Annotated in this window: 54 protein-coding genes and 2 tRNA genes (2 of these 56 only partly in view); 19 read left to right on the forward strand and 37 right to left on the reverse strand. The window is 60.0% G+C overall.

Annotated features, from left to right (window positions below):
- The 3 genes in view from AXG89_RS00575 to AXG89_RS00585 are tightly spaced (each overlapping or abutting the next) and all read right to left on the reverse strand, a layout consistent with a single transcriptional unit that may run on beyond the window.
- Positions 1–938 carry the 5' portion of a Gfo/Idh/MocA family oxidoreductase gene (locus tag AXG89_RS00575; protein ID WP_442861739.1) on the reverse strand. Its footprint begins 118 nt before the window's first position, so only the first 938 of its 1,056 coding nucleotides appear in the window; it begins with the start codon at positions 936–938; the stop codon falls past the left edge of the window.
- Positions 899–1,897 (reverse strand): inositol 2-dehydrogenase, encoded by a 999-nt coding sequence (iolG, locus tag AXG89_RS00580; protein WP_062167142.1) that lies wholly within the window; start codon positions 1,895–1,897, stop codon positions 899–901. The genes AXG89_RS00575 and iolG overlap by 40 nt, the downstream gene beginning before the upstream one ends.
- Positions 1,887–2,786 carry a MurR/RpiR family transcriptional regulator gene (locus AXG89_RS00585; RefSeq protein WP_062167144.1) on the reverse strand — a complete coding sequence of 300 codons (900 nt, stop codon included), beginning with the start codon at positions 2,784–2,786 and terminating at the stop codon, positions 1,887–1,889. Before AXG89_RS00585 ends, iolG begins: the two co-directional genes overlap by 11 nt.
- Positions 2,787–2,997: 211 nt before the next feature.
- On the opposite strand from AXG89_RS00585, the gene AXG89_RS00590 reads away from it, so the two are divergent.
- From AXG89_RS00590 to iolB, 7 genes are all read left to right on the forward strand, one after another.
- A complete protein-coding gene (locus AXG89_RS00590) occupies positions 2,998–4,050 on the forward strand; it encodes a sugar ABC transporter substrate-binding protein (protein WP_061999875.1) in 1,053 nt (350 codons plus the stop codon).
- Positions 4,051–4,174: 124 nt separating this feature from the next.
- Positions 4,175–5,338 carry an ABC transporter permease gene (locus AXG89_RS00595; RefSeq protein WP_062000923.1) on the forward strand — a complete coding sequence of 388 codons (1,164 nt, stop codon included), beginning with the start codon at positions 4,175–4,177 and terminating at the stop codon, positions 5,336–5,338.
- A gap of 11 nt (positions 5,339–5,349) precedes the next feature.
- Complete coding sequence (locus AXG89_RS00600) at positions 5,350–6,141, forward strand: ATP-binding cassette domain-containing protein (protein WP_062167146.1); 792 nt, start codon at positions 5,350–5,352, stop codon at positions 6,139–6,141.
- 43 nt (positions 6,142–6,184) lie between these two features.
- Positions 6,185–8,179 (forward strand): bifunctional 5-dehydro-2-deoxygluconokinase/5-dehydro-2-deoxyphosphogluconate aldolase, encoded by a 1,995-nt coding sequence (locus tag AXG89_RS00605; RefSeq protein ID WP_062167148.1) that lies wholly within the window; start codon positions 6,185–6,187, stop codon positions 8,177–8,179.
- Complete coding sequence (gene iolD / locus AXG89_RS00610) at positions 8,119–10,038, forward strand: 3D-(3,5/4)-trihydroxycyclohexane-1,2-dione acylhydrolase (decyclizing) (protein WP_062167150.1); 1,920 nt, start codon at positions 8,119–8,121, stop codon at positions 10,036–10,038. Before AXG89_RS00605 ends, iolD begins: the two co-directional genes overlap by 61 nt.
- A gap of 3 nt (positions 10,039–10,041) precedes the next feature.
- Complete coding sequence (gene iolE / locus AXG89_RS00615; RefSeq protein ID WP_062167152.1) at positions 10,042–10,947, forward strand: myo-inosose-2 dehydratase; 906 nt, start codon at positions 10,042–10,044, stop codon at positions 10,945–10,947.
- Positions 10,944–11,753: a 5-deoxy-glucuronate isomerase gene (gene iolB, locus AXG89_RS00620; RefSeq protein ID WP_061999880.1), complete on the forward strand. Its 810-nt coding sequence runs from the start codon at positions 10,944–10,946 to the stop codon at positions 11,751–11,753. The genes iolE and iolB overlap by 4 nt, the downstream gene beginning before the upstream one ends.
- 4 nt (positions 11,754–11,757) lie before the next feature.
- On the opposite strand, the gene AXG89_RS00625 is transcribed toward iolB, so the two are convergent.
- The 10 genes from AXG89_RS00625 to alaS form a co-directional block, all read right to left on the reverse strand.
- Positions 11,758–12,462, reverse strand: coding sequence for an ABC transporter ATP-binding protein (locus AXG89_RS00625; protein WP_062167154.1), 705 nt, complete (start codon positions 12,460–12,462; stop codon positions 11,758–11,760).
- Positions 12,459–13,196 (reverse strand): ABC transporter ATP-binding protein, encoded by a 738-nt coding sequence (locus AXG89_RS00630; RefSeq protein ID WP_062167156.1) that lies wholly within the window; start codon positions 13,194–13,196, stop codon positions 12,459–12,461. Before AXG89_RS00630 ends, AXG89_RS00625 begins: the two co-directional genes overlap by 4 nt.
- Positions 13,193–14,347, reverse strand: a complete 1,155-nt coding sequence (locus tag AXG89_RS00635; RefSeq protein WP_236873354.1) for a branched-chain amino acid ABC transporter permease — start codon at positions 14,345–14,347, stop codon at positions 13,193–13,195. Before AXG89_RS00635 ends, AXG89_RS00630 begins: the two co-directional genes overlap by 4 nt.
- A complete protein-coding gene (locus tag AXG89_RS00640) occupies positions 14,340–15,224 on the reverse strand; it encodes a branched-chain amino acid ABC transporter permease (RefSeq protein WP_442861746.1) in 885 nt (294 codons plus the stop codon). The genes AXG89_RS00635 and AXG89_RS00640 overlap by 8 nt, the downstream gene beginning before the upstream one ends.
- An 80-nt stretch (positions 15,225–15,304) precedes the next feature.
- Positions 15,305–15,742: an acyl-CoA thioesterase gene (locus tag AXG89_RS00645; RefSeq protein ID WP_062167161.1), complete on the reverse strand. Its 438-nt coding sequence runs from the start codon at positions 15,740–15,742 to the stop codon at positions 15,305–15,307.
- 3 nt (positions 15,743–15,745) lie between these two features.
- Entirely contained in the window at positions 15,746–16,900 is a 1,155-nt protein-coding gene (locus AXG89_RS00650) for an iron-containing alcohol dehydrogenase (protein WP_062167162.1), read from the reverse strand.
- A gap of 115 nt (positions 16,901–17,015) precedes the next feature.
- Positions 17,016–17,546: an NUDIX domain-containing protein gene (locus AXG89_RS00655; protein ID WP_061999886.1), complete on the reverse strand. Its 531-nt coding sequence runs from the start codon at positions 17,544–17,546 to the stop codon at positions 17,016–17,018.
- 25 nt (positions 17,547–17,571) lie between these two features.
- Positions 17,572–18,606: a threonine aldolase family protein gene (locus tag AXG89_RS00660; RefSeq protein ID WP_062167164.1), complete on the reverse strand. Its 1,035-nt coding sequence runs from the start codon at positions 18,604–18,606 to the stop codon at positions 17,572–17,574.
- A 120-nt stretch (positions 18,607–18,726) separates the two neighbouring features.
- Positions 18,727–18,915 (reverse strand): hypothetical protein, encoded by a 189-nt coding sequence (locus tag AXG89_RS00665; protein ID WP_372237029.1) that lies wholly within the window; start codon positions 18,913–18,915, stop codon positions 18,727–18,729.
- 204 nt (positions 18,916–19,119) lie between these two features.
- Complete coding sequence (gene alaS, locus AXG89_RS00670; protein WP_062167166.1) at positions 19,120–21,744, reverse strand: alanine--tRNA ligase; 2,625 nt, start codon at positions 21,742–21,744, stop codon at positions 19,120–19,122.
- Between the two features lie 449 nt (positions 21,745–22,193).
- Here alaS and AXG89_RS00675 point away from each other — a divergent pair, with 449 nt between their 5' ends.
- Entirely contained in the window at positions 22,194–23,276 is a 1,083-nt protein-coding gene (locus tag AXG89_RS00675; protein WP_162915986.1) for a fimbrial protein, read from the forward strand.
- Between the two features lie 77 nt (positions 23,277–23,353).
- Here the strand turns inward: AXG89_RS00675 and AXG89_RS00680 are convergent, their stop codons facing one another.
- Complete coding sequence (locus AXG89_RS00680; protein WP_061999891.1) at positions 23,354–23,563, reverse strand: hypothetical protein; 210 nt, start codon at positions 23,561–23,563, stop codon at positions 23,354–23,356.
- A 331-nt stretch (positions 23,564–23,894) separates the two neighbouring features.
- On the opposite strand from AXG89_RS00680, the gene AXG89_RS00685 reads away from it, so the two are divergent.
- Both AXG89_RS00685 and AXG89_RS00690 read left to right on the forward strand, forming a co-directional pair.
- Positions 23,895–25,604, forward strand: coding sequence for a glutamine--tRNA ligase/YqeY domain fusion protein (locus tag AXG89_RS00685; RefSeq protein WP_061999892.1), 1,710 nt, complete (start codon positions 23,895–23,897; stop codon positions 25,602–25,604).
- Between the two features lie 41 nt (positions 25,605–25,645).
- Entirely contained in the window at positions 25,646–26,584 is a 939-nt protein-coding gene (locus AXG89_RS00690) for a transporter substrate-binding domain-containing protein (RefSeq protein ID WP_069638331.1), read from the forward strand.
- A gap of 31 nt (positions 26,585–26,615) precedes the next feature.
- Here AXG89_RS00690 and AXG89_RS00695 read toward each other — a convergent pair whose 3' ends face one another.
- Positions 26,616–27,068 (reverse strand): NUDIX domain-containing protein, encoded by a 453-nt coding sequence (locus AXG89_RS00695; protein ID WP_062167170.1) that lies wholly within the window; start codon positions 27,066–27,068, stop codon positions 26,616–26,618.
- A gap of 63 nt (positions 27,069–27,131) precedes the next feature.
- Positions 27,132–27,539, reverse strand: a complete 408-nt coding sequence (locus AXG89_RS00700; RefSeq protein ID WP_062167172.1) for an RT0821/Lpp0805 family surface protein — start codon at positions 27,537–27,539, stop codon at positions 27,132–27,134.
- Between the two features lie 262 nt (positions 27,540–27,801).
- On the opposite strand from AXG89_RS00700, the gene AXG89_RS00705 reads away from it, so the two are divergent.
- On the forward strand, positions 27,802–28,074 hold the full coding sequence (locus AXG89_RS00705; protein ID WP_062167174.1) for a hypothetical protein: 273 nt from the start codon (positions 27,802–27,804) through the stop codon (positions 28,072–28,074).
- Positions 28,075–28,118: 44 nt separating this feature from the next.
- Here AXG89_RS00705 and AXG89_RS00710 read toward each other — a convergent pair.
- Positions 28,119–28,195: transfer RNA gene (locus AXG89_RS00710), tRNA-Arg, on the reverse strand.
- A gap of 80 nt (positions 28,196–28,275) precedes the next feature.
- Positions 28,276–29,106 carry an undecaprenyl-diphosphate phosphatase gene (locus tag AXG89_RS00715; protein ID WP_062167176.1) on the reverse strand — a complete coding sequence of 277 codons (831 nt, stop codon included), beginning with the start codon at positions 29,104–29,106 and terminating at the stop codon, positions 28,276–28,278.
- Positions 29,107–29,629: 523 nt separating this feature from the next.
- Between AXG89_RS00715 and AXG89_RS00725 the strand changes: the two genes are divergently transcribed.
- The 3 genes from AXG89_RS00725 to AXG89_RS00735 all read left to right on the forward strand — a co-directional run bounded on the left by AXG89_RS00725 (position 29,630) and on the right by AXG89_RS00735 (position 31,776).
- Positions 29,630–30,532, forward strand: a complete 903-nt coding sequence (locus tag AXG89_RS00725) for an aldose epimerase family protein (RefSeq protein WP_062167180.1) — start codon at positions 29,630–29,632, stop codon at positions 30,530–30,532.
- A gap of 150 nt (positions 30,533–30,682) precedes the next feature.
- A complete protein-coding gene (locus tag AXG89_RS00730) occupies positions 30,683–31,387 on the forward strand; it encodes a peptidoglycan DD-metalloendopeptidase family protein (RefSeq protein WP_062167181.1) in 705 nt (234 codons plus the stop codon).
- Positions 31,388–31,443: 56 nt separating this feature from the next.
- Entirely contained in the window at positions 31,444–31,776 is a 333-nt protein-coding gene (locus AXG89_RS00735) for a hypothetical protein (RefSeq protein ID WP_062000926.1), read from the forward strand.
- 577 nt (positions 31,777–32,353) lie between these two features.
- Here the strand turns inward: AXG89_RS00735 and AXG89_RS00745 are convergent.
- Positions 32,354–32,887, reverse strand: a complete 534-nt coding sequence (locus tag AXG89_RS00745) for a Fur family transcriptional regulator (RefSeq protein ID WP_082771300.1) — start codon at positions 32,885–32,887, stop codon at positions 32,354–32,356.
- On the opposite strand from AXG89_RS00745, the gene AXG89_RS44305 reads away from it, so the two are divergent.
- Positions 32,886–33,032, forward strand: coding sequence for a hypothetical protein (locus AXG89_RS44305; protein ID WP_155524224.1), 147 nt, complete (start codon positions 32,886–32,888; stop codon positions 33,030–33,032). The genes AXG89_RS00745 and AXG89_RS44305 overlap by 2 nt on opposite strands.
- Positions 33,033–33,237: 205 nt before the next feature.
- Here the strand turns inward: AXG89_RS44305 and AXG89_RS42720 are convergent, their stop codons facing one another.
- The 3 genes from AXG89_RS42720 to AXG89_RS00765 form a co-directional block, all read right to left on the reverse strand.
- Positions 33,238–33,474 (reverse strand): type II toxin-antitoxin system death-on-curing family toxin, encoded by a 237-nt coding sequence (locus tag AXG89_RS42720; protein WP_205583055.1) that lies wholly within the window; start codon positions 33,472–33,474, stop codon positions 33,238–33,240.
- Between the two features lie 159 nt (positions 33,475–33,633).
- Positions 33,634–33,816: a hypothetical protein gene (locus tag AXG89_RS00760; RefSeq protein ID WP_062167183.1), complete on the reverse strand. Its 183-nt coding sequence runs from the start codon at positions 33,814–33,816 to the stop codon at positions 33,634–33,636.
- 254 nt (positions 33,817–34,070) lie between these two features.
- Positions 34,071–34,147 (reverse strand) — tRNA-Pro (locus AXG89_RS00765).
- Between the two features lie 76 nt (positions 34,148–34,223).
- Between AXG89_RS00765 and sixA the strand changes: the two genes are divergently transcribed.
- Positions 34,224–34,682 (forward strand): phosphohistidine phosphatase SixA, encoded by a 459-nt coding sequence (gene sixA, locus AXG89_RS00770; protein ID WP_062167185.1) that lies wholly within the window; start codon positions 34,224–34,226, stop codon positions 34,680–34,682.
- A 143-nt stretch (positions 34,683–34,825) separates the two neighbouring features.
- Positions 34,826–35,632, forward strand: a complete 807-nt coding sequence (locus tag AXG89_RS00775) for a GNAT family N-acetyltransferase (protein WP_062167187.1) — start codon at positions 34,826–34,828, stop codon at positions 35,630–35,632.
- A 14-nt stretch (positions 35,633–35,646) separates the two neighbouring features.
- Here AXG89_RS00775 and ppx read toward each other — a convergent pair whose 3' ends face one another.
- Positions 35,647–37,170 (reverse strand): exopolyphosphatase, encoded by a 1,524-nt coding sequence (ppx, locus tag AXG89_RS00780; protein ID WP_062170168.1) that lies wholly within the window; start codon positions 37,168–37,170, stop codon positions 35,647–35,649.
- 314 nt (positions 37,171–37,484) lie between these two features.
- On the opposite strand from ppx, the gene ppk1 reads away from it, so the two are divergent.
- A complete protein-coding gene (ppk1, locus tag AXG89_RS00785; protein WP_062167189.1) occupies positions 37,485–39,548 on the forward strand; it encodes a polyphosphate kinase 1 in 2,064 nt (687 codons plus the stop codon).
- A 20-nt stretch (positions 39,549–39,568) separates the two neighbouring features.
- Here the strand turns inward: ppk1 and phoR are convergent, their stop codons facing one another.
- The 11 genes from phoR to AXG89_RS00840 all read right to left on the reverse strand — a co-directional run bounded on the left by phoR (position 39,569) and on the right by AXG89_RS00840 (position 51,769).
- Positions 39,569–40,882: a phosphate regulon sensor histidine kinase PhoR gene (gene phoR / locus AXG89_RS00790; RefSeq protein ID WP_062167190.1), complete on the reverse strand. Its 1,314-nt coding sequence runs from the start codon at positions 40,880–40,882 to the stop codon at positions 39,569–39,571.
- A gap of 82 nt (positions 40,883–40,964) precedes the next feature.
- Complete coding sequence (gene phoB, locus AXG89_RS00795) at positions 40,965–41,672, reverse strand: phosphate regulon transcriptional regulator PhoB (protein ID WP_061999905.1); 708 nt, start codon at positions 41,670–41,672, stop codon at positions 40,965–40,967.
- 60 nt (positions 41,673–41,732) lie between these two features.
- Positions 41,733–42,437, reverse strand: a complete 705-nt coding sequence (gene phoU, locus AXG89_RS00800) for a phosphate signaling complex protein PhoU (protein ID WP_061999906.1) — start codon at positions 42,435–42,437, stop codon at positions 41,733–41,735.
- Between the two features lie 37 nt (positions 42,438–42,474).
- The gene (pstB, locus tag AXG89_RS00805; RefSeq protein ID WP_172811968.1) at positions 42,475–43,230 is read right to left on the reverse strand and encodes a phosphate ABC transporter ATP-binding protein PstB; all 756 of its coding nucleotides are present in this window, start codon (positions 43,228–43,230) and stop codon (positions 42,475–42,477) included.
- 147 nt (positions 43,231–43,377) lie between these two features.
- Positions 43,378–44,274, reverse strand: a complete 897-nt coding sequence (gene pstA, locus AXG89_RS00810) for a phosphate ABC transporter permease PstA (protein WP_061999908.1) — start codon at positions 44,272–44,274, stop codon at positions 43,378–43,380.
- Positions 44,271–45,254: a phosphate ABC transporter permease PstC gene (gene pstC, locus AXG89_RS00815; protein ID WP_062000927.1), complete on the reverse strand. Its 984-nt coding sequence runs from the start codon at positions 45,252–45,254 to the stop codon at positions 44,271–44,273. The genes pstA and pstC overlap by 4 nt, the downstream gene beginning before the upstream one ends.
- Positions 45,255–45,342: 88 nt before the next feature.
- Entirely contained in the window at positions 45,343–46,374 is a 1,032-nt protein-coding gene (gene pstS, locus AXG89_RS00820) for a phosphate ABC transporter substrate-binding protein PstS (protein WP_062167192.1), read from the reverse strand.
- Between the two features lie 227 nt (positions 46,375–46,601).
- The gene (gene glmM / locus AXG89_RS00825) at positions 46,602–47,960 is read right to left on the reverse strand and encodes a phosphoglucosamine mutase (RefSeq protein WP_062170170.1); all 1,359 of its coding nucleotides are present in this window, start codon (positions 47,958–47,960) and stop codon (positions 46,602–46,604) included.
- 84 nt (positions 47,961–48,044) lie between these two features.
- Entirely contained in the window at positions 48,045–48,914 is an 870-nt protein-coding gene (gene folP, locus AXG89_RS00830; RefSeq protein ID WP_062167195.1) for a dihydropteroate synthase, read from the reverse strand.
- 101 nt (positions 48,915–49,015) lie between these two features.
- A complete protein-coding gene (ftsH, locus tag AXG89_RS00835) occupies positions 49,016–50,911 on the reverse strand; it encodes an ATP-dependent zinc metalloprotease FtsH (protein ID WP_061999911.1) in 1,896 nt (631 codons plus the stop codon).
- Positions 50,912–51,106: 195 nt separating this feature from the next.
- Positions 51,107–51,769, reverse strand: a complete 663-nt coding sequence (locus AXG89_RS00840; protein ID WP_061999912.1) for an RlmE family RNA methyltransferase — start codon at positions 51,767–51,769, stop codon at positions 51,107–51,109.
- A 383-nt stretch (positions 51,770–52,152) separates the two neighbouring features.
- On the opposite strand from AXG89_RS00840, the gene AXG89_RS00845 reads away from it, so the two are divergent.
- Positions 52,153–52,707 carry a YhbY family RNA-binding protein gene (locus AXG89_RS00845; RefSeq protein ID WP_061999913.1) on the forward strand — a complete coding sequence of 185 codons (555 nt, stop codon included), beginning with the start codon at positions 52,153–52,155 and terminating at the stop codon, positions 52,705–52,707.
- Between the two features lie 72 nt (positions 52,708–52,779).
- Here AXG89_RS00845 and AXG89_RS00850 read toward each other — a convergent pair whose 3' ends face one another.
- From AXG89_RS00850 to carB, 3 genes are all read right to left on the reverse strand, one after another.
- Entirely contained in the window at positions 52,780–53,301 is a 522-nt protein-coding gene (locus AXG89_RS00850; RefSeq protein ID WP_062167197.1) for a DUF4149 domain-containing protein, read from the reverse strand.
- A complete protein-coding gene (greA, locus tag AXG89_RS00855) occupies positions 53,301–53,777 on the reverse strand; it encodes a transcription elongation factor GreA (RefSeq protein WP_061999915.1) in 477 nt (158 codons plus the stop codon). The genes AXG89_RS00850 and greA overlap by 1 nt, the downstream gene beginning before the upstream one ends.
- Positions 53,778–53,930: 153 nt before the next feature.
- Positions 53,931–56,430, reverse strand: partial view of a carbamoyl-phosphate synthase large subunit gene (gene carB, locus AXG89_RS00860; protein WP_062167198.1) — the 3' portion only. The gene runs 755 nt beyond the window's last position; only the last 2,500 of its 3,255 coding nucleotides appear in the window; its start codon lies off the right edge, out of view — the gene reads right to left on this strand; it ends in the stop codon at positions 53,931–53,933.

Genomic DNA, 56,430 nt, shown 5'->3' on the forward strand with positions numbered 1-56,430 from the left:
ACGAACGCCTCGGCCTCGTTCAGGAACGCGTGTTCGAAGCGCTCGAAGAACGTCGGCGTACATTCGTTGCGAATGCCCGTGGCATCGAAAATTTCCACGCGATTCAACCGCGGGTTGCTCCCCACCGATAACGCCCCGCCCGTTCCCACGACTTCCGTTTGCGTATCGTGGCCATGCGCACTGGTCCGCGATGCATGGAAAACCGCCATGCGTCCGCCCTCGAACTCGACGATGGCAACGCCGTTATCAATGTCGCCACACGCAGCCAGGCCTTCGTGGATGGCAATCGTGCCGCTTGCAAACACGCGCGTGACACGCGGATTGCCGAGCATCCAGCGCGCCAGGTCGATGTCGTGGACGCTGCAATCGAGGAACAGGCCGCCCGATGTCGGCGCGAAACGCACGAAGAAGCCATCGGGATCGTTTTTATCGACGGTTTGCGAACGGACCATGAACGGCCGGCCGATCGCGCCCTCGCGGACCTTGTTGAAGGCATCGCGATAACTGGCGTCGAAGCGGCGCACGAAACCGATCATGACCTGCAGATCGGGAAACCGTGCGCTTTCTTCGATAACCCGGTCGCACTGCGCCAGGTCCAGCGACAACGGCTTCTCGCAGAACACGTGTTTGCCGGCCCGTAATGCCGCGATGATCTGGTCGGCATGAAGCGACGTAGGCGTAACGAGCCAGACGGCATCAATCGATGTGTCTTGCAGCAACGACTCGTAGTCGTCGTAGAGCGCGAGTTCGGGCAGCTTTTCCACCGCCCATTCACGTTCAGCCGCGACCGGGCTGCACGCGGCCGCGAGCGTCGCGCCGGGCACATGCCACGCGAGATTGCGCGCATGGCGTTGACCAAGCCGCCCCAGTCCGGCAATGCCGATCCGCACCGGCGCTTTCATGCCGCGCCCAGCTTGATGATCGTTCCTTCGCGCCATGAACGCGTGGCGGCATCGGCGAGTTCGAGCGCTTTCAGGCCGTCCGCGACCGTCGTGCGCACGGGTTTGCCTTCCTGGACGGCATCGAAGAAATGCGCGATCTCCAGCGCGTACGCCGCGCGGTATCGCTCGAGGAAAAATGCCTCGGGGACATCGTTCGATACCGCCGTCTTCGAGTACGCGGTGACTTCGGTGGGACGGACATTGCCCGCCTGCAGCATGCCTTTGCTGCCGAGCAATTCGAAGCGCTGGTCGTAGCCGTACGCCGCGCGCCGCGTCGTGTTGATCTGGCACAAGCGGCCGCGTTTGGTGCGAATGGTGACGGCCGTCGAGTCGATGTCACCCGCATCCGCAATCGCCGGATCGGTCAGGACGCTTCCGGTGGCGTGCAGTGTGTCGGCTTCGTCGTCGAGCATCCAGCGGAAGATATCGAAGTCGTGGATCAGCATGTCCTTGAAAATGCCGCCCGAATGTTTGATGTAGTCAACGGGCGGCGCCCCCGGGTCGCGACTCGTAACAATCAGCATTTCCGGATCGCCGATTTCACCCGCCTCCACGCGCGCCTTCAACGCAGCGAACGTCGGGTCGAAGCGGCGCTGGAAGCCGATCATGCAGACCACGCCGGCTTTGGCGACGGCATCGGCGCAAGCGCGTGCGCGTTCGAGCGTCAGGTCCACAGGCTTTTCGCAGAACACGTGTTTCTTTTGCGCCGCCGATTTCATGATCAGGTCGGCATGGGTATCGGTGCTCGAACACACCACGGTCGCGCCGATGGACGCATCGCCCAGCGCGCCTTCCACGTCCGCCACTTGTGCGCCGTGCAGCGCGGCCAGGGCGGCGGCGGCTTCCTTGTTGACATCGACTACATATTTCAGGCGCACGCCCGGCTGTTTCGCCAGATTCGCCGCATGGATCTTGCCGATCCGCCCTGCTCCGAAAACCGCTACATCAATCGTCATAGCCGCCTGTCTCCCTTGATTCTTCTACGTTCAGTTCAAGCCGGTACGCAAGCGCGATGAACAGCGCCTGGCACAGGCAGATCGTGCTCGTGAGCGAGCGGAACGCGAACGCGCTGCCCTCCTTCACGAACAAATGCGCGCTCGCGTGACGCGCGAGCGGCGAAAGCTGGCCATCGGTGATGACCAGCGTCTTGGCGCCGTGATGCTGCGCCGCGCGCACGCAGTACTGCGTCTCCTTGCCGTAGGGCGCAAAGCTGATTGCAACTACCACATCGCCCTTTTTCACGCTGCGAATCTGCTCGCGGTACATCCCGCCGAAGCCCGACACGAGATGCACGCGCTTGGCCGTATGCTGCAGCGCGTACACGATATAACTCGCCACCGGAAACGATCTCCGCACGCCGATCACGTAGATGTTCTCGGCATGCTCCAGCATCTTCACGGCGGCTTCGAACTGTTCGTCGTCGAGACCCGCTTCGAGTTCGGCGAGCCCGCTTTGACTCGCCGCGATGAATTCACGCGCGACCGATCCGCCCGACAACTTGCCGGGCTTTTCATCGATCAGTTTCCTGATCCGCTGCTGGTAGCTTTGCGCGGAACCGTTCTGGCCCGTGTACGCCTGCTTGAAAATCGCCTGTAGGTCGGAGAAGCCGGAAAAACCGAAGCGTTGCGCAAAGCGCACCACCGCCGACGGATGCACGCCGCACGCGCTCGCGATATCTCCGGTGCGATCCATCATCACGTTGCTGCGATGCTGCTCTATATACGTCGCCACGCTTTTGAGCTGGCGCGGAAGTGCGTCGTACGCCTCTGTGATGCGCTGCATCAGCTCGTCGACGGTCTCGGTGTCCGTGGCTGTTTCCTGTGTGTCTGATGTGTCTTCCTGCATGCGGTGCTCGTCATGGATTCCCGTTTCGATGCAACCGATTATAGATACCTCCCGGAACAAATGGAATGAATTTTCCAAACGTCGGGTAGTTAAACTTCCTATTGCATAGCGCTCAGAGTTGTCCTAATCTTGGTCGTGAGCAAGGGGACGTGAGCGCTGTCCATCGCGCCTGATTGCTTATCCAGAAAAACAACCGTGATAGGTGGAGACAATGAGACTTTGCAATGGCCGAGCCGCCCTGCGCGTGCTCGCAGCGGCTGCCGCTTTGTGCGGCGCAGCGGCACTGAGCAGCCAGGCAGCCCACGCGGCTCCCGACGCCCATTTCGTTTTGATCAGCCACGCGCCAGATTCGGACTCATGGTGGAACACGATCAAGAACGCCATCAAACAGGCCGATGAGGACTTCAACGTCGAGACGGATTACCGCAATCCGCCCAACGGCGATCTCGCCGACATGTCGCGGCTGATCGAACAAGCGGCGGCGCGTAACTACGATGGCGTGATCGTGACCATCGCGGACTTCGACGTGCTGAAAAGTGCGATGAACAAGGTGACCGCGAAGAAGATTCCGCTCGTCACGATCAACTCGGGCACCGAAGAGCAAAGCGCGCAGCTTGGCGCGATCATGCATATCGGCCAACCTGAATATGTTGCGGGTCACGCGGCCGGCGAGAAGGCCAAGGCCGCAGGCATCAAGTCGTTCCTGTGCGTCAATCACCTGGCGACCAACGTGGTGTCGTTCGATCGCTGCCGTGGTTTCGCCGATGCCATCGGTGTCGACTACAAACCGTCGACGCTCGACTCGGGACAAGACCCGACTGAGATCCAGTCGAAGGTCAGCGCGTATTTGCGCAATCATCCGAACACGCAGGCCATCCTGACGCTCGGACCGACGCCCGCTTCGGCCACATTGAAAGCCGTGCAGCAGATGGGCCTGGAAAAGAAGATCTGGTTTGCGACCTTCGATTTCTCCGATGACATCGCAAAAGCCATCCAAGCCGGCACGATCCAGTTCGCGATCGATCAGCAGCCGTACTTGCAAGGCTATATCCCGGTTGCCGTGCTGGCGATCGTGAAGCATGACAAGACCACCGATCCGGTGAAGATCCGCCAGATCCTGGAAGCGAATCCGAAGTTCAAGGCTCGGCTCGCAACCTACGGACTTCAACCATCTTACGGTCCGAAGAACATCCGTTCAGGACCGGGCTTCATCACGAAGGACAACATCGACAAGGTGTTGAAGTTCGCAGGCCAATACAGGTGATTCATCGCGGACGGCGGTGCGGATCATCCTCGACCTGACTACGCCGTTCGCAGCACCAGCTTTCTCTCAACGCGCCGCCGCCTGCGTCCGTCAGGTGGCTGGCCGCGCGCTTCAAGGAGCCATCATGGGCATAGCCGGCAAGCACGTTCCTCCCCTTTCCAACGCGGCCGATTCATCCAGTGCGCCGGCCACGGCCGCGCCCGCCGATGAACGCGTCAGGCGTCAATCGTGGTTCGGCCATATCCTGAATCGTCCGGAATTCGCGGCGATCTCCGGCGCAGTGCTCGTGTTCATTGTGTTCGGCGTAAGCGCCGGAAGCTCGGGCATGTTCAACCTCGACGGCGTGATGAACTGGTCGCAAGTCGCGGCGTACCTCGGCCTGCTTGCGGTCGGCGCGTGCCTGCTGATGATCGCGGGCGAGTTCGATTTGTCGATTGGCTCGATGATCGGTTTCGCCGGCATGATGGTCGCGATTCCGTCGGTGTATTTCCACTGGCCGTTGTCGGTTGCGATCCTGTTCGCCTTCGTCTGTTCCATGTTGCTAGGCGCATTGAACGGCTATCTGGTCGTGAAGACGCGGTTGCCGTCGTTCATCGTGACGCTCGCGTTCCTGTTCATCCTGCGCGGCTTGACGCTTGCGCTCTCCATTCTCTTTGCCGACCGCACCATCATCTCCGGCGTCGGCGATCTCGCGCAGAACGACTGGCTCGCGAACACGCTGTTTCATGGCGTCGCGCTGCATGGCCTCTTTTCATGGCTCGGGCATATGGGTATCGGCAAATTGCTCGATAGCGGCGAACCGCTCGTGCCCGGTATTCCAAAGGTCATCTTGTGGTGGCTCGCGCTCGCCGCGGTCAGCGCGTTCGTGCTTGCGAAGACGCGTTTCGGCAACTGGATCCTCGCAGTCGGCGGCGATGCAAACGCAGCTAAGAACGTCGGCGTGCCCGTGCGGCGCGTGAAGATTTCATTGTTCGTGCTGACCGCGTTTTGCTCGTGCCTGTTCGCCGTGCTGCAAGTTTGCGACATCGGATCCGCTGCCGCCGATCGCGGCCTGCAGAAGGAATTCGAAGCGATCATCGCGGCGGTGATCGGCGGAACGCTGCTGACCGGCGGTTATGGTTCGGTGATCGGCGCGTGCTTCGGTGCGCTCATCTTCGGCGTCGTACAGATCGGCATCACGTACACGAACGTCAGCTCCGACTGGTTCCGCGTGTTCCTCGGCGTGATGCTGCTGATCGCCGTGCTGTTCAATCACTACGTGCGTCGTCGCGTTTCACAAGCTCAATGAGGGGAACGGTCATGGCTGAACAAGACACCATTCTCGCGCTCGAAAACGTCAGCAAGTTCTTCGGCCGCGTGATCGCACTCAACGGTGTGACGCTGCGTTTGAAGCGTGGCGAAGTGCACTGCCTGCTCGGCGATAACGGCGCAGGCAAATCCACTCTGATCAAGACGCTTGCCGGGGTTCATACGCCCTCATCGGGCGAATATCTCGTCGATGGCAAACCGGTGCAATTCGGCTCGCCCAAGGAAGCGCTCGATATGGGTATCGCGACCGTGTACCAGGATCTCGCGCTCGTACCCTTGTTGTCCGTCGCGCGCAATTTCTTCATGGGCCGCGAGCCGCAGAAAAAGCTCTTCGGTTTGCTCAACGTGATGGATCTGGACCTCGCGGCGGAAACATCAACGGCACGGCTTTCCGAAATGGGGATCAACGTACGCGACGCACATCAACCCATTGGCACCATGTCCGGCGGCGAAAAGCAATGTCTCGCGATCGCGCGGGCGATCCATTTCGGCGCACGCGTGCTGATCCTCGATGAACCCACGGCCGCGCTCGGCGTGAAGCAGTCGTTCAACGTGCTGCGCCTGATCCATACGGCGCGCTCGAAAGGCATCTCCGTGATCTTCATCACGCACAACGTGCATCACGCGTACCCCATCGGCGATTCGTTCACGCTGCTCAATCGCGGCCGTTCAATGGGCACGTTCACGAAAGACACGATCACGAAGAACGAAGTCCTCGACATGATGGCGGGCGGCGCCGAGATGCAGCAAATGATGAGCGAACTGGAAGACGCCCCGGCCTGAACCCGGGCTCCTTCGCGGACTTCATCTACTCCAAGGATCGAATATGGCATTGCATTCATCAACCGGATCGCGTTTCGCCGAAGGGCGAACCCGCGACATCGTGTGTCTCGGGCGGCTCGCGGTCGATCTCTATGCGCAGCAGGTCGGCGCCAGGCTCGAGGACGTATCGAGCTTTGCGAAATATCTGGGCGGGTCGTCGGCGAATATCGCGTTTGGATGCGCCCGGCTCGGCCTCAGGTCGGCAATGCTCTCGCGCGTCGGCAACGATCACATGGGCCGCTTCCTCACCGAGACGCTGGAGCGCGAGGGGTGCGACACGAGTCACGTGCGCATCGATCACGACCGGTTGACGGGACTCGTGCTGCTCGGCATTGAAGATCGCGATACGTTTCCGCTGGTGTTCTATCGCGATGATTGCGCGGACATGGCCGTCGATGAAAACGACTTCGACGAAGCGTTCATTGCGTCATCGAAAGCGCTGTTGATTACCGGCACGCACTTCTCCACCGATCAGGTCAATCGCACGAGCCGCCGCGCGCTCGATTACGCACGTCGCAACCAGGTTCGTACGGTGCTCGATATCGATTACCGGCCGGTGCTATGGGGACTGACCGGCAAAGCCGATGGCGAGACACGCTTCGTCGCCAACGACAATGTCACCGCCCACTTGCAAGGCATCCTGCCGCTGATGGACCTCGTGATAGGCACGGAAGAGGAGTTCCGGATCGCGGGCGGCAAGGACACGCTGATCGATGCGTTGACCGCCGTTCGTTCCGTCACGGACGCAACGCTCGTCGTCAAGCGTGGGCCAATGGGCTGCTCGATCATCGAAGGCGACGTTCCGGTTTCGATAGACGATGCCCCCGTTCACGGCGGCGTCGAAGTCGAAGTGCTGAACGTGCTGGGCGCGGGCGATGCGTTCGCTGCAGGCTTTCTCGCCGGATGGCTGCGCGACGAACCCATGGACGTCTGCGCGCGTACCGCGAACGCGTGCGGCGGGCTGGTTGTATCGCGTCACGGATGCGCGCCCGCCATGCCCACGCCCGCAGAGCTCACTTACTTCCTCGATGCCGCACGCGCCGATCCTTTCCGCATGCGCCGTCCCGACCGCGATGCAACGCTTGCGCGCTTGCACCGAGTGACGCCGGCTCGCAAACAGTGGAACGAAGTGCTTGGATTTGCCTTCGATCACCGCAACCAGTTTTTCGACCTCGCGCAGCAAACCGGCGCGGACGAAACGCGCATCGCCGAGCTCAAGGGCCTGCTCGTGCAAGCCGTCGCGCAGACGGAAAAGGAGCGCGGACTGGAAGGACGCATCGGCGTGCTGATCGATGACCGCTACGGCCAGGACGCGCTGAACGCAGCGACCGGACGCGGCTGGTGGATCGGGCGTCCGGTGGAGTTGCCCGGCTCCATGCCGCTTGTTTTCGATCACGGCCGCTCGATCGGAACCACGCTTGTCGAGTGGCCGCGCGAACATGTTGCAAAGTGCCTGGTGCACTATCACCCCGACCATCCACACGATCTCCGCCTCGAACAGGAAGCCCAGATTCGCGCGCTGTACGACGCCGTCCAGGCAAGCGGCCACGAGTTGCTGCTCGAAGTGATCGTGCCGAAGAACGGGCCGCCGATTGCTGAAGATACTGCGCTGCGCTCATTGAAGCGGCTTTACAACCTTGGCATCTATCCCGAGTGGTGGAAGCTCGAACCAATGAGCGCGAAGCAATGGGAAGCCGTCGATGCGTTGATCGCCGAGCGTGACCCCGCGTGTCGCGGCGTCGTGCTGCTGGGTTTGTCGGCGGCGGTGGATCAACTGTGCGAGGGCTTCAAACCGGCGGCTTTATCGAAGACATGCCGCGGGTTTACCGTTGGCCGCACGATCTTCCATGAGCCGAGTCACGCGTGGCTCGCCGGGACCATAGATGACGCCGAACTCGTCGCACGCGTGCGGCGCACGTTCGAAACGCTGATCGATGCATGGACCGAAGCGCGCGCCGCCCGGCACCCGAAAGCCACCGCGCAGGAGCAGGCAGCATGAACAGCACGATCCGTTTGACCACCGCGCAGGCGCTGGTCCGCTATCTCGCCGCGCTGCAGACCGAGGACGGCGAAGCGCTCTTCGGCGGCGTCTTTGCGATCTTCGGGCACGGCAACGTAGCAGGTATGGGCGAGGCCTTGTATGCGCATCGCGAGACTCTGCCCACGTTTCGCGCGCACAACGAGCAGGCGATGGCGCATGCGGCTATTGCCTATGCAAAAGCGAATTTCCGCCGGCGGATGATGGCGGTGACGACCTCCATTGGCCCGGGCGCGACGAACCTCGTGACGGCCGCAGCATTGGCGCACGTGAATCGCTTGCCCGTGCTGTTGCTGCCCGGCGATATCTTCGTGTCCCGTGCGCCCGATCCCGTCCTGCAACAAGTGGAAGACTTCGGCGACGGCAACGTGTCCGCAAACGATACCTTGCGTCCTGTCTCACGTTATTTCGATCGCATCGTGCATCCGGCGCAATTGTTGAGCGCGTTGCCTCGCGCAATCCGCGTACTGACCGACGCCGCGTTGTGCGGCCCCGTCACGCTCGCGCTGCCGCAAGACGTACAGGCGATGGCGTACGACTATCCCGCATCGTTCTTCGAGCCGCGTCTGGTTTCGTTTCACGCGCCCTCGCCCATGGCCGATGACATCACCCGCGCGGCCACCGCATTGCGAGCTGCCAAAAGGCCTCTGCTCGTGTCGGGCGGCGGCGTGCTGTACGGCCTCGCGACCGGTGCATTGCGCTCATTCTCGGAACGTCATGGCATTCCTGTCGCCGAAACTCAGGCGGGAAAAGGTGCGCTCGAATGGGATCATCCGCTGAATCTGGGCGGTATCGGCGTGACCGGGTCGGAAGCCGCGAACCAGTTGGCAAGTGATGCCGATTGTGTTCTCGCGGTCGGAACGCGGCTGCAGGATTTCACCACGGGATCGAACACGCTGTTTGCGCAGGCACAGCTTATCGGCATCAATGCCAATGCATTCGATGCCTTGAAACAAGGTGCTTTGGCGGTTGAATCCGATGCACAGCTCGCGCTCGATGCGCTAAGCCGTGCGCTCGGCGACTGGCGTGCATCGCCGCCGTGGACCGTTCGTGCGCACGAACTCGCCGATAGCTGGCGCGCGACCGTCGATCACGTGACGAACGCGCAGCAGCTCGACAACGCGTTGCCACGTGAAGCCGATGTCATCGGCGCGGTGCAGCGTTCGAGCGTGCAATCGGCGGCCAACGACATCGTGGTCTGTGCAGCCGGAACCCTTCCCGCCGATTTGCAAAAGCTCTGGCGCACGAGCACGCCGGGCGGTTATCACGTCGAATACGGCTACTCGTGCATGGGCTACGAAGTCGCCGGCGCGCTCGGTGCGAAACTCGCGCGTCCCGAGCGGGAAGTGATCGTGATCGTAGGCGATGGCAGCTATCTCATGATGAACAGCGAGCTTGCTACATCGGTGATGCTTGGCGCCAAGATCATCGTCGTGCTGCTCGACAACCGCGGCTACGGTTGCATCAACCGGTTGCAACAAGCTTGCGGCGGCGCACCGTTCAACAACCTGTTGGCCGACAGCCGGCAAGGTCCGGAAGGCGCGCCTGCCATCGACTTCGCCATGCACGCGCGCTCGCTCGGCGCGACCGCCGAACACGTCGCGAATATCGGCGAACTCGAAGCCGCGATGCAACGCGCGCGGGCATCGACAAAATCGTATCTGGTCAGCATCGACACCGACCCGGCGCGCCCGACTGAAGAAGGCGGCTGGTGGTGGGAAGTCGCGGTGCCTGAAGTGTCATCGCGTGAAGCGGTGCGCTCGGCGCGCGCAAACTACGAACACAAACTCACGGCGCGTTCGAAGCGCACGAAGGAATAACAGATGAGCACCTTCGACGTACGGATCGGTATCAATCCGCTTTCGTGGATGAACGACGACCTTCCCTCGCTGGGCGGCGAGACGCCGTTGAGCGTTGCGTTGACCGAAGGAAAGAAGATCGGCTATGAAGGCTTCGAGCTTGGCAACAAGTTTCCGCGTGAACCGGAAGCGTTGAAAAAGCTGTTGGCCGAGTACGATCTGGCGCTCGTCTCCGGCTGGTATTCCGGTCGCCTTGCGGAGCGCAGCGCGGAAGAAGAGATCGCAGCCGCAGGCCCGCATCTCGACCTGCTTGCGAAAAACGGCGCAACGGTGATGGTCTACGGCGAAGTGGCGGACTCGATCCAGGGTTTGCCGCGACCGCTCTATCAACGCCCGCGTTTTTTCTCCGATGACCGCTGGAACGAATACGCCAAACGCCTCAACACATTCGCCGAATACACCTTGTCCAAAGGTGTTCGTGTTGCTTACCACCATCATATGGGCGCGTACGTGGAGACGCCCGCTGACGTGGACCGGCTGATGAGCCTGACCAACGATTCCGTCGGCCTGCTGTTTGATGCAGGACATATCACGTTTGCGGGCGGCGATCCGATTGTCATGCTCGACAAACACATCGGCCGCGTTTGTCACGTACATTGCAAGGACGTGCGGCCGGAAATCATCAAGCTCGCGCGCAATCGCAACTGGAGTTTCCTCGACTCGGTCATCAACGGCGCGTTCACCGTGCCCGGCGATGGTGCCATAGATTTCCCGTCGATCATCGCGCGATTGAAACGTCACGGGTATGGCGGCTGGCTCGTGGTCGAAGCCGAACAGGACCCGGTCATAGCAACGAGCTACACGTACGCCGAGAAAGGCTACAAGACGCTACGTGCGCTCGTTGATCAACAACTTCAGGAGGCAGCATGAGTCTGCTCGTCAAGGCATCGCGCGAAGGTCAGACCATCGCGCGTGTCACACCGGAAACTGCGTTATGGAAGCATGTGGGGTTCGCCGCTTATCGGCTGGAAACCGGCGATATCGTCCATGTGCATGAGGCAAAGCGCGAGGTCTGTATCGTCGTGTTGTCTGGAACGGTGAGCATTGAAGCTGGCGAACACAAGTGGGAGAAGATCGGTTCACGTGACAGCGTGTTCGAGGACACCGCGCCCTACGCCGTGTATTTGCCGCCGAAACTCGCCGCCATTGTGCGTGCGGATCGCGATGCCGAGATCGGCGTGGCGAGCGCGCCCGCTACGGGAAAATATCCGCCGCGGCTTATCGAGCCTTCGCAGATGAAACGCTCGACGCGCGGCAAAGGCGCGAATACGCGGTACGTGTGCGACATTCTTCCGCAAACCGAACCCGCAGAAGGTCTGCTTGTGGTCGAGGTGAAGACGCCGGGCGGACATGCATCGAGCTATCCGCCGCACAAGCATGACAAGGACAACGTGCCGGTGGAGAGTTCGCTTGAAGAGACTTACTACCATCGGCTGAATCCGCCGCAGGGGTTTGCGTTTCAGCGCGTCTATACCGACGAGCGCGATCTCGACGAAACCATGGCCGTGGAAGATCACGACGTGGTCATGGTGCCGCGTGGTTATCATCCGGTCGTGGTGCCGTATGGTTACGATAACTATTATCTGAACGTGATGGCCGGCGACAAACGCACCTGGCACTTCAAGAACGATCCGAAGCACGAGTGGATCGCGGAGCGCGACAGCAAGGCTTCCTGATTCTTCAAACGCCGACAGAAAGCCATTCGCGCGTGATGCGCTCGTTGGCGGCGAGCGCGTCGGGTGTGTCATCGAAGACGATCTTGCCGTGTCCCATCACCGCGACGCGCGTTGCCAGTTCACGTGCCATCGTCATGCGCTGTTCGATCAGCAGGATCGCCACACCGCGAGTTTGCAAGCTCTTCAGACAGGCTGCGACCTGTTTCACGATTTGCGGCGCGAGGCCTTCCGTGGGTTCATCGATAATGACAAGCGACGGATCGCCCATCAAGGTACGGGCGAGCGCGAGCATCTGTTGCTCGCCGCCGGAGAGCAGTCCGGCTTTCACAGTCTTGCGTTCGTGCAGTATCGGGAAAATTCGTTCGGCTTCGGCCACGCCAAAATGCGATCCACCGCGCTTCATGCCGAGCACCAAATTCTCGCGGACGCTCAATGTCGGAAATACATCGCGTTGTTCGGGTACATAACCCATGCCCATCCGCGCGATTGCGTAAGGCCGCTTCCCTATCAGCGATACCCCGCGGAAATTCGCCGCGCCCTCCGCATGCACGAGACCCATCAGCGCTTTTGCAAGCGTCGAACGTCCCGACCCGTTGCGCCCCGCGAGCACGACGACCTCGCCTTCGCCGATGCGCAAGCTTACGCCATGCAGCACATGACTTGAACCGTACCACGCGTTGAGTTCGTCGATTTCCAGCAACGCGGTCATGGTTCGTCACCGAGATATGCGGAACGGACGCCCGGGTCTGCGGCGATTTCATCGGGCGTTCCGGTCGCGATCACGCGGCCTTGCACGAGCACCGAAATACGATCGGCAAGTGCGAACACAGCTTCCATATCATGCTCGACGATCAGCAAGGTCTTGCCCTTCGTGGTCTCGCGGATCAATGAAAGGGCCTGCGCTGCTTCCAAACGGTTCATGCCCGCGGTGGGTTCGTCGAGAAGTAAGGTCGATGCATCCGATGCCAGCGCCAGGCCAAGATCGAGCGCGCGCAACGCTGCATAGCCAAGATTCGAGGCCGGCTCGCTGCTGCGCTCGGTCAAACCAATCGCTTCGATAACACGTTGAGTCTCGCGATCAATCACGTTCGATCTGAACCATCTCGCCGGCCACGACGCGTGAGAACCAAGCACTGCGCATCGAATGTTGTCCAATACGCTCAGGCCGGTGAATACGCTTGAAGTCTGGAAGCTGCGCGCGAGGCCCTTGCGTCCCAACCGGTGAGCCGGTAATCCCGTCACATCCGTGCCGTTCAGCATCACATGGCCGCTCGACGGCAATGTGCGCCCTGCGATGATATCGAACAACGTCGATTTACCCGCGCCGTTCGGACCGATCAACGCATGACGTTCGCCCTGGCGAACGGTGAGATCCACGCCTCGGAGAATTTCGGTGGCACCGAAACGCTTTGTGATTTGCCTCAGTTCGAGCGCGGTAGTCACTGTGCGTTCCGGGATTTTCTTGTGAGCAGCAACGCGACCATGGCGCTGAATAACGCGAAGCTCCAGGGACCGACACTGTGACCATCGAGGCGCAAGCCTGCGACGTGCGCGAGGCCATCGCCGTGGGTATCGAACTGAAGTGCGTAGGCGAGTTCGGTCGCGGTGACAATAGCCATGAGCCAGGCAACTGAAGCACATAAAGCGAGAGCAGGATGATTCCGTGCTCTTCCTGTCATCAAGCCCGCCAGACCCTTCGGTGCCGCGACCACGGTCCACACAAAAAACAGCCCCAGATAGGCCACCCATGCAGGGGACACGCTTGCCACAGCCACGCTGAAAAACGTGAGCAAGACGGCTCCCAGCACCGGCCCGAAAAACATTCCCGTGCCGCCAATAACCACAGCAATCAGCACGCTTGCCGAGCGCGGCAGCCCCACCCCTTCCGCCGATGCCAATTCCACGTTGATCAGCCCCAGACCGCCTGCCACGCCTGCAAAAAACGCGGCCACGATCACCATGACGAAGCGCACGCGCCGTGGATCGAAACCGATGGCCGCGGCGCGCACGGGGTTATCGCGTACAGCATTGGCCACGCGTACGAACGGCGTGCGCGAAAACATGAACATCGCGAGGCATGCGAGCACGCACCAGACGGCGATCAACGCATAAACCTGAATCGCAGGCGCAAAACCCAACCCCAAAACTGCAGGTCCGCTTGCACGATCGATGGAAACCCCGCTCTCGCCGCCGAACCAGTCCGGCACGAGCCACGCGGCCGCCGCAACCAGTTCACCGATACCCAGCGTGATCATTGCGAACGTGGTGCCCGCGCGGCGCGTGGAGAAGAAGCCGGACACGATACCGACAAGCGCCGCTGCAAGGCCGCTTATCAAAGGTAATAGCGGCAGTGGCAAGGGGTATCGATTGAAGATTTGCGCGGTGGCGAATGCGCCGAGGCCGGCATATATGGCGTGACCAAACGACAGCAATCCCGTCTCGCCGAGCAGCAGATTGAATGACAGTGCAAACACGATCAGGGTCGCCGTTTGAGCGAGGTACGCAAGCAGCCAGCTTTGCGAGCTGAACACAGGCGGCAACGCGAGACCGGCCACAAGCAACAACCACGGCGTCCAGCGCCTGAACTCACGCATCGTCATCGCCGCGCTGTCCGAAGAGTCCGCGTGGCCGCAATGCGAGCATGGCGACGAGCAATACGTACGGCAACAAAGGCGCGATCTGCGCGACACTCAACGCGGCCCATGCAGCCGGCAGCTTGGCGCCCATGAAGTTTGCGACATCGCCGAGCGACATGTTCGTTCCAACAGCAAACGTCTGCACGCAACCGATCAAAATCGATGCCACGAGCGCCCCGCCGATCGATCCAAGGCCGCCGACGACAACGACTACAAACACGATCGGCCCGATGTTCTCGGCCATTGAAGGTTCGATCACGAACAACGGCGCACCGATCACGCCGGCAAGCGCGGCGAGCGCCGTGCCCGCAGCAAAGACCAACGTGAAAACGCGCGGCACGTCATGCCCGAGCGTCTCGACCGTCGACGCATGCGTGAGCGCGGCCCGCACGACAAGTCCTATCCGCGATACCCGCAGCACCACATACAACGCTACGAGCATCGCGAAGGACACGAACATCATGAACGCCCGATAACGCGGGAACGCTGCGCCGAAGAGCGTGAAGAGGGGGCCATCCAGGGATGGAGGAACAACAGCGTTGAACGGTGCGAGGCCCCAGACGAGCTTGACGGCTTCAGCAATCAGATACGCCGCGCCGAATGTCAGCAACAACTCGGCGAGCGCGCCGCGCGTTTGGATTCGCCGCAGCAGGAAGCGCTCGAACAAGGCGCCGAGCGCACCGACAACCAACGGCGAAAGAAGCAACGCAAACCAGAAGCCAAATCTTTCCGCGAGTGCGTAACCAACATACGCGCCGAGCATGTAGAAGCTCGCGTGAGCGAAGTTGAGCACGCCCATCATGCTGAAGATGAGCGTGAGTCCCGCCGACAGCATGAACAACAACAACCCGACGCTCACTCCATTCAGAAGGTTGATCGCGAACCACTGAATGAACGTGCTCACGCGGCGCGCTCCTACCCGTTCACGAGCGGCTTGAGCGCCGCCACGAGCGCTTCGGGCAATGGCACCGGACGGCGGGTATCGCGATCCACGTAGACGTGCACGAAATGCCCTTGCGCGGCCGGCTGCTCCGACCCGGCGCTGAAGATGCCGACTTCATACCGCACGCTCGTTGAACCGAGCCGAGTGACACGCAAACCGGCATCGATGCGATCAGGAAACGCCAGTGACGCGAAGTAGCTGCAATGCGTCTCGACCACGAGGCCGATGGTCTTGCCGGCCTCCAGATCGAGCGCGCCTTCGCGAATCAGATACTCGTTCACCACCGTATCGAAGTAGCTGTAATACACCACGTTGTTCACGTGGCCGTACATGTCGTTGTCGGACCAGCGCGTGTTGATCGAAAGAAAATGCGGATAATCCGCGCGCTTCGTGGGTACAGGTCGCGTCATGAATCAGAACGACTCCTGCAACATGCGCCGATAATCCTCCGCACTCGCCTCGCGCGGATTCGTCTTGTGGCAATGATCAGCAAGCGCGCCCTTGATGATCTTGTCGAACATGCCTTCTTCCACGCCCATTTGCGACAGGCGCGTCGGCAAGCCAAGACGCTCCGTCATGTCGTGAACGGCCTGAGCGATATCTGCGTTGGCGGGGAGGTTCATCACGCGGCGCATGCGTGCGAAGCGGTTCTCGGCAACCACGCTCGGCGCGCTTTCGTTAAAGCGCAGCACGGCCGGCAGGACCACCGCGTTCAGCGTGCCGTGATGCAAGCCGGTGCGCCCGTTCACGACCAGTCCGCCCATCGGGTGCGAGAGCGAATGCACGCATCCCAGGCCCTTCTGGAACGCCATCGCGCCTTGCATGGATGCACTCATCATGTTCAGGCGCGCATTTCGATCCTGTCCGTCGTGCGTCGCCTTTTCAATATTTGCCCACGCGCGTTCCAGCCCGTCGAGCGCAATGCCGTCGGCGGGAGGATTGAACGCGGAGGCAAGAAACGTTTCGATGCAATGCGCGATCGCGTCCATGCCGGTCGCCGCGGTCAGCATGGGCGGAAGTCCAAGCGTCAGCGATGGATCGCAGATTGCCGATTTCGGCAGCAGATGCCACGAATGGAAGCCGAGCTTGCGGCCATCGTCGAGAATGATGATCGCGCCGCGCGCCACTTCGCTGCCGGTGCCCGACGTGGTCGGCACCGCGATCAGCGGCGCGGCGTCCGCCGTGATCTTGTTGCTGCCACCTTCGATGGTCGCGTATTCGGTCAGCGTGCCCGGATGCGTCGCGGCGATCGCCACGCCCTTCGCCAGGTCGATAGCCGATCCGCCGCCCACCGCGATCAGGCCATCGCATTTCTCACTCTTGTAGAGCGCGGCGGCTTTCATCACCATGGCTTCGGTCGGATTCGACGGGGTTTCCTCGAAGATGGGAACCGCGCCGGCGTCGAGCGTCATTGCCTGGACGGTCTGCGAGACGAGGCCGGCGGCGAGCACGCCCTTGTCCGTGATGATCAGCGGCCGCCTGATGCCGGTGCGCGCGCATTCTCCGTCGAGTGACGCAAGCGCATCGAAGCCGAGATGAATGTGCGTGAGATAAAAGATGAAAGCCATGACGTGTCCCCGTTTTTAGTCTGCGTCAGGCATGTTAGGAGTGCCGGGAGACGCCGTCAATCGAGTCCGTCGATGGCACAAAATGTCACGATCCTTGGCGGCACCGCTCGCAGGACTATTGTCCCGGCCGGTCCACATACTCGACCGCGAGCCCGCGGCGGCGCATCCACTCCGCCACTGCGTGTCCCGTTCCCGCGCGCCACGGTCTGAGCTTCGCCGGCTCGACCAGCCGGTATTCGAGCAATTCCGGCGATAACGCGATCGTCCCGTTCGCCTTCACGTGGTACGCAATGATCAGCTCATTCTTGCGGATGAATTCGTACACGCCGACCAACTCCACCGATTGTGCGACGAGCGCCGTCTCCTCCAGCACTTCTCTCGCAATCCCTTCCTCCGGCGTCTCACCGTTTTCGAGAAAACCCGTGATCAGCGCGAACATGCCTTCAGGCCATGCCGCATTGCGCGCGAGCAGGATCTTGCCCTCGTACTCCACGATGGCCGCAACCACCGGCAGCGGATTGTTCCAGTGAACGAAACCGCATTCCGGGTCCGGGCACGCCAGCCGCACGCGGCCGCCTTCATGCGCGGCATCGGCACGTTCGACCAGCTTATTCGCATCGCGCGGACAGAAATGGTATTCGATCATGGTCAAATTCCGGGAAGTCGAGCGTTCAACGCGCGGCGCAAAGCGCGCGGATTTCAGCGGTGAACTGTTCCACCGTTTCCGGCAGGGTGTCCCACGCGCACATCAGCCTGCAGCCACCCGAGCCGATGAACTGATAGAACTTCCAGCCCTTGTTGCGCAGCGCCTGTGCCACATGTGGCGGCAGTTCGGCGAACACGGCGTTGGACTGCGGCTTGAACATCACCTTGACGCCTTCTATATCCGCAAGCCGGTCGGCCATCAACTGCGCCATTGAATTGGCATGGCGGGCGTTGCGCAGCCAGACATCGTTGTTGAGAAGGCCGAGCCACGGCGCCGAAATAAATCGCATCTTCGATGCCAGTTGCCCCGCCTGCTTGAGCCTGTAGGCAAAATCGACGGCCAGGGCCTTATCGAAGAAAATCACCGCCTCGCCGACCGGCAAGCCGTTTTTCGTGCCGCCGAAACACAGCACGTCTACGCCCGCGCGCCACGTGATTTCCGACGGGTGCACGTTCAGCGACGCCACCGCATTCGCAAAACGCGCGCCGTCCATATGCACTTTCAGATGCCGGCGCTTGGCAATCGCCGCGATCGCACGGATCTCCTCGACGCTATACACGGTGCCCACTTCGGTGGACTGCGTGAGCGTGACGACCTTGGGCTTCGGGTAGTGGATATCGGCGCGGCGCGTGACGATTGCTTCGATGGCATCCGGCGTCAGCTTTCCATCGATACCCGGCGCCGTCAGCAGTTTTGAGCCGCCGGAGAAGAATTCAGGGCCGCCGCATTCATCGGTTTCGATGTGCGCGAGTTCGTGGCAAATCACCGAATGGTAGGACTGGCAGAGCGACGCGAGTGCCAGTGAATTGGCTGCCGTGCCGTTGAACACGAAAAAGACTTCGCAGTCCGTCTGGAAAAGATCGCGGATGCGATCGCAGACGCCTTGCGTCCAGGAATCGTCGCCGTAAGCGGGCTCATGGCCGCTGTTGTTGGCATCGATCAGCGCTGCTAGCGCTTCGGGGCAAATACCGGCGTAGTTATCGGAGGCAAAATGTTGCATGCGGTCTGGAGCCAGGGCAATGTGGACGTGGCCGTCATTTTAGCGGTTCATGTCCGAATCCGCGGAGACGTCAATAAGACGATGCCGCGGATCTCATTGCCCTTCTACAGATTAATCTGATTACTTCGCGGCGGGTTGGCTCGCTGCCGCGGCTTGCTTGTCCTTCTTGTTAGCCTCGTGATGGCCGATCGCACAGCCGCCTGCCGCGCCCACTACGCCGTGCTTACCCGCTACGTGGCCGGCTACGCCGCCGACCGCCGCGCCTTCGAGACAGCCCTTCGCATAGACCGCGCCGGTGGTGAAAAGCATCGAGGATGCGAGTGCGAGCGAGACAAATTTCTTGTTCATGAACGTGTTCCTTTTTGTAGTCGATGCGCGGGACTTCGTGTCCGCGCTAGCCGAAGAACCGCAAGGTCCGTACCTGTCGATAGGCTTGCAATCGTTCGCCCCGAATGGAAAAAGCCCGTCGTGTTGATTACACGACGGGCTTTTGACCCTGGTTCAGAGACAGCTTTAGAGCTTCCCCTTCACCCACTCGTTGACACCGGCAAGCGCTGCTGCCAAGTTCTGCGGCTCGGTGCCGCCAGCCTGCGCCATATCCGGCCGCCCGCCGCCCTTGCCACCCACTTGCTGTGCGACGAAGTTCACGAGATCGCCCGCTTTCACTTTCTTCGATGCCTCCGCCGTCACGCCTGCAATCAGGCTGACCTTGTTGCCATCGACGGCAGCCAGGACTATCGCCGCGTTCTTCAGCTTGTCCTTCAATTTATCGACGGTTTCGCGCAATGTCTTGCCGTCCGCGCCCGGCAACTGCGCAGCCAGGACATGTACGCCGCCGATCTCGACTGCCTGCGACACCAGTTCGTCGCCCTGGCTCGATGCCAGCTTGGACTTCAGCGCGCCGAGTTCCTTTTCCAGCGACTTCACGTGCTCCTGAACCTGCATGATGCGCTGGGTCAGCTCCGACGGCTGCGCCTTCAATACCGCCGATGCCGCGTTGATCCGCGCATCGAGTTCCTGCACGAAACGCACAGCGTTGTCGCCGGTAATGGCTTCCACGCGGCGAATGCCGGCTGCCACGCCGCCTTCCATCACGATCTTGAACAAGCCGATATCGCCCGTGCGATTCACGTGGGTACCCCCGCACAACTCACGCGAAAAGCCGAGATCCAGCACGCGCACCACGTCGCCATATTTCTCGCCGAAGAGCGCCATTGCGCCGCCCTTCACCGCCTCGTCGTAGGGCATGACACGCACGATGCCCGGCGCGTTCGCCAGCACTTCCGCGTTCACGATTTCTTCCACGCGACGAATCTGCTCGTCGGTCATGGGGGCGTTGTGTGCAAAGTCGAAACGAGTCTTGTCGGGATCGACCAGCGAACCCTTTTGCTGCACGTGACCGCCAAGCACTTCGCGCAGCGCCCGGTGCATCAAGTGCGTCGCCGAGTGATTGCGCGCCGTGCGCAGACGGCGGGTCGTGTCGATCTCGGCCTTCACCACGTCGCCCACTTTCAGCGTGCCTTGCTCGACCGAACCGTGATGACCGACCACGTCCGATTGCACTTTCAACGTATCGGCGACGGCGAAGCGCACCGCGGCGTTTGCGAGCACGCCCTGGTCGCCGGCCTGACCGCCCGATTCCGCGTAGAACGGCGTGTGATCCAGCACGACGATGGCTTGCTGGCCGGCTTGGGCCTCTTTAACCGATGCCCCGTCCAAGTAGATTGCGACGATCTTCGCGTCATTGAAGAACTCGTTCTCGTAGCCATGGAACGTGGTCTTCTCGCCCGCATATTCCAGACCTTGCGCCGACTTGAACTTGCCGGCCGAACGGGCTTGTTCGCGTTGACGGGCCATGGCTTCGTCGAACGCGGTTTCGTCGACCGTGATGCCGCGTTCGCGGCATACGTCCGCCGTCAAATCCAGCGGGAAGCCGAACGTGTCGTGCAACTTGAACGCGAGCTCGCCGTCGAGTTGCTTCGAGCCTTTGGCATCGAGTTCGGCGAGTGCTGTTTCGAGCATCGCCATGCCGTGTTCGATGGTTTCGAAGAACCGTTCCTCTTCCTGTTTCAGCACGTTCGTGACGCGCGTCTGCGCTTCTTTCAGTTCCGGGTAAGCCGCGCCCATTTCCTCGACCAGATCTGCCACGAGCTTGTGGAAAAACGCGCCCTTGCGGCCGAGCTTGTAGCCGTGGCGGATCGCGCGGCGCACGATACGGCGCAGCACATAACCGCGGCCTTCGTTGCCGGGGATCACGCCATCGACGATCAAGAACGAACACGCGCGAATATGGTCGGCGATGACCTTCAGCGAATTGTTCGTGAGGTCCGGCGTACCGGTTTCGCGGGATGCAGCCTTGATGAGCGCCTGGAACAGGTCGATCTCGTAGTTGCTGTGCACATGCTGGAGCACGGCGGCAAGGCGTTCGAGGCCCATGCCGGTATCGACGCTCTGCTTGGGCAGCTTCGTCATGTTGCCCTGGGCATCACGATTGAACTGCATGAACACGAGATTCCAGATCTCTATGAAGCGGTCGCCGTCCTCTTCCGCAGATCCCGGCGGGCCGCCCCACACTTCCGGGCCGTGGTCGTAGAACACTTCAGAACAAGGGCCGCAGGGGCCGGTATCGCCCATGGTCCAGAAATTATCCGATGCGTAGCGCGCACCCTTGTTGTCACCGATGCGGATGATCCGCTCCTTCGGCACGCCGATTTCGTTTTCCCAAATGGCGAACGCTTCGTCGTCTTCCTGGTAGACCGTGACGGTGAGCTTTTCCGGCGGCAGGCCGTAGACTTTCGTCAGCAGTTCCCAGCAATAGTGGATGGCATCGCGCTTGAAATAGTCGCCAAACGAGAAGTTGCCGAGCATCTCGAAGAACGTGTGATGACGGGCCGTATAGCCGACGTTTTCGAGGTCGTTGTGCTTGCCGCCTGCGCGTACGCTGCGCTGGGACGTGGTCGCGCGTGAATACGGGCGCGATTCGGTGCCGAGGAACACGTCCTTGAACTGGACCATGCCGGAGTTCGTGAACAACAGCGTGGGATCGTTGCCGGGCACGAGGCTCGACGAGCGGACGATCGTGTGGCCCTTCGATTCAAAGAACTTGAGGAATTTCTCGCGGATGTCGGCGGCTTTCATGGCGTGCGGGTCTGCTTTTGTGTGCGGTGGCGACGCGCGTTCGTAGCTTGTGCGCGGCGCCGGGAGCCAGATTGGGATTGTCGATTATACGGGGTTTGGCGATGGATTCTGCCCGTGGCGGCGGACGATGGTGATGTGCGCGTGTTGATTGCTCCGGACGGGACGTCCGCGCAACGAACCTACGTGCGCAGTGCTCGCGCATGGACTGCAGACCAGCCACTGTTCAACTTCAATTCCGATTACAGACCGCGATCATGGTCCGGCATCAGCCATAATCAAAATAACCATTAACTTCTTTATAAAAACAAATAAAAATTTCGATACCGCGGAGCAATGCATAATTGTCGTCTAGCGAATTAGAATTTTCGCCGACGATGCGGCTACACCGGAATAAAATTTCACTTCCACCTCTAAAACTGGCACCTGGTGTATCTAATGGCAGCGATTATATGAAAATATATACTCAGTTGCGAAGACCACGCAGATATTGCGTAACGTTAATAAGCACTCAATCATTCAAAGAAACGCGTTCAATGCATCCACGGAACAAAATCTGCAAGGTCCTCGCCAGTGCGGCATGCCTGCTGGGGTTGGGCGCCGCCAGCTTGGATGCGGACGCATCCTGCTCCTTCGCGGATCCTCAAACTGCCCACGTTTATACGATCACCATTCCACCGCAGAGCCTCTCGCGAGATGTCCCGGTCGGCACCGTGCTTTACAAAGGCGAAGTCCCGACCATACCCGTCAGCGGCCTTTACGCATGGTGCGCGGCCCCTGGCATTTATCTGAAGTCTGTTACCGGCTCTACGCTGATATCGTCGACTAATAACGTTTTTACTTACGCTACCAGTATTGATGGGATCGGCATACGTTTTTACGAAGGCAACAACGGGAATCGCGGAAGTTATTTCGGGCCGGGAATTACCGGCAACTGGGTGGGTTCATGGAATTACAGCAACTCATCCTATGGCGTTGAAATAGTCCGTACGCAGCCCACCGGAGTCGGTCCGAGCTCAGGTACGGTTGCCGCAACAACTTACGCAACGTTCACGCTCGATCAGCTACTGGTCGCCACCATCCAGTTCACGCCGTTCGAGGTCGGTGTGCAAACCTGCACTGTCACCACCCCGTCGATCAACGTCGACATGCCGCGCGCCCATACGCGTGATCTGCCCACGGTAAATTCCACTTATGGCGACACCACGTTCAACATGGGACTCAACTGCGCGGCCGGCGTCAAAGTCGCCATGACCATCACCGACGCATCCCAGCCCAACAACACGTCAACCACGCTGTCGCTCGGGCACGACTCGACGGCGTCGGGAGTCGGCTACCAGATCGTGAACGGCGGCGTCCCGATCGCATTCGGTCCCGACTCGGCCGTACCGGGCGCGGCAAATCAGTTTGTCATCGTGCCGCTGTCGGTATCGGGCGCCTATAGCATCCCGCTGGTGGGCCGTTACGTTCGAACGGGAACAATGGTCCCCGGAAGTGCAAAGGCCTACGCGACATTCACCATGTCATATCAATGAGCGCGCCACTGGCGGGAATCTGCAGCGTCGGTAGATCTCACATGTCGTGAAAACGGCTTTGTCGAGCCGACAAAGTTTTACCGCACGCCCGCCCCGACCAGTCCGCCCGCTGCCGCGCCCGCCACTGTCCCGAGCGGACCGCCGGTCAGCACATAACCCAACGCACCGCCGGCCGCCGCTCCAATCCCCGCGTGCGCCTGCGTACGGCTCATCGCACACCCCGACACTGCTGCAATCAACGTCGCAACCGCAGCAACCCGAATCGATACCCGCGTGATCTTGTTCATGTTGAGACCTTCCTTTTTATTGTCGATATGCCGCGTCCCGAACCTTTCAATTTCATTATTCGGGGACGCGACGCTATCTTAAAATCGTCTCATCATTGCCGACAACGCGATTTACCTCCCGTTACGCTCGATACATCCGGTATTGAAACGCTGCGGGTTTGCATCAGATAAGGAACATGTCGCAACCGCGCCGCAGATCGTGGCGAAATCCCGGCCTGCGCTGTCCCGGGCGGATTGCTAAGGTAGAATCGTTTGATCGATTTGGTCTTACCGAACGCAAGCCGCACGTATTCGAACGCTAGCGCCCTCGTCAGCTCTTCTTCTCTTTCGCATGAACACTGATCGCAACGACGCCCCGGCGGTGAATAATTTCATCCGCAATATCATTGACGAAGACAATCGCAACGGCAAATGGTCGCAGCGGGTCGAGACGCGTTTTCCGCCCGAACCGAACGGTTATCTGCACATTGGCCATGCGAAGAGTATTTGCGTCAATTTCGGCATCGCGCGTGATTACGGCGGCGTCTGCCACCTGCGTTTCGACGATACCAACCCCGAAAAGGAAAGTGTCGAGTACGTGGATTCCATCGTCGATGCGGTCAAGTGGCTCGGCTTCGACTGGAACAAGGACGGCCAGGAATACCTGTACTTCGCAAGCGACTACTACGACCAGCTGTACGAATTCGCCGAACTGCTGATCGAGCGTGGCCAGGCTTATGTGGATAGCCAGACGGCCGAAGAAATGCGCCTGACGCGCGGCTCCGCGCAGGAACCGGGCAAGAATTCGCCGTTCCGCGACCGCACACCCGCAGAAAACCTCGACCTGTTCCGCCGCATGAAAGCCGGCGAATTCCAGGAAGGCGAGCACGTGCTGCGCGCGAAAATCGACATGGCGTCGCCGAACTTCAACATGCGCGATCCGGTGATTTATCGCATTCGTTTCGCGCATCACTACCGGACCGGCGACACGTGGTGCATCTACCCGATGTATGACTACACGCATTGTGTATCGGACGCGCTCGAGAACATTACGCATTCGCTCTGCACGCTGGAATTCGAGGATCATCGTCCGCTTTACGACTGGTTCCTGAACCAACTCGCCGACGACGGCAAGTTCACACGTCCGCTGCCGCAGCAAATCGAGTTTTCGCGCCTGAACCTCACCTATGCAATCACCAGCAAACGCAAGCTGCTCCAACTGGTGACCGAGAACCACGTGGAAGGCTGGGACGATCCGCGCATGCCGACTATCGTGGGCGTGCGGCGCCGTGGTTTCACACCGGAAAGCATCCGCCTGATGTGCGATCGCGTGGCCGTGACGAAGGTCGATTCATGGATCGACATGAGCGTGCTGGAAGGCGCGCTGCGCGATGATCTCGATGAAAAAGCGCCGCGTGCGATTGCAGTGCTGGATCCGCTGAAGCTGATCATCGACAACTTTCCGGAAGGCACGAGCGAGGCGTGCAGCGCGCCCGTACATCCGCATCATCCGGACCGCGGTGTTCGCGAGTTTCCGTTCTCGCGGGAATTGTGGATCGAGCGTGAAGACTTTCAGGAAGAGCCCAAGAAGGGATATTTCCGTTTGTTCCCGGGCAACAAGGTGCGGCTGAAGTACGGCTTCGTGGTCGAATGCACCGGCGCGGACAAGGACGAAAACGGCAATATCACGGCCGTGCACTGCAATTATTTCCCCGACAGCAAATCGGGCACCGAAGGCGCGAACGGCTACAAGGTCAAGGGAACGATTCATTGGGTCAGCGCGAAAGACGCGTATGAAGCCGAAGTTCGGCTCTACGATCGACTCTTCAAGGAGCCACAACCTGGCGCCGGCGGCGCTGAATTCCTCGATGCATTGAATCCGGATTCAAAGCGTGTGGTTCGCGCGTATCTCGAACCATCGGCGCGCAACGCCAATGCGGAAGACCGGTATCAGTTCGAACGTCATGGCTATTTCGTGGCCGATCGGGTGGATTCGAAGCCGGGCGTGCCGGTGTTCAATCGTATCGTCAGCTTGCGCGATAGCTGGGGCAAACCGGCTTGAAGCCGGCGGGGCGTCTGCCGGTGTCCCTGGCTAGCAGTTGGATGCGCGCGTCTACGCGGCCGTCCGCTAGCGCAACGTGCGCAGCGCTCGCGCTCGCGCTGCTGCTGGCGGCGCAGACTGTCTGCGCGAGCACGGCGGAACAACCTCAAATCTCGCCCACGTTGCGCAAGATCGCCGAGAACAACAGCATTGTTCTTGGCGTGCGCGAATCGTCGGTGCCGTTCTCGTATCTGGATGCGAAGCAGCAGCCTATTGGCTATTCCCAAAGCATCGCGCTCAAGATAGTCGATGAAGTCCGGCGCCGCTTGCAAAAGCCTCATCTCGCCGTGAGCACGGTGGTGGTGACATCGACCAACCGCCTGTCTTACGTGGTCAACCATCAGATCGACCTGGAGTGCGGTTCGACCGCCCATATCCGGGACCGCGAACAACTGGTTGCATTTACCAACAGCTTCTTCGACTACGGCATCCGGATGGTGGTGAAGCGCAAGTCCGGCATCCGGAATTACAGCGACCTCGCCGGAAAAACGGTATCGACGACCGCAGGCACGTCCGACGAGCAACTGATCCGGGAATTGTCGATAAACCAGAAGCTCGACTTGCGGATCATCGCCGCCCGCGATCACGCGGAAGCGTTCGAGGCGGTCAAGACCGGCCGCGCCGTTGCCTTCGTCATGGACGATCCCCTGCTATATGGAAAGATCGCGCAGGAAGGCGCCGCGCAGCGCGACTATGTGGTCACAGGCGACCCGCTTGCGCATGAAGCGTATGCGTGCGTCATGCGCAAGGGCGACCCGGTCTTCAAGAAACTGGCCGATGACGTCATTGCCGGCATGCAACGTTCAGGTGAAGCGGAGACGTTGTACGACACGTGGTTCATGCAACCCATTCCGCCCGACAACATCAATCTGCGTTTTCCGCTCTCGCCCGAGATGAGAGCGCTGTTTGCGAATCCGAACGACCGGCCATCGGACAATTGAACGGCTGCATCAGCCCATCAGGCTCGACCCGTCAGTCCAGCGTTTGATGCAGTTCGGCAAGCGACAGCGTGGTCTGGAATAGCCGCGCGAGACTGCGGCTTGCATACTGGTCGACATCGGCCAGCGACACCCATCGGTAGGCATCCATTTCGGGGATCATCGTGCCGTCGCGCCGCCGGGGAAAGTACGATTCGCAGACGCACTCCTCGATCTTCACTTCGTCTCGGCTGACGCGCACGGCGAACAAATGCAAATCCTTGTCCCGCCGATACACAAAGCGCCCCAGATCCTTCAGCCGCTCCGCCGGCAAGACGATGCCCGTCTCTTCCACGAGCTCGCGCAACGCCGCCTCGACAGGCTCTTCGCCTTCTTCGCCCTGACCTTTGGGAATGTCCCAATGCGACGTCTCGGTCGCGTGACAGAGCAACACGTCGCCTTGCGTGTTGAGTATCACGACGCCGCACGAAACCGTCCGCTCAGCCATTGATCGATCTGCTGCTTCGAGCTACGAAAGGGTGTTCGCCGCGAAGCTTCAATTGGAGACTGCTCACTGCTTGAGCAGCGCCCATTTGCCGCCTTCGGTCTTGCAGACGGTCGGCGCCCAGGTCTGCGTCTGGCCCTTGGCATGCGCGACCATGGTCAGCTTCCGGCACGTCCTGTCGCCTTTCTTGTCCGTGTCCGACGGCGTGATCGTGCCAGTGACTGCTACCGGATTGCCGGCGCCTTCGTTGTTCCAGTCGAGCGATTCGCCGTCCTGCTTGGTATCCAGCGCGGTGTGCGCGGACTTGTTGAGTATCTGCAGATCACGCTGCTTCATGTACGTGATGGGCGTGTTGTTCAGGAACCCGAGATTAGCCGCTTGAGCTGCGCCGCTGCCTAGCAGCACGCAGCCCGCGACCAGTGACAACGTGATTTGCGTAGAGACGCGTTTGAGCCCGTGAGTCGGCTGTGACATGGAAATGTTCTCCCTCGTTGATATTGATTGATTTTCTGCGTGGATCGCCATTCGGAATGCTGGGACAGACTGGCGAGCAAGAATCGTGTGGGTCGAGGATAGCATGAGGCCACACGTGTTCCGCAAGCGTAGAAGCTCGGCCGAATGGCCATCGCGAGTATGTTTCAGAGAAATGCAGAACTATCTCGGACGTGTCCGATAGAGACCGGCGCAGAGCAAACCTAACATCAGTGAATCGCCGATTCTGCTTCCCCGCCCGCTCATGGAAACCCATCTCACGCCGACGTTTTACGGATGCCTGTGTATCGGGGTGATTGCGTGTGCGCTCATCATGCCGCAGGGCCTGGCAGCGGTGGACCGGCTGCTTGCAGGACAATCCGAGCGGTTTGATCTGGACAACTGGGGAGACGGAAATCGGTACGTGGACGAGATACAGCCGGCCATCTGGCCACGCGTCGTTACCGCCATAGGCGGCGCGCTGTTGTTCGCGGCGCTGCTTACGCTGATGTTTTTGTGCCAGCAACTTGCGCCGTGATGACGCAGACAAGCACAAAGAAGCGCGGACCGCTGAAGTGATCGTGGTACGGCAGGAGGGACTCGAACCCCCGCCCCTCGGCTTAGAAGGCCGATGCTCTATCCAGCTGAGCTACTGCCGCATTGCAGACGATCCAGGATTTTACCTCATCGAATGCACAAGGAGCCCCATTCGGGGGCTCCTCACGTCATTCGCGTGGTATCAGACCGGTTGCGGATGCAGCATGAACCAGCCGAGACAGAACGCGCCCGCAATCAGGCAATACACGCCGAATGCCGCGAGCCGCCCTTTTCCTTCGAAATAACGCATCAGGAAACGCACGCTCAGATATGCGGCGATGCCCGTCAGCACGCCGCCGAGGATGGCATCGGCGAGTTGATCGGGCGCATGGAAGAGCTTGGGCAGTTCGAGTACGCCGGCCGCGAAGATGATCGGCGTGCCGAGCAGAAACGAAAACTCGGCGGCTTTCTCGGCGCTCAATCCTGCGCCCACGCCCGCAATGATCGTCAGGCCGCTGCGCGAGAAGCCGGGAATCAGCGCGCCGATCTGCGCCAGGCCGACCAGGAACGCCTGCTTGAACGTGAGATCCTCTGGCGCGCGGGCGGAGCGGGAACGCGTCAACCGGTCACCTACCCACAGCAATACGCCGTTGACCATGAGTGCGACCGCGACGATCCGCAGGTCGTGGAAAAGCGCCTCGAGCCGCTTCTCGAGCAACAAGCCGACAATACCCGTCGGAATCGTGCCGATGATCAGCGCCCACATCATGTGGCCATCGGCATTCTTGCGGCCACGCAAGGACCCCACGAACCCGATCACCAGCGCCACCCAGCGCTTGCGGAAATACCACAGCAACGCGAGCGCGGTGCCAAGGTGAAGCGCGACAAGAAACGGCAGCAGCTGTGGCGCATGTTTGTCGATATGCATGCCGATCAAACCAGGCACGAGAAGGGTATGGCCAAGACTGCTGACCGGAAACAACTCGGTCACGCCCTGCAGCACGCTCAGGAAAATCAGAAACCACAAAGTCACGCGTCAGTCCTCTTTCGTTGTTGGCGATAAACCAGCGACAAGTCGCATGGTTTCGGCGGTGCGGCATACGGCACGCAAAACGCGCCGATTATGCCGGTCGCCAAAAGCAGCGCCAAGCGTTTGCGTGCGAGATCGCGCAATCGAAAGCTGATTGTTAGATATATGAATTCAAAAAGAAAAACAAAAAGGGCTCGTCGAAGACGAGCCCTTTTCAAACATGCCGATCAGCTAACGTGGCGTTCAGAGCTTGTATAAGAACAAAGCCGTCCCTGCGCCAAACGTACCAAAGATAAAAACTCCGAACATCATAGCCAGATCCATATCACCCTCGCCTTTCGTAGGATCATCTTGAACGATTGGATCGCCAAGGCCGCAAAATGTTTCACCCGCGTTACATCGTGCTTGCATTATCGGGCCAATGAAACCAGGTGTGTCAGTCGCAGTTTCCCCAAAAGGGTTTCCCCGTAGAATTGAGCGCGATGCATCGAACAGCCCGACCATTTACGCCAAGGAGACCACCCATATGTCATCACTACCCGAGATCCTGGAAATCAAACGCGATGACGCCGCCCTCGAAATTGCCCCCCACGCCGGCGCGCGCCTGATGACCTGGCGCGTCGGCGGCGAACCGGTCATCTTCTGGCCCGCCGCGCCTGACTGGTCCAACTTCGTCAAGATTCGCGGCGGCAATCCGCTGCTGTTCCCGTTTCTCGGCCGTCATTTCGTCGATGGCGAAATTGGCAAGTGGCGCGACCCGGACGGCGTCGTGCACGACCTCCCCATGCATGGCTTCGCGCGCAACCTGCCGTTCGAGCACAGGGTGGACGCGGACGGTCACGGTGTACGCATGACGCTCGTCGACAACGATTTCACGCGTCAGGGTTATCCGTTTGCTTTCCGTTTCGAGGCGGCGTACCGGCTCGTGGATGGCGTCACGCTCGATGTGGAATTGACGACCTCGAATCCGGGCGAAGTGCCACTGCCCTATTATTCCGGCCACCATTTCTACTTCGCGCTGCCGCACGATCAACGCGGCATCAGCAGCATCGAACTGCCGCGTACGGAAACGCGCCGGCAACTCGATGACGGCTCGATAAGCGAAGCGGAAGCCGGCAAGGCGCTCTATTCCATCGATGACCCGAGCATCCTCGACCGTTTTCATTGTTTCAACGGCCCGTCCGATCAACCCGTGCGGCTGGTTACGCCCGGTCTGAAACGCGCGGTGAACTTCGATCTGCAACGGCCTGACTCGGTGCCCTGGTATGCGGTCACGACCTGGACCGAAGCACCGGCGTCGGATTTTTATTGCGTCGAGCCATGGGTCGGTCTGCCCGATGCCATTCACAACGGTCACGGATTGCGTTGGCTTGCGCCCGGGAAAACGGAAACGGCAGCACTCAGGCTGACCATTTCACCGGCGTCGTAAGGGGAAGATGAGCGCCGCGCGCACCTGGGAGCGCGCAGGCTTCTGAGTGCCACGGCACGGGGACGTTAAAATCATACCTTTCGACGTTACGCGTTGTTGTTCGTCCGCCGTGGCTCTCCGGGTTGTGCGGCGCTTTGCGAGGTTCTGAGTTTGGTACAAATAATTCGACGGCTGACCTGCGCGACCTTGGTCGCAGTGCTCGCCGCGTGTGGCTCCGCACCTGTGGGACCGGGGTTTTATCGTGTGGAACGGGGCGATACGGTGTCCAAGATCGCCCGTGCGAACAGGACAACAGCGCAAAATATCGCGCGCTGGAACAACCTTGCCGACCCGAACGCGATTGAAGTCGACCAGGTGCTGCGTGTGGCGCCCCCGACGGGGACGGCCCTTGCATCGGCGCCTTCATCGACCGCGCCGGCCCGTACAGGCGGCACGAGTTCTGCGGAAACCGCTCCCGCTGTCTCCGGCGGCGCGATCCGGCCCGCCACCAGCATTTCGCTGATCTGGCCGGTCCAAGGCGACGTCATCCGCGGTTTCGACGGCAAGAGTTCGAAAGGTATCGATATTGGCGGCACACCCGGCACGCAGATCGTCGCGGCAGCGGCCGGCTCGGTGGTGTATGCGGGAAACGGCTTGCGCGGTTACGGCAACCTGTTGATCGTGAAGCACAACGCCGATTACCTCACCGCTTACGCGCATAATCGCGCGCTGCTCGTGAAGGAAGGCCAGAGCGTCGCGCAAGGCCAGCCCATCGCGGAAATGGGCGACAGCGACACAAACCGCGTGATGCTGCACTTCGAATTGCGCTACAAGGGCAGTTCGATCGATCCGTCGCGCTACTTGCCACCTCGATGAATGCATCGGCGCACAAACGCGTTCAGCCACGTTCAATCAGTTACAGGGAAGATTCGATGAAAGACAACGTCCGCGCCCCGGCGCCTGGAAAACTGGCCATGATGGCTGCCGTGCTGGTCGCTGCAGCAGCGCTGGCGGGTTGCGCAAACACGGCGAAACGGACTTATTTGCCAACCGGCGATACCGGTTTTGCGATCAACTGCAGCGGCGGCGATGCCAGCACAAGCTGGGCCGAATGCTACAAGAAGGCCGGAGAGATCTGCGGGTCGTATGGTTACGACGTGGTGTCGAAGGACGTGGACAACGGAGCGACATCGGGCGGATCGGTCGCCGGAATTTTTGGCGCGAACGTCAAGAACCGGTCGATGGTGATTCGCTGCAAGCAATAGGACTCGTACGGCTCGCAGCCGCATGATGCTTCACGGCGGCGCCGAGTCGCCTGCCTCGTTCCCGCACGTCCGGAACATGCAGCGAGCAGGCGAGCCGTGCTCCGCGCCACCGCCCCGACAACGGATCGATGTGCGACGCGAACACCAGCAAAGAAGCCATTGCCAGCGGGCAAACAGCAAGAAAGATCCACAGCGCGGTCATGTTCGAGATCAATTTCAACTGGAGAGATATTCGATAATACCGTTGCAGCAAGAATTTCGCATGACGCACGGCTATCCCGAATATTCGATCGTAACAATTACGTGACGCGGCCTTGGTTGCCGTGGCTTGCTTCTTCCTGGGATCGCACCGTCACACATCGGGTTACGCGTTGAAACAAGTGATCACAATCCAGCAGATTGTTGCGACCTAGAATGACTACAGCCCGCGCCTCTCTGCGCGAACAGGTACCGCGGGTCAGAAACGCCGATGTGCCCGCATCGGCGTTTCGCCTTTCTCTGCCCACGTCGTCTAGCGGCAAACAAAAGGCCGTTCCAACTCACGTCGGAACGGCCTTTTACCTCACTCAACGCTGACTCAATGCGACGCGTGATCGTGGTCATGCTTGTGAGCGCTCGGGTCCTCAGCCGCCTGGCATGCCGGGCAAATGCCCTTGAGTTCGATATCGTCACCCGCCAGTTTGTATCCGCTCGCCTCGACCTGCGATAACAAGCTCTGGCGCAACTGCTTTTGCTGCTGCAATTCGGTCACCCGCCCACATTGCTGGCAAACCACCAGCACGCCATGCTGGCAATGCGTCAGGTCGTGGCAGACCGTGAACGCGTTGATTGATTCGATCCGATGAATCAGTCCCGCCGACAGCAGGAAATCCAGCGCCCGATAAACCGTCGGCGGCGATGCGTTGGGATGCATCGCGCGCATTTCGTCGAGCAGCGTGTAGGCCTTCGTTGCACGTCCGGACGTGAGCAGCAGTTCCAGCACTGTGCGGCGGATGGGCGTGAGCTTTTGACCGCGTTCGCGACAGTAGTCGTCGGCCATGGTGACCGCAGCCTGAAGCGCGTCGGCAGACGAGTGGTCGTGGGACTGGGCGGCGTTGGCGGGCGTGTTCATGGACAAATTATACGCTGCTGCCACGTTCGGACAGGCGACAGGCTCGCGGCATGCAGGCGATCATTGCGGCTGCGCGGAGGGGGCTGCCCTGGCCGGCGCGATGGTCATGTCGGGCGGTGTGGTATCGGTTGGAACGCCCTTGTAGTCGGGCGGGTCCTGAGGTATTACGCGATGCGGCGTTGAATCGGCACATGCCGAGAGAATCAGGGAGCAGGCAAACAGAACGGCGAAGCGCGGCATGGACGGCCCGGAAATAATTCGTTGATTTGGAGAGTGAAGCAGGAAGAGTAAACGATATCGGGAATTGGGACCGAAGACGCGGATGAAGGCAAATTTCCAGGCAGCGACACCTACTCTGCACTCGCCTTTGGATCAAAGGGATTCGGCACAGCAAGCGTGGAGAAAATGTTGGCGAGATCAACGTAGTTAAGCTTTCCCTGCGCCACGTCGACCATGATGTCCTCGAGTGCCGCACTGCGCTTGACTATATACCCTTGCAAAAGCAGATACGCCAATGCGGAAACCAGCGCGGTCCTCTTGTTTGCGTCGGAAAACGCGTGACCACGCGCTATGGCCTCGGCATTCAAAACCGCGATTTCAAAAACGTCATCAAGCGTTTCGTACTTGCCTACACGCTTCTATTCGCCCATTTGCGCCTCCAAGAGCGCCGACGTTCTTGCCGGCGACCCCGGGTTCGTTTGCAAGAATAAAGTCATGGATCGCCAGGACAAGCCCTGAATCCAGCGTCATCGATTAGCAAGCGCCTGAATGACGGCGTGATGCTGTTCGTACACGCGTTTGGCCGCTTGCAATACCGCTTCACGGCCGCCGATAGAACTGGTCGACACCTCCGCGGTTGGCGGCTGCGTCACCGCACGCGCTTTCACTTCAATCCCATGGATATTCCCGGTTTTGCCTTCGCTGATCATTTTTGGGCCCCTTAATAGGTGATTTCAGCAACGTTTTCAATAGATTAGCAAATTGCATGTAAGCAATCGACCGGCGGCTGTGGCGTCCGTGGTCTGGTACAGGCTATTTCCGCGTTCAACACGAGTTCTATGCGGGCGTGGGCGCTGCTAGAGTGATCCGTCGCCCGAGGCCAAGAATCTGCAAAGTGCGCCGTTGGTCCTGAAAACAAAAACCCGCGAAGCCAAAGGCTACGCGGGTTTTAGCATGAAACTGGTGGTCGGAGCGAAAGGATTCGAACCTTCGACCCTCTGATCCCAAATCAGATGCGCTACCAGGCTGCGCTACGCTCCGACAAGAGCGAGACTATAGCGTTTTCCTGATACCGGCGCAATCGAAAACGCTTAAAACCGTCAAAAGGAGACACCCCATGAACCTCATTCTCTGGCGTCACGCCGAAGCGGAAGATCAGGCTGCGAGCGACCTCGCGCGCCAGTTGACCGGACGCGGCGTCAAGCAGGCACAGGCGGCCGCGAAATGGCTGAAAAGCCGTATCGATGGCGATGCGCTTTTCCTCGTCAGTCCCGCCACCCGCACCATCCAGACGATGGAAACCTTCGGCGACCGCTATCAGGTAGCGAAGGAAATCGCGCCGGGTGCGTCCGCGCAGGCTGTGCTCGATGCCGCGCAATGGCCGCAAGGCGCGGCGGAAACGGTCGTGGTCGTTGGACACCAGCCAACGCTCGGACGCGTTGCAGCCTTGCTGCTGACCGGTCAGGAAGCCGACTGGACCATGAAAAAAGCAGGTATCTGGTGGTTTCAGGGGCGATCACGCGCGGGCGACAGTCAGATCGTGTTGCGCGCCGTCACGAACCCAGACCTGCTTTAAAGCCGTTCACAGATCAGATCGAGGAGGGAGACCAGCCCACGCACTTCATTGAATCGTCACTGTGATGCCATGCGAGCGTCATTCGCGATACTTACATTGTCGGCTATCGGTAATACGTCAGCCAAATCCACTGGGGATTGTCAATGCAGGAATCGACGACGCACGCTTTCGTGAACCCATCGAATGGTACGAGCGGCCCGGACCGCTTGCCCCGCGCCGCCGAGACGGTGACAGCGCAGCACAGGCTGCGGGTATCCTGGGCGCATTCCGAGGCGGAACTTCGCGAGGCGCAACGCCTGCGATACCGCGTGTTCGCCGACGAAATGGGCGCCCAGTTGAAAGGTCCGGCGGGCCTCGACGTCGATACGTTCGATGCCTTCTGCGACCACTTGCTGGTCCGCGATCTGGACACGCTGAAGGTCGTGGGCACATACCGGGTCTTGCCGCCGCACCAGGCCGCGCGCGCGGGCCGGCTCTACGCCGAAAGCGAATTCGATGTCTCGCGCCTCGCCCACCTGCGCCCGAAGCTCGTCGAAGTCGGCCGCTCGTGTGTCCACGCGGATTATCGAAGCGGCGCGGTCATCATGTCCTTGTGGGGCGGCCTCGCCGCATACATGAAGCAGAACGGCTACGAGACCATGCTGGGTTGCGCGAGTGTATCGATGGCCGATGGTGGCCACTACGCCGCCGATCTCTTCGATGGCATGGAGAAGGACGCGTTGACGGCGCTCGAGTACCGGGCGTTCGCGCACACACCGCTGCCGGTGCAGGAATTGCGCACGGGCGCGAAAGTCACGCCGCCGCCGCTCGTCAAAGGTTATCTGCGCTTGGGAGCCAAGATTTGCGGCGCACCGGCGTGGGACCCGGATTTCAACACGGCTGATTTCCTGACGTTGCTGCGCGTATCCGATATCAACGAACGGTACGCGCGGCACTTCATGGCTGACTGAGCGCCGCGCCGGGATCAAACGCCCGTATAAACCACCCGATACGGCTTGCCGATCTTCTCCCACTCGGCCGCTTCCTGCACGAGGCTGTAGTCGGTCAGCGGATTCAGCGACACCCAGTCGTTGGGCAGCTTTACGTCGAACCCGGCGTTTGTCGCCGTCACCTCGATGGCCGGCAAGCCGACATCGGCCCGCCGTCTGCACAGCAGCGCCGCGAGCCGCAGGCAGAACAGCAGCGTCCAGTCGACATCACGCGCGTGGGAAAGCTTGCCAAGCTTGCCCACATGCCCCAGCACGAGACCGGCAAGGCGCGCCTGATCGGTGCGCGAAAAGCCCGGCATGTCGGCGTGACTTGCGATATACGCCGAATGCTTGTGGTACGCGCTGTGCGAGATGGAAAGGCCGATTTCATGCAGCGCCGCAGCCCATCCAAGGAACATCCTGTTCTCGATACGGCGCTCGGCATCGACGGAAGACGCGCCTTCTTCGAGCTGCTCGTAGAAGCTGATGGCGAGCTTCGCGATCCGCTCCGATTGCGCGCCATCGACCGAATAACGGCGCTTGAATCCTTCCACCGTCACGGTACGCATGTCCTGATGCTGCGTGCGGCCAAGCAGGTCGTAAAGCACGCCGAGACGCAACGCGCCGTCGGTGGTATCGACATAATCGATACCCAGTTCCTCGAAGACGCCCAGCATGATCGACAAGCCACCGGCCAGCACCGGAATACGGTCGGCCTTCAGTGCGATCAGCTTCAGCCGGTTCACGTTCTCGGCCTTGATCAACGCTTTTTTCAGCCGTTCCAGGCCGCCGCGCGAAATGCCGTGCGTGATGCCGGGGTCGTTGAAACCGTTCGCTTCGATCAACTCGGCGAGCGCGCGCGCCGTGCCCGATGATCCGATCGCCTGGTCCCAGCCGGTCTGTTTGTATTCGCTGGAAATGATCTCGATCTCGCGCTTGGCAGCCAGTTCGGCCTGGCGCATGGAGTATTCATCCACATTGCCGGCGGCAAAGAATTGCCGGCTATGGCTCACACAACCTATATAAAGGCTTTCCATGTGAATGGGCGTGTAATGCGAGCCGATGATGAATTCCGTCGATCCGCCGCCAATGTCCACCACCAGCCGTTTGCCGGCGCTCGCGGGCACGGAGTGCGCGGCGCCAGCGTAGATCAGGCGCGCTTCCTCGCGCCCCGCAATCACTTCGATGGGAAACCCAAGTGCGTTCTGCGCCTCGGCAAGAAACTCCTCGGCGTTCTTCGCCACGCGCAGCGCGTTGGTCGCGACCGCGCGCACGTGATCGGGGTGGAAGTCGCGCAGCCGCTCACCGAAACGCTTCAGCGCGTCCCAGCCGCGCAACTGCGAGGCGCGATCGAGGAATTTGTCGCGTGACAGTCCCGCCGCAAGCCGCACGGGTTCGCGCAGCGCATCGACCTGATAGATCGGGCTTCCTGACGGCGTCTCTTCAACGCGTCCGACGATCAGCCTGAAGCTGTTCGATCCGAGATCTACGGCTGCCAAAAGATGAGGTGAATTGACCATCGATTTTTTAGGTTCCGTAGGGTTGTTCGTGCATTCGCCATGCATGTCCCGGGCCGCAATGAAACTGAATGCGTGCCGCAGTGCGCCAATTTTAATTCCTGGCGGACCGATGTGCTGGTCTGCTGAAAAGCAAATGAAACAAACAGGAGGATAAATCGGTTTTGAGGTGCGCTCGGGCGAATCTCGCCAGGGTCGACCTTACGCACGCCCTGCGTTAAATTCGTGACATCATGAATTCATAAAAACGTCATCATATTGTGGTTCATTCCGGGCGATCCTTGCACATTCCGTTTTTTCGCGCACCTTTAATACTGATGTCCAACCGCTATCCCCTTCTGAACCGCGAACTGGGCATTCTGGGCTTCAACGAACGCGTATTGTCGCAAGCCGCCGATACCTCCGTCCCGCTGCTCGAACGACTCCGCTTCATCTGCATCACCAGCAGCAATCTCGATGAATTTTTCGAAGTCCGCATGGCCGGCATGCAGGAGCAGATGCGCGACAACCCGGGCTCGCTTTCACCCGATGGCATGTCGCTGCAGCACGTGTACGACCTAGTGGTCGAGCGCGCACACCGGCTGGTCCACCAGCAATACGCAATGCTGCAGGACATCGTCTATCCCGCGCTCGAAAGCGAAGGCATCTATTTTCATGGCGTCGAGTCATGGACCGAAGCGCAGACCGACTGGGCGCGCGACTACTTTCACAACGAATTGCTGCCCGTGCTGACGCCTATCGGGCTCGATCCCGCGCATCCGTTTCCGCGCGTGCTGAACAAGAGCCTGAACTTTGTCATCGAACTCGAGGGGAAGGACGCGTTCGGGCGGCAGGCGGTCATGGGGATCGTGCAGGCGCCGCGCGCACTGCCCCGGCTCGTGCGCATGCCTGAAGCGCTGTCGGGATATCCGCACGGGTTCGTATTGCTCAGCTCGCTGATGCAGTGCTTTGTCGACCAGTTGTTTCCGCATCTGGTCGTGCTTAGCTGCAACCAGTTCCGGATCACGCGCAACAGCGAATTGTTCGTCGATGAAGACGAAATCACGAACCTGCGCGTCGCGCTGCAAGGTGAATTGCCGGCGCGGCACCTGGGCAATGCGGTGCGCCTGGAGGTATCGGCGGAAACGCCTCCACACATGATTCGAAGGCTTCTGGATGAAAGCGAGCTGAACGACCGCGATTGTTATCGCGTGGACGGGCCGGTGAATCTCGTGCGCCTGATGCAGTTGCCCGAGATGGTCGACCGGCCCGATCTCAAGTTCGTCCCGCACATTCCGGCTGTGCCGAGCGTGATCGCGAATGCGTCCAACATGTTCGATGTCATCGATAAAGGCGACGTGCTTCTGCATCATCCGTACGAGAGCTTTCAGCCCGTGCTGGAGTTGTTGCTTCAGGCCGCCAAGGACCCGCAAGTCGTCGCGATCAAGCAGACGATCTATCGCACGGGAACGGATTCGCCGTTGATGGACGCGCTGATGCAAGCCGCGCGCAACGGCAAGGAAGTGACCGTGGTGGTGGAGCTGCTTGCACGTTTCGATGAAGAGACGAACATCAACTGGGCGTCGCAGCTCGAGGCCGTGGGCGCGCACGTGGTATATGGCGTGGTTGGCCATAAATGCCACGCGAAGATGATGCTGATCGTGCGGCGCGTGTCGCAGGGCGGCAAGATGATGCTCAGGCGTTATGCGCATCTTGGGACGGGGAATTATCATCCGCGAACGGCGCGTCTTTATACCGATTTCGGCATGATGACGGCGAATCAGGAAGTCTGCGAAGACGTGCATCATGTATTCCAGCAACTCACCGGCATCGGCGGCGAATTGCGTTTGCATCAGCTTTGGCAAGCGCCTTTCACGCTGCATCCAAATCTCATGGAAGCGATTCGCTTCGAAGCGCAAAACGCGCGCGCTGGCAAGAAGGCACGGATCGTCGCGAAGATGAACGCGCTGCTCGAGCCCACCGTGATCGGCGCATTGTATGAAGCATCGCAGGCGGGCGTGAAGATCGACCTGATCGTGCGCGGCGTGTGTGCGTTGAAACCGGGCGTAGAAGACCTGTCCGAGAACATCACCGTGCGGTCGATTGTCGGGCGTTTTCTCGAGCATCACCGCATCTTCTATTTTTATGCGGGCGGTGAAGAGAAGGTGTATCTATCGAGCGCGGACTGGATGGACCGCAACTTCTTCCGGCGCGTGGAAGTGGCTTTTCCGGTAATCGACCGGCGTTTGAAACGGCGGGTCATTGCGGAAGGTTTGTCGGCGTTTCTCGGCGATAACCAGTCCGCGTGGCTCATGCAAAGCGATGGGCACTACAGGCGGCGACGGCCGGGCAAAGCCATGCGCAACGCGCAGCTTGGGTTGCTTACGAAGTTCTGTTCCTGAACGAAAGAGAACGCGGCGCGTCAGGCCGCGATCGACTTCCTCAGTGAAGTGCGCGCCGCCGGAAACTTGACCAGGAATGTACTGCCGCGCCCTTCTTCGCTTTTGATTTCCAGGTCCGCGTGATGGCGCTGCAATACATGCTTGACGATAGCGAGACCCAGACCCGTGCCGCCGGTATCGCGAGACCGGCTTCTATCCACACGATAAAACCGCTCCGTCAAACGCGGAATGTGTTCGGCCGGAATGCCGAGCCCGCTATCCCGCACGGAAAATAGCGCGCGGTCACGAACGCGCTGCCACGTGACGTCGATGGTGCCGCCATCGGGTGTGTATCGAATGGCGTTTGTCACCAGATTGCCGAGCGCGCTGACGATCTCGGTTTCAGAACCGGACACGGTGAGCGCTTCGTCGATGTTGAACGTGATCCGGTGCCGGCCGCTCGATAAATTGTCGGCGTCCTCTTCCAGATGACGCAAAACCGCGCGCATGTCGAGCACGTCGTCGCTCGGAGGTTTGCCATCGCCTTCGAGATTGGCCAGCACCAGCAAATCACGCACGATGTTCTGCATACGCGCCGATTGCTGCTCCATCATTTCCAGATAACGTGCACGGTCCGATTCGTTTAGCGGGATCTCGCGCATGGTTTCAAGAAAACCGGACAAGACAGTCAACGGCGTCTTCAACTCATGCGAAACGTTCGCGACAAAATCGCGCCGCATGGAATCCGTTCTCTCCAGCTCGGTTATATCCTGCGTAAGAATCAGCTTGCGATTCTCGCCGTAAGGGAATATCTGCACCGACAACACATGCTGACGGTTCAAGCCCATTCCACGCATGATCAGCACTTCCTCGTAATGCTGCGAGGCAAGGTACCGGACGAAGTCCGGCTGGCGCACGAGATGGGTTATATGCTGGCGCAGGTCGCGTTTTGCATCGAGGCCAAAATGCGTTTCAGCAATGGCATTGCACCACTCGATCTGATCGGTATCGTCGAGCATCGCAACGCCATTCGGCGACGCCTGAATGCCCTGGATGAACCGCGAATGCTGCTGCTCGACCTGACGCACTTGCGCGTGCCAGCGCTTGGCAAGCTTGTGCAGCCGATAATAAATCTCGCCCCACACGCCCGGTGCGCTCGGCACTTCGCCGTACACGGGCGCGTCGAGCAGACGCCAGAGGCGCTGAGTATGAAAGGTGGTGAACAAGGCTTGCAGGACCAGCATGACGAGCGCAAAACACAGCGCTGTGCGCAAACCAAACAGCGCACCAACGAACACGCTCAATATCGCGAGTAACGCGAGGGACACGAGAGAACGCGTCCAGATGATATTCATGAATTAGCGGATCGAGATAATTGCCACGCGAGCCCACGACCCCTATTGGTCGCGGGTTTCATGCATTACACGAGCGCGCGGATCAAGCGCTCTTGGCCAGCCGGTACCCACTGCCACGAACCGTTTCAATCATAGCATCGCAACCGGCGGGCTTTAAAGCCGCCCGCAAACGCTTGATATGCACGTCCACCGTCCGCTCTTCGACGAACACGTGATCGCCCCAGACCTGATCTAGCAATTGCGTGCGGCTATGCACACGTTCCGGATGCGTCATGAAAAAATGCAGTAGACGGAACTCGGTCGGACCAAGATCCAGCTTGATATCGTCGGGATGACCATTGGAATGCGCCGCCACGCGATGCGTCGCCGGATCGAGACGCAAGCCGTTGATGGCCACCACGTCTTCTGTCAATTGCGGCGCGCGCCGGCGCAATACCGCCTTGATCCGCGCCATCAGCTCTTTAGGAGAAAACGGCTTGGTCACATAATCGTCCGCGCCGATTTCAAGTCCGAGCACTTTGTCCTGCTCGTCGCCGCGGGCAGTGAGCATGATGATCGGAATGTGTTTCGTGCGTTCGTTGCCGCGTAATTCCCGAGCAAAGGCGATGCCGGATTTACCCGGCAACATCCAGTCGAGAAGCACCAGGTCCGGCAATACGTCGCTGATCAGGTTTTGCGCCTGCTCCGCGTTATAAGCACGAATGGGGCAATGGCCCGCGTGTTGCAGATTCACCGAAATCAATTCGGAAATCGCGGGTTCGTCTTCTATAACGAGAATGCTGCTGGGCATCGGCACCTCTGTAACCTTCTTCGCGTAAGTGAACTTTCGTCAGTGGGAACTACTTGAATCTCAGCTCAGTGCTTCGCGTTCGAGTTGATCGCGCGACACATGGCGGACATCCGTACCCTTCACAATGTAAATGATGAATTCAGCAATGTTCTTTGCGTGATCGCCGATCCGTTCGACCGCTTTCGCGATGAACAAGTAGTCGAGTCCCGCTGAAATCATGCGCGGATCTTCCATCATGTACGTCACGAGCTTGCGCACGAACGCACGGAATTCTTCGTCGATGGCTTTGTCGTCACGCACGATCTGCGCAGCGGCGACCGTATCCAGGCGCGCGAATGCATCGAGCGCGCGGCGCAAGATGGACACCGCCATTTCGCCGGACAACTTGATTTCCGCGATGTTCACGTTGCGGCCCATGCCGTCTTCGTTGATACGCTTCACGCGCTTGGCGATCTTTTCGGCTTCGTCTCCGGCGCGTTCGAGATTAGTAATGGTCTTCGATATCGCCATCAACAAACGCAAGTCACGCGCAGCCGGCTGACGGCGCGCGATGATGTTGCTGCATTCCTCGTCGATCTCGACTTCCATGGTATTCAGGCGCTGCTCGGCCAGAATCACCTTGTCGGCAATATCCATGTCGAACGCATTGAGCGCCTGCATGGCGTTGATAATCTGCGACTCGACCAAGCCGCCCATTTCCAGCACCTTCGACGAAACCGCGTTCAGATCGGCATCGAATTGGCTCGACAAATGTTTATCGGACATATGTGCTCCTGAAGTCCTTTTTTAGCGCGTTATGCATTCAACCAAAACGGCCGGTGATGTAGTCTTCCGTTTCCTTGCGGGACGGCTTGATGAAGATCTTTTCCGTATCGCCGAATTCGATCAATTCGCCCAGATACATATATGCAGTGTAGTCCGAACAACGCGCCGCCTGCTGCATGTTGTGCGTGACGATGACCACCGTATAGTCGTTCTTCAGTTCGGCGATCAACTCTTCGATCCGGCCCGTGGAAATAGGGTCGAGCGCCGAACACGGTTCGTCGAGCAACAGCACTTCCGGACGGATCGCAATGCCGCGCGCGATGCAAAGACGCTGCTGCTGGCCGCCCGACAAGCCGTAGCCGCTTTGCTGCAGCTTGTCCTTCACTTCGTTCCACAGCGCCGCTTTCGTCAGCGCCCACTCAACGCGGTCGTCCATCTCCGAGCGCGACAGTTGCTCGAACATCTTCACGCCAAACGCGATGTTGTCGTAGATCGACATGGGAAACGGCGTCGGCTTCTGGAACACCATGCCCACGCGAGCACGCAAGAGCGAGATGTCGCGGCGTGTATCGAGCAGGTTGTTGCCGTCCATCAGGATCTCGCCTTCCGCGCGCTGCTCCGGATAAAGCGCGTACATCTTGTTGAACGTGCGCAGCAGCGTGGACTTGCCGCATCCCGACGGACCGATGAACGCGGTCACCTTGTGCTCCGGAATGCGCAGGTTGATGTTCTTCAGCGCATGAAACTTGTTGTAGAAGAAGTTGAGGTTGTTCACCTCGATCTTCGGTTTCATCGATCCAACCGGGGGCGCGTGGTGCGTCGGCTTGAAGCTGCCCGGCACGGCGCCGCGTTCTACTGGGTTCGTGTTCATATCGGTGGCCGGATTAGCGTTCCGGGTGCTCACATCGCTTGCGACTGTGTTCATGGAAGGGTTTCCGCCTTATTTTTTCGAGAAGATCGAGCGAGCGAGGATGTTCAGACCGAGCACGCCGAGCGTGATCAGGAACACACCGGCCCACGCGAGCGCTTGCCATTGGGGGAACGGGCTCATCGCGAACTTGTAGATGGTGACCGGCAAGTTGGCGACCGGCTGGCTCATGTCCCACGAGAAGAACTGGTTCGACAACGCCGTGAACAAGAGCGGCGCGGTCTCGCCGGTAATGCGGGCGACGGCGAGCAGGACACCCGTCACAATGCCGCTCACCGATGCCTTCAGCGTGATCGATGTCACCATCTTCCACTTCGGCGTACCGAGTGCAAAGGCCGCTTCGCGCAGCGCGTTGGGCACGAGCCGCAGCATGTTTTCGGTCGTACGGATCACGATCGGAATCTGCAGCAGCGCCAGCGCGATCACGCCCGCCCAGCCGCTGAAGCGTCCCGAATGTGCCACCACGATCGCATACACGAACAGGCCGATCACAATCGACGGTGCCGACAACAGGATGTCGTTGATGAATCGCGTGACACTCGCAAGCCAGCGCTTGTCGCCATATTCGGCGAGATAGACGCCTGCCAGTACGCCAAGCGGCGTACCAATGAACGTTGCGAGTCCCACCAGCATCAGGCTGCCGACAATCGCGTTGAGCAAACCGCCGCCATCCGTATTAGGCGGCGGCGTGTTCTGCGTGAAGAGTTCGACAGACAAACCGCCCACGCCCAAGCGGACCGTGGTGAAAAGAATCCATACGAGCCACAACAGACCAAACGCCATGGCTGCCAGCGACAACACCAGCGCAACCACGTTCTTGCCGCGCCGGCGGCGCTGCAGCTTGATCCGCGTGGCGGCTTCGCGCTCCGGATTGCCGGAGCCGGGGAATTGCATCGTGGGCTGGCTCATTTTCCGCCCTCCCCTTTTTCAAGGCGAAGCAGCATCAGCTTGGACAACGACAGTACGATGAACGTGATCAGGAACAGGATCAGCCCGAGTTCCATCAGCGCCGATGTATGCAGGCCCGGGCTCGCTTCAGCAAATTCGTTCGCAAGCGCTGACGTAATGCTGTTGCCCGGGGAAAACAGCGAGACGTTATCGAGCAGATTCGTATTGCCGATCACGAACGTCACCGCCATCGTCTCGCCGAGTGCGCGGCCAAGGCCGAGCATCACGCCGCCAATCACACCAGTGCGCGTGAACGGCAACACGATCTTCCACATCACTTCCCAGGTCGTGCAGCCGATCCCGTACGCCGACTCCTTGAGCAGCACGGGCGTGACTTCGAACACATCGCGCATCACCGCCGCGATGTACGGAATGATCATGATCGCGAGGATCACGCCCGCACACAGAATACCGATACCGATGGGCGGCCCCTGGAAGAACCGGCCGATAAACCAGACATTGCCGAGCAAATGGCCGAGCGGCTTCTCGAAGTACGTCGCGAAGATGGGCGAGAAGACGAGCAGACCCCACATGCCATACACAATCGAAGGAATTGCCGCGAGCAATTCGATCGCAACACCCAGCGGCCGGCGCAGCCATGCAGGCGCGAGCTCGGTCAGGAAGAGCGCAATGCCGAAGCTCACCGGCACGGCAATGATCAAGGCAATGATCGATGTAGCGATGGTGCCGTAGATAGGCACGAGCGCGCCAAAGGCATCCGCTTGCGGATCCCACTCGGAGCGCCAGAGAAAACTGAGACCGAATTTTTGCAGCGTAGGCAGCGAAGCCACCACCAGCGACACGATGATGCCGCCCAGCAGTAACAGTGTAATTACAGCAGCAAGCCGTGTCAGGCTGCCGAAAACGATATCACCGAGTTGTCCCGGAGCACGCTGGGCGCGGCTTGCGGGCGGAGTCGATGCGAGGTTGATGTCCGACATGGGAGCCTTCGGAAGGACCGCGCGGCGGATGCCGCGCGGCATAACGGACTAAAAAGCCAGAACGTGTTGCTTGATGCCTGAATGCAACTTACTGCACGACTGCCTTGCCCGACGCGTCCTTGACCTTCGCCTTCCACTGCGTTTCGATTTCGGCGGTCACCGACTCAGGCAGCGGGATGTAATCGAGATCGTTCGCAGCTTGCGTACCGTTCTTGAACGCCCAGCCGAAGAACTTCAGCGTTTCCGCGCCCTGTGCTTCCTTTTCCTGCGTCGTGTGCAGCAACACGAACGTGGCGCCGACGATCGGCCATGCGTCCTTGCCCGGCTCATTCGTCAGGATCTGGTAGAACGACTTCGACCAGTCTGCGCTTGCTGCCGCTGCCTTGAACGTTTCCGTCTTCGGCTCGACCACGGCGCCTGCTGCGTTCTTCAAGTCGACGTACGTCATCTTGTTCTGTTTAGCGTACGCCCATTCCACGTAACCGATCGCACCCGGCAAACGCTGGACGAATGCAGCAACGCCGTCGTTACCCTTGCCGCCCGTGCCCGTCGGCCAGTTGACCGTCGAGCCTTCGCCTACCTTGCTCTTCCACTCGGCGTTCACCTTGGACAAGTAGTTCGTCCAGATGAAGCTCGTGCCCGAACCGTCGGCGCGGCGCACCACGGCGATGTCGGTATCCGGCAGCTTGACCTTCGGGTTAAGCGCGGCGATCGCCGGGTCGTTCCACTTCTTGATCTTGCCGAGATAGATGTCGCCGAGCACTTCACCCGACAACGTCAGTTCGCCCGGCTTGATACCCGGAACATTGATTGTCGGCACCACGCCGCCAACCACTGTCGGGAACTGGAAAAGCCCCTGCTTTGCCAGTTCATCGTCTTTCAAAGGTGCGTCCGAGCCAGCGAAATCCACCGTCTTTGCGATGATTTGCTTGATGCCGCCCGACGAACCGATACCCTGGTAATTGACCTTGCCGCCGCCCGACTTCTGGTACGTATCGGCCCATTTCGTGTAAATCGGTGCTGCGAAGGTGCTGCCCGCGCCGGTGATGTCGGCAGCTTGTGCTGACAAGGCAAACATTGCGCCGACGATGCCTGCGAGCGCGGTGTGCATCAATTTCATGTGATCTCCAGGGTTGTGAGCAAGTGGCTCGACACCGCGAAGAATAGGGTCTCTGTGTGACACTTCGATGACGAACGATGAAGACAGCGTGACAACGTGCTTACGGGTTGAAAGTTTTACTTATGAGCCTGGACGCATACGTTTGCCGTGCTTTTGGGCGTGCGCATGAAAAAATGCCACGGTTTTGGCCGTGGCATTGTTGTTTGACGCGGACGCGTCTGCAAAACTCAGGCCGTTGCTTCCTTCACGACCTTGGCAATGTTTTCAGCGTGTCTGACCGCTTCGGTCTGCGACGCCGCCTCGACCATCACGCGCAGCACCGGCTCAGTCCCCGAGGCACGGATCAGCACACGTCCCTTCGATTCAAGCTCGCGCTCGGCATCGGCGATAGCTCGCCTGATCGTGTCGCTGCCCTTCCAGTCCGCGCCCGGGCTCATGCGCACGTTGATCAGCTTTTGCGGGAACAGGCTCACGCCTTCCAGCAAATCTGCCAGCGCCCGGCCGCTGCGCTTGACCGCTGCGAGCACGAGCAGTGCGGAGACAATGCCGTCGCCCGTTGAATGCCGGTCCAGCGACAAGATGTGGCCCGAGCCTTCCGCGCCCAGGACCCAGTTGTTTTCGCGCAGCTTTTCGAGAACGTAACGGTCACCCACCGCCGCGCGCACGAACTTCACGCCGGCTTGTTTAAGCGCCACTTCCACGGCCATGTTCGTCATCAGCGTGCCGACGGCGCCATCGATCTTTCCATCGGTTGCGATCCGGTCGTTGACCAGCACGTAGAGCAATTCGTCGCCGTTGTACAAACGACCGGACGCATCGACGATCTGGAGCCGGTCGGCGTCGCCATCGAGTGCAATGCCGATATGCGCCCGATGTTCCTTCACCGCTTTCACCAGCGCATCGGGGGCGGTCGCACCCACGCCGTCGTTGATGTTGAAGCCATTCGGCGACACACCGATGGTCACCACCTCCGCGCCGAGTTCATGGAAGACCTGCGGCGCGACGTCGTACGCGGCGCCATGCGCGCAGTCGACTACAAGCTTCAGCCCATGCAAATCGAAACTCGCCGGGAACGTGCTCTTGCAAAATTCGATGTAGCGGCCGCGCGCATCGTCCAGCCGGCGAGCCTTGCCGAGCAGTTCGGAAGGCGCGCAGGACATGGGTTCGTCGAGCTGCGCTTCGATCTGCAACTCGACTTCGTCAGGGAGCTTATTGCCATCGGCGGAGAAAAACTTGATGCCGTTGTCGTAATACGGGTTGTGCGAGGCGCTGATCACCACGCCTGCGGCGAGGCGCAACGCGCGTGTCAGGTACGCGACGCCCGGCGTCGGAATCGGACCAGCCAGCATGACGTCGACGCCTGCCGCTGAAAATCCCGATTCCAGCGCCGCCTCGAGCATATAGCCGGAGACCCGCGTGTCCTTGCCGATCAACACAGTCGGCCGGTTGCCGCGTTGCGCCCACTGATCCGCACCTGCCAGCACCTTGCCGGCGGCGTACCCAAGCCGCAATACAAAATCGGGCGTGATCGGGGATTCACCCACCTTGCCGCGAATGCCATCGGTTCCAAAATATCGACGTGCCATGTTCTTGTTCGTTTCCTCGCGCTGAACGCGCTTCATCTATTTGTGTGTTGATTCGTGCATAGTGCGCGCCGCGGCGCCCCAGCGCTATCCCGCCCGGTTGATGGCATCGCGGACTGCTTGCCAAACGTTGAGCGCATCGGCCGTGGCCGCGACGTCGTGCACGCGCATGATCGACGCGCCCCGTTCCGCCGCGCACACCGCTGCCGCCACGCTTGCAGCCACCCGTTCGGACGGCTGAGTCCGGCCAGTCACTGCGCCCAGCATCGACTTGCGCGACATCCCTGCCAGCAACGGCAGGTTCATGTTCACAGGCTGCGTACCGGCGAAATTTGCCAATAAGTCGTAATTATGAACCGTCACGGACTTGCCGAAGCCAAATCCGGGATCAAGACAGATGCGATTTAGCGCAATGCCGGCCTCGGTCAACGTGCGCACACGTTCGTCGAAAAACTCGCGCACTTCCGCCACGACATTCCGATAGACCGGCTCGTGCTTCTGCATGGTCCCGGGTTCGCCAAGCATGTGCATTACACACAGACCGCTGGCGCTGTCCTTGACGGCATCGAACGCGCCTTCCCGACGAAACCCCCAGATATCGTTGATCATGTCCGCGCCGGCAGTCAGTGCGGCACGCATCACGGCAGGTTTGTAGGTATCGATGGAAAGCGGCACGCCAGTTGACCGCAATGCCTCGATCACCGGGATCACGCGCTCCAGTTCCTCGTCGAGCGGCACGGGTGGCGCGCCGGGACGTGTGGATTCGCCGCCAATATCGAGGATGTCGGCGCCATCGCGAATCATCGTTTCCGCTTGAGCCAGCGCGGCATCACGCGCGACAAACCGCCCGCCGTCTGAAAACGAGTCCGGCGTGACGTTCAATATTCCCATGATGAGCGGACGCTCGAAGGTGAGCGTGAATCGGCCACACGTGAGGGGGTCCGCGACGGTTTGCATGGCTGTAGCTAAATAGGTGTTGCTCAAGACGGTGATCTCAAAAAAGAAAAAGGGCTGGTGTGAACAACACACCAGCCCTTCGAAACTACTCTGGAATCACGTCAGGCAGAAGCAGGCGCTGTCGTGTTACCCGGCTTGACTTCCGCACCGGTATTGCCGCCACCAGCAGACGGATCGCTCGACGGCGGCGGCAGGTTCTTCGGCGGCCGCGGCGGACGACCGCCCATGATGTCGCTGATCTGTTCTGCGTCGATGGTTTCCCATTCCAACAGCGCCTTCGTCATGGATTCGACCTTGTCGCGGTTGTCTTCCAGCAGCTTGCGAGCGAGGCCGTATTGGTCGTCGAGAATCCGGCGAATTTCAGCATCGACCTTTTGCTGCGTGGCTTCGGATACCGTCTTCGACGCCATCTTGCCGAACATGCCGTCCTGCTCGGTATCGACATATACCATCGTGCCAAGCACATCCGACATACCGTAACGCGTCACCATGTCACGAGCCATCTTGGTCGCGCGCTCGAAGTCGTTCGAGGCACCCGTGGACATGGAGTTCAGGAACACTTCTTCCGCTGCACGGCCGCCGAACAGAATAGCGATTTCCTCGAGCATCTTGTCGCGATACAGATTCACGCGATCGTGTTCCGGCAACTGCCACGTGATCCCCAACGCCCAGCCACGCGGCATGATGGAAACCTTGTGCACCGGATCTGCGTGAGGCAGCAACTTCGCCACCACTGCGTGACCCGACTCGTGATAGGCCGTATTCCGACGCTCTTCTTCGCGCATCACAGCCGACTTGCGCTCCGGACCCATGAAAATCTTATCCTTCGCGTCCTCAAAATCCGCCATCTCGACGATTCGCTTGCCGCGGCGCGCTGCGAACAGCGCAGCTTCGTTCACGAGATTCGCCAGATCGGCGCCAGAGAAGCCCGGCGTACCCCGTGCAATCACCGAAGCATCGACGTCGTTCGAGATCGGCACCTTGCGCAGGTGCACCTTCATGATGTGTTCGCGACCGCGAATGTCCGGAAGACCGACATAAACCTGACGGTCGAAACGGCCCGGACGCAGCAACGCCTTGTCCAGTACGTCAGAACGGTTGGTTGCAGCGATCACGATCACGCCAGAGTTCGCTTCGAAGCCGTCCATTTCAACAAGCATCTGGTTCAACGTCTGTTCGCGTTCGTCGTTACCGCCGCCCATGCCGGCGCCACGATGACGGCCCACAGCATCGATTTCGTCGATGAACACAATACAAGGCGCATGTTTCTTCGCCTGTTCGAACATGTCGCGCACCCGTGCGGCGCCAACACCCACGAACATTTCCACGAAGTCAGAACCCGAGATGCTGAAGAACGGCACCTTGGCTTCGCCAGCAATGGCGCGCGCCAGCAGCGTCTTACCCGTACCCGGAGGCCCGACCAGCAGCACGCCGCGCGGAATTCGCCCGCCGAGCTTCTGGAATTTCTGTGGATCGCGCAGGAAGTCGACAAGCTCGGAAACTTCTTCCTTCGCTTCGTCACAACCAGCGACATCGGTGAAATTGATTGCGTTGTTGTTCTCGTCGATCAGCCGCGCTCGTGACTTGCCGAACGAAAACGCCCCGCCTTTCCCGCCGCCCTGCATCTGCCGCATCATGAAGAACCAGAAACCGATGATCAGGATCGTCGGTCCGAGGTAATACAGCGCAGAAACGAGCGCGTTGGGTTCGTCGTCAGCCTTGCCGCTGACCTGAACGCCGTACTTCATCAGGTCGCCGACCATCCAGATGTCGCCAGGCGACACGATCTGGTACTTCTGACCGTCTGCGGGGGTGACGGTGAGATTACGGCCCTGCACGGTAACGGTCTTGACCTTACCGGTCTTCGCGTCGTCCATGAACTGCGAATACGACACACCTTCCTGGACGCGGGGTTTGTCGAACTGCTTGAACACCGTGAACAGCACCAGTGCGATAACCAGCCACACCGCTGCCTTAGAAAACATATTGTTGTTCAAAGCACCACTCCTTCACTCATAGACGGGCGCCTACATTCGCCTTGCGGCACCACGAAAGCATTCTAATCCAGACCGCAAGCCCCTGCTATAACCTTTGACTAGCACGAAGATAGCGGCCGGATCCGATTTTTGGACCCCTTCGGCAAAAACGCTCGTTGGACAAAAGCTCCTCCGAGGCGGTTTCGCCGGCAACTCTCACTCACGACGCTTGAGTTGCCTGCCCAAAATAAACGTTTCGGACGATTTGTCGCGCGACGCCTTAGGCTTGCGTGGCGCGACGATTTTGAATTGATGCTTGAACTTTTCCACAATCTGACTATAACCGCTGCCGTGAAAACATTTAACCAGCAGCGCACCATCCGGTTTCAGGTGGTTTTGCGAAAATTCCAGCGCCAGATCACACAAATGCTCCATCCGGGCGGCATCCGCGCTCGCAACACCTGAGAGGTTGGGGGCCATGTCCGAGATTACAAGATCGACTTGATGATCCCCGACCAATTCTTTCAGTTGATCCAACACCGCGTCTTCCCGAAAGTCACCCTGGAAAAACGTAACGTCGGCAATGGGTTCCATGGGCAGGAGATCGAGCGCAATTATCTTGCCATCTATCCCGCCTTCGCGTGTGTCACCGCGGTTCGCCCCTTTGGCCAGCTTATTGCGCACATACTGGCTCCAGCTTCCCGGAGTCGACCCCAGATCCACGATGATCTGCCCCGGCTTGATCAGCTTGTCCTGCTCGTCGATCTCCTTCAGTTTGTACGCGGCGCGCGCCCGATACCCCTCGCGCTGCGCGAGTTTCACGTACGGGTCGTTGATGTGGTCGTGCAGCCACGAGTAGTTGAAGCGGTTTTTTGCCATTAAGAATGAACTCTTGCTGCGTGAAGCTGTACTTTTAGCGGATAATACGCGTCTAATTCGGGCTGCTGCTCAAATTTGAAGCAGCCTTCGTGTATATGGACAGCCGGTTTCGGCGACGTTGCGCCCTGTGGTGCGCCCGGTATGGTAGCCGGAAGCAGCCAACCGGCAAGGCATTCCAGCCGAATTGGCCGGTGCAATACCTGAGCTTCGGCGATTAAAGATTCGTTAAAATCAAGTCCGTTTGCTCGCCGCCACACCTCGCGCCGTCCGTCATGTTCCCGAGCAAGGCGTTCCGCCCTGCACGTCTTTGTTATTGCGATCGCGACCGTTCAGCCGCTTTTACGCTACGTCGCCCCTCATTTTAGTCGAGTCCGTTACTTCTCATGTCAGCTCTTAAACTTTCTCCTGCCCAACGCGCCGACCTGCGCTCCCAAGCTCACGCGCTCAAGCCCGTTGTACTCATTGGCGGCGAAGGGCTGACCGAGGCCGTGCTCGCCGAGATCGAAGTCCACCTCGCCGCGCATCAGCTCATCAAGATCCGGGTTTTCGGCGATGACCGCGAATCCCGCGTCGCCGCTTACGCCGAAATCTGTGATCGCCTGGGCGCGGCTCCAGTCCAGCAGATCGGCAAACTTCTCGTGGTGTGGCGTCCGGAAGACGACGCTGCGCCTGCACGCAAAACCGGTACGGCTGGCGTGCGCGGCGCGAATCGCGTTGCGCCGCCGAGCGCGGGTGAAGCTGCCGATGCATCCACGAAAGGCCGCGCCCCGCGCGTGGTGAAGGTCGTGAAGATCACCCGCGATGCACCGGTGGTCCGCAAGCCGAAAAAGCAGAAACTGCTGGTTCGTGGCAATGAACGCGTCACCGCCGGCGGCAACGTGAAGCGTGCAAAGAAACGTCTGCCGAGCGCCAAGCGCCACCATCAGTCGTCGAAGTAAGCCGTTCCGGGTTCGCCCGGAAAGCAAAAAGCCGGTGTGATCCGATCAGCTCGGATCCCACCGGCTTTTTTTTCAGCCGCGTGCGCGACGTGCTGCGACGCTGGCTGTCTTTCCCTTCGGAACCGCGGTTTGCGCAGGGAACCGTCCCGGCGGAAGGCGCCAGAACAAGACCAGTCCCAACACACTCTCGATCAGGTAAAACGCGCTCGATACCCCGTGCAGCATGCCGAACCGGCTTGCATACGGTGACTGCGCGAGTTCCATCCCGCCCTCTTGTGCCGCCACACGCAAGGCGTTCATGAACGGCTGCAAGGCAAAATAGCCGATCAGCACGCACAGCAGCATGCCCGCGATCACCCAGCGCGTCCGCTTGTACTCATCGAAACCCGTACGTACCAGGCGATTCGCCATGACCAGCAGCACCAGCGCGCACACTACGCCCAGCATGCCCTCGATGCGAAAAAGCTGCGCCGCGACCGAACCCGCGGAGGTCCGGTCGAGCATGCTGAACAGCACGGGTGCTGCGATGTAACCCAGGGCCAGCACGCTGCCGACCCAGATCATGGCGACGATCCGAAAGAATCGATGAGCCATCAGACGTACTTGACCGCAATGACTTCGTATTCGCGCGCGCCGCTCGGTGCCTGCACCGACGCAACATCGCCCTCCGTCTTGCCAATTAACGCACGTGCTATAGGCGAGCTGATCGACACGAGGCCGTGATCGATGTCGGCTTCGTCGTCGCCGACGATCTGATAGGTCACCGAATTGCCCGAATCCAGGTCTTCCAGCTCGACGGTCGCGCCGAAGATCACGCGGCCGTCGGCTTCCACCTCGGTCGGATCGATGACTTGCGCGCCTGCCAGCTTCGACTCGAGCTCAGCAATCCGGCCTTCAATGAAGCCCTGCTTCTCTTTGGCAGCGTCATACTCCGCGTTTTCCGACAAGTCGCCCTGCGCGCGCGCTTCGGCGATCGAATTGACGACCGACGGGCGTTCTACGGATTTCAAATGTTGCAATTCGTCGCGCAGCAACGCTGCGCCACGTTTAGTCAAAGGAACTGTGCTCATAACCAACTCATTACGCAAAAATGCAGACGTAAAAAAATTACCGCGGTTAAGTGCATCTCCCGGTAAATATGGGAGACGCCGCTTAACCGCGGCCCTTGATACTTAGACTTCATATGGAGACTGCTGATACTGCTGAGACTCGAATCTGAAGCCTTAGTTTAGGCGAGCATGCAGTCCTTGTAAATCATAGACTTCCAGGTCCTTCAGATATCGGAGGCCTTCGACCGCCGCACGGGCGCCGGACATGGTCGTGTAGTACGTGACCTTGTTGGCTTGCGCGCTCATGCGGATCGAGCGGGAATCGGCGATCGCGGCGCGCGTTTCATCCACGGTCGTGAAAACCAGCGCGATTTCACCATTCTTGATCATGTCCACGATGTGCGGACGGCCATCCTTCACCTTGTTCACGACCTTGACCGGAACGCCCGCCGCTTCGATAGCCGCAGCCGTGCCCTTGGTTGCGACAATCGGATAGCCGAGTTCGTGCAGCATGGTCGCGACTTCCACGGCCTTTTGCTTGTCGGCGTCCATTACGGTCAGGAGAACCGTGCCGCTTTCCGGCAAGCGCGATCCGGCCGCAAGTTGCGACTTGAAGAGCGCCTCGCCGAACGTGCGGCCCACGCCCATGACTTCACCCGTCGAACGCATTTCAGGTCCGAGGACCGGATCGACCGCCGGGAATTTCACGAACGGAAACACCGCTTCCTTGACGCTGAAATACGGCGGGATCACTTCCTTCGTGATGCCTTGCGCCGACAGCTTCTGGCCGACCATCGCGCGAGCGGCGATTTTCGCCAGCGGCAAACCCGTCGCCTTCGACACATACGGCACCGTGCGCGAAGCACGTGGATTCACTTCGAGCACGTAGATCACGTCCTGCTTCGTGCCGTCTTCACGCGGCACTTGCTGGATCGCGAACTGCACGTTCATCAGGCCGACCACGTTCAGCGCACGCGCCATGGCGCCGGTCTGGCGCTTGAGTTCATCGATGGTTTCCTGCGACAGCGAATACGGCGGCAGCGAGCAAGCCGAGTCGCCGGAATGCACGCCCGCCTGTTCGATATGCTCCATCACGCCGCCGATGAACACCGCCTCGCCATCCGAGATGCAGTCCACATCGCATTCAATGGCGTCGTTCAGGAAACGGTCGAGCAGCACCGGCGAATCGTGCGACACCTTCACGGCTTCGCGCATGTAGCGTTCGAGATCGCGCGGCTCGTGGACGATTTCCATCGCGCGACCGCCGAGCACGTACGACGGGCGCACGACCAGCGGATAGCCGATTTCCTCGGCGAGACGCAGTGCTTCGTCTTCGGCGCGCGCCGTACGGTTCGGCGGCTGGCGCAGGTTCAGGTCCTGCAACAGCTTCTGAAAACGCTCGCGGTCTTCGGCGGCATCGATCATGTCCGGCGATGTTCCGACAATCGGTACGCCGTTCGCTTCGAGGTCCAGCGCGAGCTTCAACGGCGTCTGGCCGCCATACTGCACAATCACGCCAACCGGCTTTTCCAGCTCCACGATTTCAAGCACGTCTTCGAGCGTCAGCGATTCGAAATACAGCCGATCAGACGTGTCGTAGTCGGTGGAAACAGTCTCGGGATTGCAGTTGACCATGATCGTTTCATAGCCGTCTTCGCGCATCGCCAAAGCTGCGTGCACGCAGCAATAATCGAATTCGATGCCCTGCCCGATCCGGTTCGGACCGCCGCCCAGGACCATGATCTTCTTTTTATCCGTCGGATTCGCTTCGCACTCTTCCTCGTAGGTCGAGTACATGTAAGCGGTCTTCGTCGCGAATTCGGCGGCGCACGTGTCCACGCGCTTGTAGACCGGACGCACCTTCAATGCGTGACGGTGTTTGCGCACGGCCGTCTGATCGGAGCCCAGCAACTTCGCCAGGCGGCGATCCGAGAACCCGCTCTGCTTCAGGTACAGCATTTCATCCTTGGTCAGGCTGTCGACAGTACGGCCGCCAAGCGCCTTTTCCTTCTGGATGATTTGCTCGATCTGCGCGAGGAACCACGGATCGATCGACGTCTCTTCGAAGATTTCCTGAGCAGTCAGACCGAGACGGAACGCGTCGCCCAGGAACCAGATCCGGTCCGGTCCCGGCTCGCCGATTTCACGAATCACTTCGTCGCGGCTGGTGGTCTTTTCGTCGAGTCCGTCGACACCCACTTCCAGTCCGCGCAACGCCTTCTGGAACGATTCCTGGAACGTGCGGCCAATTGCCATCACTTCGCCGACCGACTTCATTTGCGTTGTCAGGCGTGCATCGGCTTCGCGGAATTTTTCAAACGCGAAACGCGGGATCTTGGTCACCACATAGTCGATGGTCGGTTCGAACGACGCCGGCGTCTGACCGCCCGTGATCTCGTTCTTCAGCTCGTCGAGCGTGTAGCCGACGGCAAGCTTCGCGGCAACCTTGGCAATCGGGAAACCTGTCGCCTTCGATGCCAGCGCCGACGAACGCGACACACGCGGGTTCATCTCGATCACGACCATGCGGCCGTCTTTCGGGTTGATCGCGAACTGCACGTTCGAGCCGCCCGTGTCCACGCCGATCTCGCGCAGCACCGCGAGCGATGCGTTACGCAGGATCTGGTATTCCTTGTCGGTGAGCGTTTGCGCCGGCGCGACCGTGATGGAGTCG

The sequence above is a fragment of the Burkholderia sp. PAMC 26561 genome, from assembly GCF_001557535.2.
Lineage (GTDB): Bacteria > Pseudomonadota > Gammaproteobacteria > Burkholderiales > Burkholderiaceae > Caballeronia.

What these genes read in the sequence shown, in the direction of transcription:
- iolG (WP_062167142.1), bottom strand. Translation starts at nt 1,897, where the DNA reads ATGACGATTGATGTAGCGGTTTTCGGAGCAGGGCGGATCGGCAAGATC.
- AXG89_RS00585 (WP_062167144.1), bottom strand. Translation starts at nt 2,786, where the DNA reads ATGCAGGAAGACACATCAGACACACAGGAAACAGCCACGGACACCGAG.
- AXG89_RS00590 (WP_061999875.1), top strand. Translation starts at nt 2,998, where the DNA reads ATGAGACTTTGCAATGGCCGAGCCGCCCTGCGCGTGCTCGCAGCGGCT.
- AXG89_RS00595 (WP_062000923.1), top strand. Translation starts at nt 4,175, where the DNA reads ATGGGCATAGCCGGCAAGCACGTTCCTCCCCTTTCCAACGCGGCCGAT.
- AXG89_RS00600 (WP_062167146.1), top strand. Translation starts at nt 5,350, where the DNA reads ATGGCTGAACAAGACACCATTCTCGCGCTCGAAAACGTCAGCAAGTTC.
- AXG89_RS00605 (WP_062167148.1), top strand. Translation starts at nt 6,185, where the DNA reads ATGGCATTGCATTCATCAACCGGATCGCGTTTCGCCGAAGGGCGAACC.
- iolD (WP_062167150.1), top strand. Translation starts at nt 8,119, where the DNA reads ATGGACCGAAGCGCGCGCCGCCCGGCACCCGAAAGCCACCGCGCAGGA.
- iolE (WP_062167152.1), top strand. Translation starts at nt 10,042, where the DNA reads ATGAGCACCTTCGACGTACGGATCGGTATCAATCCGCTTTCGTGGATG.
- iolB (WP_061999880.1), top strand. Translation starts at nt 10,944, where the DNA reads ATGAGTCTGCTCGTCAAGGCATCGCGCGAAGGTCAGACCATCGCGCGT.
- AXG89_RS00625 (WP_062167154.1), bottom strand. Translation starts at nt 12,462, where the DNA reads ATGACCGCGTTGCTGGAAATCGACGAACTCAACGCGTGGTACGGTTCA.
- AXG89_RS00635 (WP_236873354.1), bottom strand. Translation starts at nt 14,347, where the DNA reads ATGCGTGAGTTCAGGCGCTGGACGCCGTGGTTGTTGCTTGTGGCCGGT.
- AXG89_RS00640 (WP_442861746.1), bottom strand. Translation starts at nt 15,224, where the DNA reads ATGCTGTCGGCGGGACTCACGCTCATCTTCAGCATGATGGGCGTGCTC.
- AXG89_RS00645 (WP_062167161.1), bottom strand. Translation starts at nt 15,742, where the DNA reads ATGACGCGACCTGTACCCACGAAGCGCGCGGATTATCCGCATTTTCTT.
- AXG89_RS00650 (WP_062167162.1), bottom strand. Translation starts at nt 16,900, where the DNA reads ATGGCTTTCATCTTTTATCTCACGCACATTCATCTCGGCTTCGATGCG.
- AXG89_RS00655 (WP_061999886.1), bottom strand. Translation starts at nt 17,546, where the DNA reads ATGATCGAATACCATTTCTGTCCGCGCGATGCGAATAAGCTGGTCGAA.
- AXG89_RS00660 (WP_062167164.1), bottom strand. Translation starts at nt 18,606, where the DNA reads ATGCAACATTTTGCCTCCGATAACTACGCCGGTATTTGCCCCGAAGCG.
- AXG89_RS00665 (WP_372237029.1), bottom strand. Translation starts at nt 18,915, where the DNA reads ATGCTTTTCACCACCGGCGCGGTCTATGCGAAGGGCTGTCTCGAAGGC.
- alaS (WP_062167166.1), bottom strand. Translation starts at nt 21,744, where the DNA reads ATGAAAGCCGCCGACATCCGCGAGAAATTCCTCAAGTTCTTTGAATCG.
- AXG89_RS00675 (WP_162915986.1), top strand. Translation starts at nt 22,194, where the DNA reads ATGAAAATATATACTCAGTTGCGAAGACCACGCAGATATTGCGTAACG.
- AXG89_RS00680 (WP_061999891.1), bottom strand. Translation starts at nt 23,563, where the DNA reads ATGAACAAGATCACGCGGGTATCGATTCGGGTTGCTGCGGTTGCGACG.
- AXG89_RS00685 (WP_061999892.1), top strand. Translation starts at nt 23,895, where the DNA reads ATGAACACTGATCGCAACGACGCCCCGGCGGTGAATAATTTCATCCGC.
- AXG89_RS00690 (WP_069638331.1), top strand. Translation starts at nt 25,646, where the DNA reads ATGCGCGCGTCTACGCGGCCGTCCGCTAGCGCAACGTGCGCAGCGCTC.
- AXG89_RS00695 (WP_062167170.1), bottom strand. Translation starts at nt 27,068, where the DNA reads ATGGCTGAGCGGACGGTTTCGTGCGGCGTCGTGATACTCAACACGCAA.
- AXG89_RS00700 (WP_062167172.1), bottom strand. Translation starts at nt 27,539, where the DNA reads ATGTCACAGCCGACTCACGGGCTCAAACGCGTCTCTACGCAAATCACG.
- AXG89_RS00705 (WP_062167174.1), top strand. Translation starts at nt 27,802, where the DNA reads ATGGAAACCCATCTCACGCCGACGTTTTACGGATGCCTGTGTATCGGG.
- AXG89_RS00725 (WP_062167180.1), top strand. Translation starts at nt 29,630, where the DNA reads ATGTCATCACTACCCGAGATCCTGGAAATCAAACGCGATGACGCCGCC.
- AXG89_RS00735 (WP_062000926.1), top strand. Translation starts at nt 31,444, where the DNA reads ATGAAAGACAACGTCCGCGCCCCGGCGCCTGGAAAACTGGCCATGATG.
- AXG89_RS44305 (WP_155524224.1), top strand. Translation starts at nt 32,886, where the DNA reads ATGGACAAATTATACGCTGCTGCCACGTTCGGACAGGCGACAGGCTCG.
- AXG89_RS00745 (WP_082771300.1), bottom strand. Translation starts at nt 32,887, where the DNA reads ATGAACACGCCCGCCAACGCCGCCCAGTCCCACGACCACTCGTCTGCC.
- AXG89_RS00760 (WP_062167183.1), bottom strand. Translation starts at nt 33,816, where the DNA reads ATGATCAGCGAAGGCAAAACCGGGAATATCCATGGGATTGAAGTGAAA.
- sixA (WP_062167185.1), top strand. Translation starts at nt 34,224, where the DNA reads ATGAACCTCATTCTCTGGCGTCACGCCGAAGCGGAAGATCAGGCTGCG.
- AXG89_RS00775 (WP_062167187.1), top strand. Translation starts at nt 34,826, where the DNA reads ATGCAGGAATCGACGACGCACGCTTTCGTGAACCCATCGAATGGTACG.
- ppx (WP_062170168.1), bottom strand. Translation starts at nt 37,170, where the DNA reads ATGGTCAATTCACCTCATCTTTTGGCAGCCGTAGATCTCGGATCGAAC.
- ppk1 (WP_062167189.1), top strand. Translation starts at nt 37,485, where the DNA reads ATGTCCAACCGCTATCCCCTTCTGAACCGCGAACTGGGCATTCTGGGC.
- phoR (WP_062167190.1), bottom strand. Translation starts at nt 40,882, where the DNA reads ATGAATATCATCTGGACGCGTTCTCTCGTGTCCCTCGCGTTACTCGCG.
- phoB (WP_061999905.1), bottom strand. Translation starts at nt 41,672, where the DNA reads ATGCCCAGCAGCATTCTCGTTATAGAAGACGAACCCGCGATTTCCGAA.
- phoU (WP_061999906.1), bottom strand. Translation starts at nt 42,437, where the DNA reads ATGTCCGATAAACATTTGTCGAGCCAATTCGATGCCGATCTGAACGCG.
- pstB (WP_172811968.1), bottom strand. Translation starts at nt 43,230, where the DNA reads ATGAAACCGAAGATCGAGGTGAACAACCTCAACTTCTTCTACAACAAG.
- pstA (WP_061999908.1), bottom strand. Translation starts at nt 44,274, where the DNA reads ATGAGCCAGCCCACGATGCAATTCCCCGGCTCCGGCAATCCGGAGCGC.
- pstC (WP_062000927.1), bottom strand. Translation starts at nt 45,254, where the DNA reads ATGTCGGACATCAACCTCGCATCGACTCCGCCCGCAAGCCGCGCCCAG.
- pstS (WP_062167192.1), bottom strand. Translation starts at nt 46,374, where the DNA reads ATGAAATTGATGCACACCGCGCTCGCAGGCATCGTCGGCGCAATGTTT.
- glmM (WP_062170170.1), bottom strand. Translation starts at nt 47,960, where the DNA reads ATGGCACGTCGATATTTTGGAACCGATGGCATTCGCGGCAAGGTGGGT.
- folP (WP_062167195.1), bottom strand. Translation starts at nt 48,914, where the DNA reads ATGCAAACCGTCGCGGACCCCCTCACGTGTGGCCGATTCACGCTCACC.
- AXG89_RS00840 (WP_061999912.1), bottom strand. Translation starts at nt 51,769, where the DNA reads ATGGCAAAAAACCGCTTCAACTACTCGTGGCTGCACGACCACATCAAC.
- AXG89_RS00845 (WP_061999913.1), top strand. Translation starts at nt 52,153, where the DNA reads ATGTCAGCTCTTAAACTTTCTCCTGCCCAACGCGCCGACCTGCGCTCC.
- AXG89_RS00850 (WP_062167197.1), bottom strand. Translation starts at nt 53,301, where the DNA reads ATGGCTCATCGATTCTTTCGGATCGTCGCCATGATCTGGGTCGGCAGC.
- greA (WP_061999915.1), bottom strand. Translation starts at nt 53,777, where the DNA reads ATGAGCACAGTTCCTTTGACTAAACGTGGCGCAGCGTTGCTGCGCGAC.